Genomic DNA, 56251 nt, shown 5'->3' with positions numbered 1-56251 from the left:
TCCGGCCCGGTGTGCCCGGGAGGCGGCCCGTCGCAGGCGGTGCTGCTACTACGGGCGACCTGGTGCCGGTGGGTGGGCGTGTGCCTGCGGGTGGGCTCGTGTCGGCGGATGGGTTGGTGCCTGCGGATGGGTTCGTGCCGTCGGGTGGGCTCGTGCGCGCGGGTGCGGCGCCGCCGACGGGGACCAGGAGGCCGCTGCGGGTGCTCGACATCGGGGTGTGATGCACCCGGACACCCGGCTGGGAGTCGGCCCGGACCGTGGCCGGCAGCAGGACGTGCACGTCGTCGGTGAAGCCTGCGGCGTGCTCGACCCCGTGCAGGTAGGCCGCCGAAGGGCCGGCGATCGCCGCGCCGGGTGGCATCCGCAGCAGCGTCGCGCGGCAGGCCAGCGCATGGTCGCGGTCGAGCCGCGCGTCGGCATAGACGTCCTGCCGGAGCCGGATCCAGGACGCGCCCCGCAGATGGTGCCGGGACAGCAGCCCGCGCCGGATCGCTTCCGAGCCCCGGAAGACCTGCCAGGCCAGCTCCGGTGGGCGATGAGGATGAGGTGGCATGTGACGAGCGTGGCGGCGCACGGTTCGAGATCGGTACCCCTGTGGACAGTCGGGGCCGTGCCGCCCTTCGCGCCCTGTGGATAATCCCCGCGCGCCCTTGTCCGTGTGGTATGGCCTCGACCTGGGCTTGATCGACTCCATTTCGGGGAGGTGGTGGTATCCGGCCGCCTTGATGCAGCCACCTCGCCGAGCCGGCGTGGGGGTGTGTGGGAGGGACTGTTCAACCGCGCTGACGCGGCCACTTGGCCTGATGGCGTAAGGATGTCCGGAGGGGTCGGCTCGGGTGCGCTGACGTAGCCACTTCGGCGTAGTGGCGTCAGGGCCCTGGGGTGGGCTGGACCGTATGGCCGCACGGTGTTCTGGGCTGCCTTGATCGACTCCATTTCGGGGAGGTGGTGGGGTTCGGGGCGCGTTGATGCAGCCACCTCGCCGAGCTGGCGTAAAGGGCGCGCGCGGGTCAGGAGAGCGCGGTGGCGACCGCCTCGGCGGCGGCCGTCACCTGGGCGCCGATGTCCGCCACGTCGAGCGGGGTCAGCGACACCACCCCGACGCTGCCCTCCAGGCCGGGCACACCCAGCACCGGCGCCGCCACCCCGTACGCGCCTGATTGAAGCTCACCGCTGGTGCTCACCGGCCCCGGATCGCCGGCCCGCCCGGCCAGCACGGCCCGGCCGGCGGCGCCCCGCTCCAGGGGGTGCCGGGTGCCGGTCCGGTACGCCACGTGGAAGGACGTCCAGCTCGGCTCGACCACCGCGAGCGCCACCCCCTCGCCGCCCTCGACCACGGTCAGGTGGGCCGTCGCCCCGGTGCCCTCGGCGAGGCGGCGCAACGCCGGCAGCGCGCCCTCGGCGAGCAGCGGCTGGGCGCGGCGGGCCAGGTGCAGCACGCCCACGCCGATGCGAAGCCGACCCTCGCCGTCGCGGCGGAGCATGCCGTGGCCGGTCAGCGCGCCGACCAGCCGGTAGACCGCGGCGCGGCCGATGCCCAGCCGGTGCGCCGCCTCGGTGACGGTGAGCCCGCCCGGCGCGTCCGCGACGAGGTGCAGCAGGCGCAGACCCCGGTCCAGGGTCTGTGCGGTCTCTCCCGTGCGCGCCGCCGTGTCCACAGCACGCAGCGTACGACCCGGCTCCGGCCAACCTCGAAATGTGCGGACGGCTACCCTTGTGAGGTGACGCTACGCCTGTATGACACCGCCACCCGATCGGTGCGGGACTTCGTCCCGCGGGAAGCCGGCAAGGTGGGGGTCTACCTGTGTGGTCTCACGCTCCAGGCCCCGCCACACATCGGCCACCTTCGCTCCGGCGTCAACTACGACGTGCTGCGCCGCTGGCTGCTCGACAAGGGCTTCGAGGTCACGTTCATCCGCAACCTGACCGACATCGACGACAAGGTCCTGGCCAAGGCGATGGAGCAGGACCGGCCGTTCTGGTCGATCGCGTACACGAACGAGCAGATCCTCGCCGCCTCCTACCGGGCGCTCAACGTGCTCCCGCCGACGTACGAGCCGCGGGCCACCGGGCACGTCCCGGAAATGCACGAGCTGATCGCCCGGCTGATCGAGACCGGTCACGCCTACCCGGCCACCGACGGCTCCGGCGACGTCTACTTCGACGTGGCCTCCTGGCCGGCGTACGGCTCGCTGTCCGGCCAGTCCCCGGCGGACATGCAGCCGGCCGGTGACGCCCCCGACCGGGGCAAGCGGGACCCGCGAGACTTCGCGCTCTGGAAGGGCGTCAAGCCGGATGAGCCGGCCGACGCCTCGTGGCCGTCGCCGTGGGGTCGTGGCCGGCCCGGCTGGCACATCGAGTGCTCGGCCATGTGCTGGCGTTACCTGGGCCCCGAGTTCGACATCCACGGCGGCGGGCTCGACCTGACGTTCCCGCACCACGAGAACGAGATCGCCCAGTCGCAGGCCGCCGACCTGCCGTTCGCGCGCTACTGGGTGCACCACGGCCTGCTCGGCATCGGTGGCACCAAGATGGGCAAGTCGCTGGGCAACACGCTCGACCTCGACTACGTGGCCTCGCTCGGGGTGCGCCCGGTGGAGCTGCGCTACTACTACGTCGCCGCGCACTACCGGTCCCGCATCGACTACTCCGAGGACGCGCTGCGCGAGGCCGCCGTGGCGTACCGGCGGGTCGAGGGCTTCGTGCAGCGGGCGGCCGAGCGGGTCGGCGGCGGCCGGCCCGGCGACCTGCCGGCCGCTTTCGTCGCCGCGATGGACGACGACCTCAACACCTCGGCGGCGCTCGCGGCGCTGCACGAGGTGGTCCGCGACGGCAACACCGCGTTGACCGCCGGTGACGATGTGACCGTCCGCACGACGCTCGCCTCCACCCGGGCGATGCTGGATATCCTCGGCGTCGACCCCCTGGACCCGGCCTGGACCGGCGGCGGCCGCACGGACGACCTGCGCGGCGTGGTGGACTCCCTGATCGCGCTGGCCCTGGAGCAGCGCGCGCAGGCCCGCGGCCGCAAGGACTGGGCCGCCGCCGACGCCGTACGCGACCAGCTCAAGCAGGCCGGCGTGGTCGTCGAGGACACCCCCCAGGGCCCGCGTTGGACTATTGGAGAGCAGGACTGATGGCCGGCAACTCACAGCGCCGAGGCCGGCGACTGGCACCGAAGGCGGGCGCCCCCAAGGGCACCGGCGGCAAGAACAAGGACTCCCTCGCCGGGCGTGGGCGCACGCTGCCCGCCGACGAGCGGCCGTGGCACAAGGCGTACTCGGGCACCGAGAAGCTGCCCCAGCGCACCGCCTGGAAGCAGGAGAAGGAGCGCCGCGCCGCCGCCGAGGAGGGCCGCGCCCCCAAGATCGGCCAGCCCGGCACCAAGGACACCACCTGGGGCAAGGGCGGTGGCCGGGGCACGCCCACGACGAAGGGGCGGGGCGGAAAGCCGGCCGGCCGGGGCGGCCCCCGGGTCGCGCCGGGCCGCAAGGCCAACCCGGCGAAGGACAGCCCCGAGCTGCTGGTCGGGCGCAACCCGGTGCTGGAGTCGCTGCGCACCCAGGTGCCGGCGACCGCCCTCTACACCGCGCAGGGCATCGACGTCGACGACCGGGTCAAGGAGATCGTCCGTACCGCCGCCGACCGGGGCATCGCGATCCTGGAGGTCAGCCGCGCCGAGCTGGACCGGATGACCGGCGGGGTGCTGCACCAGGGCGTCGGCCTCCAGGTGCCGCTGTTGGTCTACGAGCCGTTCGACGACCTGGTGGCCGCCGCGCTGGAACAGGCCGCCCCGCTGCTCGTCGCGCTGGACGGCGTCACCGACCCGCGCAACCTCGGCGCGGTCATCCGGTCGGCCGCCGCGTTCGGCGCGCAGGGTGTGTTCGTACCCGAAAGGCGTGCCGCCGGGATCACCGCGACCGCCTGGCGGACCAGCGCCGGCGCGGCCGCGCGCGTGCCCGTCGCCCAGGTCACCAACCTGACCCGGTCGCTCAAGGCGTGCAAGGACGCCGGCTTCGTCGTGGTCGGCCTGGACGCCGACGGGCAGACCGACCTGTACGACCTGGAGGCCGCCGTCGGCCCGCTCGTCGTGGTGGTCGGCTCGGAGGGGCGCGGCCTGTCCCGCCTGGTCGGCGAGACCTGCGACCTGACCGTCAGCATCCCGATGGTCTCCGACGTGGAGTCGCTCAACGCGAGCGTCGCCGCCGCCGTCACGCTGGCCGAGGTCGCGCGCCGCCGGTCCGTCGAGGTCTGATCGAGAGTACGAAAAAGGGGCGGTCCGCCGTGGCGGGCCGCCCCTTTTCTCGCGTACGTCAGATCCGCTGGCCGGTGGCGGAGTGGAAGACGTGGCTGCGGCCGGTACGCGGCTTGACGAACACGGTGTCACCCATGTTCGGCATGCTGCGCCGGTCGGTACGGACCACGAACCGCTCGTTGTGGCCCTCCAGCGCGGCGTGGCCGTAGACGTTGGCGTCGGAGCCCAGGTCCTCGACCAGCTCGACCACCACCGGCATGCCGCCCTCGGACGGGCTGACCAGGTCGCAGTCCTCCGGCCGGAAGCCGACGGTGACCTTGCCGTCGCCGCCCTCGGCGCTGGCCGCCTGGACCTGCTCGCGGGTCAGCGGCACGATCATCTCGGCGAACGCGCCGCCCTGCTCGGTCAGCTTCACCGTCTTGATGTTCATGGCCGGGGAGCCCATGAAGCCGGCGACGAAGACGTTGGCCGGGGTGTCGTAGAGCGCCCGCGGGGTGTCCACCTGCTGGAGCACGCCGTCGAGCATGACCGCCACCCGGTGACCCATGGTCATGGCCTCGACCTGGTCGTGGGTGACGTACACGGTGGTGACGCCCAGCTTCGCCTGCAGCGAGGCGATCTGGGTACGGGTCTGGACACGCAGCTTGGCGTCGAGGTTCGACAGCGGCTCGTCCATGAGGAAGACCTGCGGCTCGCGGACGATCGCGCGGCCCATGGCGACACGCTGGCGCTGACCACCGGAGAGCGCCTTCGGCTTGCGGCTGAGGAACTCCTCCAGCTGGAGCAGCCCGGCCGCCTCCTTGACCCGCCGGTCGATCTCCGACTTCGAGGTCTTGCGCAGCTTGAGCGCGAACGCCATGTTCTCGTACACCGTCATGTGCGGGTAGAGGGCGTAGTTCTGGAAGACCATCGCGATGTCGCGGGCCTTCGGGGGGAGGTGCGTGACGTCGCGGTCGTCGATGTAGATCGCGCCGTCGTCGACGTCCTCCAGGCCGGCGAGCATCCGGAGGCTGGTGGACTTGCCGCAGCCGGACGGACCGACCAGGACGAGGAACTCCCCGTCACCGATCTGGAGGTCGAGCTGGTTGACGGCGGGGCGCTCGGTGCCCGGGTAGATCCGGGACGCCTTCGCGTAGGTGACCGTAGCCATGATGGAGCGCTTCCTTTCACCGGCAGGAACGTGCCGGACGATCCGAGTGAAGGAGCGACCGGCGCCCAAGGCACCGGCCAACGGGGTCGTCGCTCAGGCAGCCGAAGCCCGCCGGAGTGTCGTCCGTGTCACTGCACGGTAAACGGCTTTCGCGATCGTGCCAAGACGTGTCGCTCCGGGTGGGATGGACGGCATACGCATAACGGTCAGCAGGGCACTGCGAGGCATCAATCTCCCCGCTGGGAGCGCGCCCGGGCGATGATCCATCGGCCGCACCGGTCGGGATGCCGACGTTTTCCGTGCTCGGGAGCCCTGCGAGGCGGGATTTCCGGGGCTCAGTCGCTATGCTGAGCCCGACGCACGCGCCCCTGTAGCTCAGCTGGCCAGAGCACTCGCCTTGTAAGCGAGATGTCGCCGGTTCGATCCCGGCCGGGGGCTCCAATTCCATCAGGCATTTCGCGGCGGCAGCCGCTGCGATCTGCCCGGATGACAGCAACGAGGGTCACGACCGCCCGTCACAGGCCCTAGCCTGACGGCCATGACTCTTGATCTCATCCTGCTACCCGAGCCCGTCGGACAGCCCTCGCTGAAGGCGTCGGACGGCGAACGGAAGGGTGCGGGTGAGCCGTCCGACTCGCAGGCATGGGACGCCATCGTTTCCGGCGTACGGGACGTCGTCGGCGAGGTGGTTCTGGGCGAGGACGGCCCGAGCCGCACGCTGACGCACCAGCCCAGCGGCATTACGGTGCGCTACCGGTCCGGTGAGACGGCCATCAATCTGCCGTTCTGGCCCAGTGGCAGTGACGTGGATGCTGAAGGGCTCGTCCGGACCATGTACCGGATCGGGCACGTGGTAGCGGACGCGACGGGCCTGGTCGCCCATGTTTCGCAACTGGGTGTGCCGCTGACCGAAGCTGAGTCCAGGATCGACGCCGCGGTCGATCTGCTGTTGGACGATCCCGTTTCGTCTCACCTCTGGCCGCGCGATGGGTTCCGGGTCTACTTCACCGGGTCCGTCACCCTTGCCGACGCCGTGCAGCGCCTGAAGTCGATGGTGGTGGCCGAGGAGAGCGACCGATTCACCGTCCAATGGTCCGATGGTCCCCAGCTGGAGGTGACCTTCGACGCGGGGCCACGGATTGTCGCTGAGGCCGCTGAGGTCGCCGAGGACTATGGCATCCCCGAGATGGCCGCCTACGACCGCCGGTTCCAGGTCACGTTCGACGATCTCGACGAGGTGCTCCAGGAAGTCAACACCCTGATCGAGGTCAACCTACAGCTCCAAGATCTCACCGGCGGTTACGTGAAACGTTCCTGGAACGACGAGGTGTCGCCGCCGTACGACGACCCGGTGGACGGCAGCTAACGGACCTGTACCTCGCACTCCGGACAAGATGCCGACAACACCGCAGGTCAGCTGACCTGCCCTGGTCCGTGAGGAACATGCCGGTCGCGCCCACCACGGTCAGGGCCACGGCGACCGTCACGCCGCCGCTGCCCTGAGTGACGCCGGCGGAGTCGGCGCGTCGGCGGTGCGGGGCGGCTCGATGCTCGACAACCGGACAGCTGTACTTTACAGGGACGATGATCGATGGACATGATCGTCAGGGAAGGTTGCTGTCACTTTCCTCGACGAAAGGTCGCCGTCATGCCGATCACGCCCGTCACCCTCACCCCGCGTGCCTGGCGCCGTGCCGCCGCGATCACTGTCGCCGCCCTCGCGGGCGCTGTTCTCGCCGCCGTGAACGGCCAGCCGGCCTCGGCCACCCCGCCCGGCATCCCCTCCCAGGCGACGGCGCAGTCGCAGCTCAACGCGCTGACAGTGGCCGCACAGGGCTCAATGTCCGGCTACTCGCGGGACCTGTTCCCCCACTGGATCACCATCACCGGAACCTGCAACACCCGCGAGCAGGTCCTCAAGCGGGACGGCACGTCCGTCGTGGTCAGCAGCTCCTGCGCCGCCACCTCAGGCCGCTGGTACAGCCCCTATGACGGTGCGACCTGGTACGCCGCCTCCGACGTCGACATCGACCACGTCGTGCCCCTGGCGGAGGCGTGGCGGTCAGGAGCCAACTCCTGGACGACGAGCCGCCGGCAGAGCTTCGCCAACGACCTGACCCGCCCGCAACTGATCGCGGTCACCGACAACGTCAACCAGGCCAAGGGCGATCAGGACCCCTCGACGTGGCAGCCGCCGCTGACGTCGTACCGCTGCACCTACAGCAAGATGTGGATCACCGTGAAGTACAACTGGGGCCTGACGCTCCAGTCATCCGAGAAGTCAGCACTGCAGAGCATGCTCAACACCTGCGCCTCGTGATCGCAGGAGCCGTCGCTCGGGCCGGATGACAGCAGCGCGCACACCAGGGCCGCCCCGGACGGTGTCTTCCGCCGGGCGGGGCGGCCGACAACGGGTGGCACGGGTCAGGGTGCCTCGGCCGTGCTGACGATCGACGTCTCGGTAGGCTGGCCGGCGGGGGGACGGCGTGAGCAGAGCGGTCGAGGAGTCCAATCGGGCGATGCTGCGGGCCCGCGACGCGATGGACCGGGCGTACGCGCAGCCGCTGGACATCGCCGCGCTGGCCCGGATCGCCCACGTGTCCGAGGCGCACTTCATCCGTACCTTCCGGGCCACCTTCGGCGAGACCCCGCACCGCTACCTGCAACGCCGCCGGGTCGAGCGGGCCATGGCCCTGCTACTGGAGACCGACCGCGACGTCACCGACATCTGCCTCGCCGTCGGCTTCAACAGCCTCGGCACGTTCAGCCGGACGTTCCACGGCATCGTCGGTGCGTCGCCCTCGGCCTTCCGGCGTCGCCGGGCCGCGCCGCCGGACGTGCCGAGCTGCTTCGCCAAGTCCTGGACCAGACCGAGCAGTTTTGGATAAGCAGCAGGTCAGGCCGCTGCTCTAGCGTCGTCGGCATGACGATGACTTCGACTTCCCGCTCGCAGATCTACGTGCTCGACCAGGACGAGGCGCTCGACTTCTACGTCGGGAAGCTGGGCCTGGAGGTCAGCACCGACCAGGATCTCGGCTTCATGCGCTGGCTCACCGTGAACGTGCCGGGTGACCCGGGCCGGGAGATCCTGCTGGAGAAGCCGGGCCCGCCGGCCCTGGACCCGAAGACCGCCGAGCAGGTCCGGGAGCTGCTGACCAAGGGCGCCGCGGGCGGGTTCCTCTTCTTCACCACCGACGACGCGCACAAGACGTACGCGGATCTGGTCGCGAAGGGTGTGGAGGTGACCGACGAGCCGACCGACCGGCCGTACGGGATCGACTTCGGCATCCGCGACCCGTTCGGCAACCGGATCCGGATCGGTCAGATGCGCCAGGGGCAGTGAACGGCGCGGCGGCGGGCTAGTCTCGCGGTCCCCGACCGTGGAGGCGCCGATGCCCAGCCGCCTGCTCTACCTGGTCCGCCACGGCGAGCAGGACCGCCCGGACCAGGAGGCCGACACCGGCCTGTCCGAGCGCGGCCGGCGGCAGGCGACGCTGCTGGGTGAGCGGCTGCGCGGCACGCGCTTCGCCGCCGTACACCATGGGCCGGCCCGCCGGGCCGCGGAGACCGCCGCGTTGGTCGCGGCGTCGCTGCCGGGTGTTCCGGTACGCGAGGACGACCGCGCCGGCGACCACGTGCCGCACGACACCGACCCGGCCGGCCTGCCCGAGCGGTACGCGGAGTTCCTGGCCGGGTTCACCGAGCGGGAGCGGCGCGACGGACCGCGTGTGACCGCGGAGGCGGTGGCGCGGTTCGCCGCCGCCCCCGCGGAGGGTGACGTACGCGAGTTGGTCGTCACCCACAACTTCCTGGTCGCCTGGCTGGTGCTGCACGCGCTGGAGGCGCCGCCGCACCGCTGGATCGGGCTCAACCACCAGAACTGCGGGCTCACCGTGATCCGGTACAGCTCGGGTGGCCCGCCGACGCTCGTCGCGCTGAACGACGTCGCCCACCTGCCACCCGAGCTGCGCGCCACCGGCCTGCCCGACGACTACCGGTTCTGATCCGGCGCTCAGGCGATCAGCTTCACCACGGCGTCGGCGACGGCGCGGGCGGACTGCGGGTTCTGGCCGGTGACCAGCCGCTCGTCGACCACCACGTGCTCGGTGAAGTCAGGCGCCGGCACGTGCTGCGCGCCCGCCTCGGTGAGCTTGTCGGCGAGCAGGAACGCCACCTCGTCGGTGAGGCCGACGGCCGCCTCCTCGCTGTTGGTGAACCCGGCGACCCGCTTGCCGGCGACGAGCCGTGAGCCGTCGGTGAGCGTGAGGTTCACCAGCGCCGACGGGCCGTGGCAGACGGCGGCCACCACACCGCCGCGCTCGTAGACCGAGCGGGCGATCCGGGCCAGGTCGGGGTCGTCGGGGAAGTCCCACATGGTGCCGTGACCGCCGGCGAAGAGGATCACGTCGTACCCGGCCGGGTCGACGTCTGCGGCCTTCGGGGTGTCGGTGACGCCGGCGGTGGCGAGGAAGTCGTTCTGGGTGGTGTCGTTCTCGTCCCGCCCGTCGACCGGCGGCTCGCCGCCGGCCACGGAGACCAGGTCGACGTCGTAGCCGGCGGCCCGGAACACCTCCCACGGCTCGGCGGCCTCGCCGACGTAGTAGCCGGTCGAGCGGCCGGTGCGGCCCAGCTCGGAGTGACTGGTCAGGGCGATGAGTGCGCGAGTCATGCCTTCCATGCTGGCCCCGCCGCCGGCCGGCCGGCCGTAGGCCGATGTCACAGCCGGAACGGGTTTGAAGTCGGCGCCGGTCAGCCGGTGGCGCCGTTGAGCAGGTCCACCACCTGCGCGGTGACGGCGGGCGGCGTGGCCTGCGGCGGGCAGTCCACGTAGCTGACCTGGTTGGGCCCGACGGTGAGCCGGTAGCTGAACGCGTCGGCGCACATGGTCGCCGGTGCGGTGACGGCGGCTTCGGCGGCCAGCCGGGGGTCGGCCGCGAGTTGCCGCAGCCGGGTGAGCTTCTCCGCGGCGAGCTGCCCCTCTCGGGAGGCGCCGGCGCGGTCGGTGCGGGTCCAGTGGCCGTCCGGCCCGACCCGGACGGTGTCGGTCAGCCCGGCGATGCCGCCCGACTTCACGAGCACGACCTCGGTGGCCAGCGGCGAGGGCCCGTCCGTGACGACGGGTGGCGCGTCGGTGCGGGCGCAGCCGGCGAGCGGGACGAGAAGGGCGGCGACGGCCGCCACGGCGGGGGCAGCTCTCATACCGGTTCGGACGCGCGACGGGACCACCCGGTTCCGGTCCACCGGTCCTCCTCATCCGTTCGGTCAGTGTCTCCGGCGGGTTCCCGCCAGCCTCTTTCACGTTCGTCGATGTATCGCTATATCTACATCAGTGACTACCCCCGTCACAACATTCGCCTTCCAGGAGGGCCCGTGAAAAGATCCGTCGCCGCCGTCAGCGCAGCGCTGCTCACCAGCAGCGTGCTGGCCTGCGTCACCACCTCGGCGCAAGCGGCAGCGCCAACCGCCCCCAGCCCCGAGACCTCGGCCGCGGCCAAGGCCGCGAGCCTGCTGCGCGCCAACCCCGGCGTCGTCAAGGGCGCCGGCGGTGAGGCCTATCAGGCCGTCCGCACCAAGGTCGACCCCTCCGGGGCGGCGCACACCCGGTACAGCCGGACCTATCAGGGTCTCCGGGTGTACGGCGGTGACTTCGTCATCCACACCGCCCCCAACGGCACCATGACCAGCGCGTCGGTCAGCCTCGACGCCCCGCTGACCCTGAGCACCACCGCGAAGGTCGGCGCGGAGGCGGCCAAGGCCAGCGCCCGCAAGACGTTCTCCGGCTCGCTCACCTCGGTCGGCACGCCGGAGTTGTTCGTCGACGCCAGCAGCGGCAAGGGCCGCCTCGCCTGGGAGACCGTCGCGACGGGCTGGAAGGCGGACAAGCAGACCCCGTCGAAGCTGCACGTCGTCACCGACGCCACCACCGGCAAGGTGATCGGCTCGTACGACGAGGTCGAGACGGTGGCCGGCACCGGCCAGGGCATCTACACCGGCTCGGTCACCATCGACACCACGCTCTCCGGCAGCACGTACCAGATGATCGACCCGGTACGCGGCAACGGCCGCACCTGCGACATGAACAACGGGACCTCCACCTGCACCACGTTCACCGACGCGGACAACGCGTGGGGCAACGGCGCCACCTCGAACCGGCAGTCGGCCGCCGTGGACGCCCACTTCGGCGCCGCCAAGACGTTCGACTACTTCAAGAACGTGCACGGCCGCAACGGCATCTTCGGCAACGGCCAGGGCGTGCCGAGCCGGGTGCACTACGGCAACAACTACGTCAACGCCTTCTGGGACGGGGCCCAGATGACCTACGGCGACGGCTCGGGCAACTCCCGCCCGCTGGTCTCGCTGGACGTCGCGGGCCACGAGATGAGCCACGGCGTCACCGAGGCGCTGGCCGGGCTGGTCTACTCCGGTGAGTCCGGTGGCCTGAACGAGTCCACCAGCGACATCTTCGGCAACATGGTGGAGTTCTACGCCGCCGCGCCGAGCGACCCGGGCGACTACCAGGTCGGCGAGAAGATCAACATCAACGGCAACGGTACGCCGCTGCGCTACATGTACAACCCGTCGCTGGACGGCTCGTCCGACTCCTGCTGGTCCACCAGCACGAAGAACAAGGACGTGCACTACTCCTCCGGCGTCGGCAACCACTTCTTCTTCAACCTCGCCGAGGGCACCGGCGCCACCGCGTACGGCACCTCGCCGGTCTGCGGCTCGGCCCCGGCGGTCACCGGCATCGGCCGCACCAAGGCGGAGAAGATCTGGTACCGGGCGCTCGACGTGTACTTCACCTCGAACACCTCGTACGTCAACACCAGCAACCCGGCCAACACCGCCCGCGCGTACACCCTGCGGGCCGCCACCGACCTGTACGGCAACTGCTCCACCGAGTACAAGACCGTCCAGGCCGCCTGGACCGCGGTGAACGTCGCCGGTAACGACGCGCCGTGCAGCTCCACCGGCAACGACTTCTCCGTCTCGCTCTCGCCGACCGCCGGGTCGGTCACCGCGGGCGGTTCGGTCACCGCCACCGTCGCCACGGCCACCACCAACGGCAGCGCGCAGACCGTGACGTTCTCCGCGTCCGGCCTGCCGACCGGCGCCACCGCGTCGTTCAGCCCCTCCTCGGTGACCTCGGGCGGCTCGTCCACGCTCACCATCTCCACCAGCTCCAGCACGCCGACCGGCACCTACTCGGTGACCGTCACCGGCAGCGCGGCGTCCGGCACGAAGACCGCCACGTTCTCGCTGACGGTGAACGGCACCGGCGGCGGCTGCACCGGCGCGGGCCAGAAGCTCGGCAACCCGGGCTTCGAGTCCGGCAACACGGTCTGGACCTCCACCTCCGGCGTGATCGGCCAGTACGGCTCGCAGGGCCAGCCGACCCGCACCGGTACGTGGAACGCCTGGCTGAACGGCTACGGCAGCACCCGCACCGACTCGCTGTCGCAGTCGGTGAGCCTGCCGAGCGGCTGCTCCGCGTACACCTTCTCGTTCTGGCTGCACATCGACTCGGCCGAGACCACCAGCAGCGTCCAGTACGACAAGCTGAACGTGCAGGTGCTCAACTCCTCCGGTTCGGTGCTGGCCACGCTGGCGACCTACTCGAACCTGAACAAGGCCAGCGGCTACAGCCAGAAGTCGTTCTCCCTGGCGTCGTACGCCGGGCAGACCGTCACGCTGAAGTTCACCGGCACCGAGGACGTCTCCCTGCAGACGTCGTTCGTGCTCGACGACACCGCTGTCAACGTCTCCTGACCTGACCGCCCGACCCCGGGGCCCGGCGGCCACCCCACGCGGGTGGCCGCCGGGCCCCGCCCGTTACGGTCGCACCATGTCCGACGCGGAACTCACGGTCAGGGTGGACGGCCCGGTGGCAACCGTGGTCATCCACAACCCGGCCCGGCGCAACGCCATGACCCCGGCCATGTGGCGGCAGCTCCCGGTGCTGCTCGACGGCCTGGAGGCCGACCCGGCGGTACGGGTGCTGGTGCTCACCGGCGCGGCCGGCACGTTCTGCGCCGGGGCCGACCTCGGCGACCTGGACGAGCTGCTGGCCGCCGGAGACGGCAGCATCGCGGTGGCCGCCGAGGAACGGCTCGCCGCGTTCGGCCGTCCCACTGTGGCCGCGATCGAGGGTGCCTGCGTGGGCGGCGGCTGCCAGCTCGCCGTCGCCTGCGATCTGCGGCTGGCCTCGGCGGAGGCCCGGTTCGGCGTACCCCCGGCCCGGCTCGGCCTGGTCTACCCGGCGCCGACCACCCGCCGGCTGGCCGCGCTCGTCGGTCCGTCCGCCGCCAAGCACCTGCTGTTCAGCAGCGAGCTGGTCGACGCCGAGCGGGCGCTGCGGATCGGCCTGGTGGACGAGGTGCTGCCGGCCGGGGAGCTGGCCGGGCGGGTGACAACGCTGACCGCCACCATCGCCGAGCGTTCCCGGCTCACGGTGGCCGCCGCGAAGGAGATCGTCGACGGGCGCGCCGACGCCGACCGGCTCGCGTGGTGGCACGGCCAGGTGCGGGACAGCGGCGAGGCCCGCGAGGGGGTGGCGGCCATGAACGAGCGCCGCCCGCCGCGCTTCGGCTGGACCCCGCCGACCGCCCACTGACCGCCGTTTGCCCGGCACCCCTCGGCGGGTACGTCCCGACCGGCGATCCAGCGGTCACCGCGCCGACCGGCTCCGGCTGACCTGGGCCAGCAGTTCGTCCACCGACCACTGGTCGGAGGCGTGTTCGCCGTACTTCTCGGCGAGCACCCGCCCGTCCGGCGCGATCAGGAAGTCGGCCGGCAGCCCGAACCGGCCGCCGTGCGGCGTAAGGGACGGCGACCGCTCCCGTCCGCGCAGGATGTACCAGGTGCTGATCGCCACGCCGCGCAGGATCGGCAGCCAGGCGCGCGGGTCGAGCAGCGACCGCCGCGCCGACTCCACCCCGAACTCCCGGTAGAGCCGCCGGTCCGGATCGGCCACCACGGCGAACGGCAGGTCGGCGACGTGCTCGCGCAACTCGTCGGCGGGGGAGTGGAAGAGCACCACCTCGCGTACGCCCGCCGCCTCGATCTCGGCGTGCCGGCGGACGATCGAGCGCAGGTGGAGGTTGCAGACCGGGCAGCCGGCGAAGCGACGGAACTGGAGGTGGACCAGGCGGTCCGGGTCCGGCAGGGCGACCTGGGCGCCGGTCACGCTGGTGAGATGGCGAGGGGTGACGACGTCCATGCGCGCTCCCGTTGTAGGCGTACGACGTACTCCTACAACCGTAGGCGTATCTTGTACGCTGTCAAGGCCATGCCCCGCCCCCGTTCCCTGACCCCGGCCCAGCTCGCCGCCGCCGCCCTCGCGGTGCTCGACCGGGACGGCCTCGCCGGCCTCACCATGCGCGCGGTCGGCGCGCAGCTCGGCACCAGCACGATGGGCCTCTACCGCTACGTCGCCGACCGCGACGAGTTGGAAGCGCTCGTCGTCGAGCGGGTCCTCGAACCGGTCGACACCCACCCGCCGCCCGACGTCCCGTGGGCGGACGGCATCCGGGACCTGGCCGAGCGGGTACGCCGCGCGGTCGGTCTCCACCCGGCAGTGGTGCCGTTGCTCCCCGCGTACCGGCACCGCTCGCCGACGATCCTGCGCTGGGGCGAGGCGGTGCTCGCGGTGCTGACCGGGGCCGGCTTCACCGGCACCGGACGGGTGATCGCGTTCCGCGCCCTGCTCGGCTACGTGGTCGGCGCGATCCAGATGGAACACCTCGGCGCGCTGGCCGGGCCCGGCACGGCTGTCATCGCGGCGCTGCCCCGCGACGAGTTCCCCCTGCTCGCCGCGACCGCGCGCGACGCCGGCGTGGTCGTACCGGAGGACGAGTTCGGCGGCGGGCTGGACCTCCTGCTCGACGGGCTGGCCCGGCGTCTCGACAGGTAGGCGCACTGGTGGGACCGGCGGGCGCGGCGCCGGGGCGTACCCCCGACACCGCCCCCTGTGCCCGCCGGCCGTCCGTCACCGCGCCAGCGCGGCCCAGCTCGGCGTCACCGGAGCCCGCCGCAGCGGCATGCCCGCCTCGGCCGGGGTCCGGTCGCCCTTGCGCTGGTTGCACGCGTAGCAGGCGGCGGTGGTGTTCCCCCAGGTGTTCCGGCCACCGCGCGAGCGGGGCAGGACGTGGTCGATCGTGCTGGCCGCGCCGTCGCAGTAGGCGCAGCGCCGCCGGTCGCGCGCCAGCACCCCGGCCCGGGACCAGGCCGGGCCGGCGCTGAACCGCCAGCGGGTCACCACGTACCGGACGAGGCGGACCACCCGCGGCAGCGGGAAGACGCCGATCACCCGGTCCGGCTCGGCCTCGTGGATCTCGGCGACCCGGCGGCAGAGCATCCGGATCGCGTGCTTGACGGTGACCCGGTGCAGCGGGCCGAGGTCGGCGTTTATGACGAGGACGGCGTCCACCGGGCTCTCCCTTCACGATCGGCGGTACGGCGACGAAAAAGCCGCCCGGTCCACGGGACCGGGCGGCGACGACGGGGACGCGCGACGCGCGTCAGTCGTGCCCTCCGGGCCAGGGACCGTGTTCCCGGCAGCCGTCGCCGAGCAGCCACGACGTCATCGTGGTGGCGTATCGCAGCGACATCGACGGCTCCCGGAACGGTGGTTGACCTTGCGCGGTCACGGTAGATCGATTCGGGAAACGCCTGCAACGTATTTCGATCCGCCGTCGGTGGGTCGCCGCTGCCGTCCGGCCCGTCCGGCGCTTCGCGCGGCGGTGAGCGGCCGGTCGATCCGGGCGGTCATCTGCACCACCAGCTCGCTGTCCAGCAGCGGGCGGTTCACCTCGGCGGCCACCGACAGCGTCGGCGTGGAGATCGACCGCCAGATCGCGGTCAGTCCGGCGCCGAGGCCGACGAGCGCCACCGCCGCCCGGGTGGTGGGGGAGCCGGCCGCCGCGGCGGCGCTGACGCCGACCACTGCCAGCAGCACCACCAGCAGGGGCGCCAGCACCGGCCAGAAGATGCCCCGGGCCGCCTGCGCCACCAGCTTCCGGTCCCGGATGATGACGTTGCGGGCGATCACCGCCCAGTTCTCCTCGTCCAGCAGATCGCGCGGATGCAGCCCGCCGGTGAGCACGTCCTGCCACAGGTCGCCCTGGTTGCGCAGCTCCCGGGCCAGGTCGGCGAGACCGGCCTCGCCCGGGTCGCCGACGGTGGCCCGGCCGACAGCCGTGGCCCAGGCGGCGAGCGAGCGGCGCACCACGGCGGCCGAGTACGGCGGCAGCACGCTCGCCAGTTCGTCCAGCCACCTGCTGATCTGGAGGTGCCGGCCACCGAACCGGCCGGGGAGCCGGTCGGCGTCGCCGCGCCGGACGGTGTCGGCGAGTGAGCGCCCGAGCCGGTACGCCACACCCACCCGGTGGTTCGTCGCCATCGTCCAGCGCAGCACGTCGATGTTGAGGTCGTCGAGCGCGCGCAGCAGCGGCTCCCGGTCGGCGGCGGTGGCGCGGCGGGCGGCGGCGGTGGACGGCAGGGTACGGCCGGCCGGGGTCAGCGGCGCGATCTGGGCCAGCGCCACGTCCACGCCGTCGAGGTACATGCCGAGCCGGTGCCACCCGGCCAGCTCGGTCAGGTTCGACAGCTTCGGCGGCGCGGCCACCGGACGGTTCCCGCCGTCGGTCAGGTCGGCGGTCCGCGCGTGGTGGTAGGCGTCCGCCATCGACCAGCCGAGTCGCAGCGCGGTGACCACCGCGGTCCGTTCGTCCCGTGGCGTCCCGTGCTCCTCGTCGCGCCGCTCCCGCGTCGCGGTGCTCACCGCCCGACCTCCCGTGTCACCGGATCAGTCGAGCGTAGAGCCGTTTCTGCCCCTCTATGACCGTTTCGGGCCCACCCTGCCGGCCAGCAGGCCGCGCGGACGGATCGAGCGGACCGGCTCGGCCGCCGCCCCCTCGGCGCGCAGGATGTGGTTCGCCGCGATGATCCCGGTGGCCGCCGACCGTTCCATCAGCGCGCTCGGGAACTCCGTGCGGATGCCGTCCCCGGCCAGGTAGAGGCCCGCCGCGTCGGTCTCCACCCCCGGACGGCCAGCGTGGCTGCCCGGCGTGAACGCCGGGGCCTGCGCCTCGACCCGGGCGCGCAGCTCGCGTACCCGCAGGTCGGCCACCTCCGGCCAGAGCGCGGTCAGCTCCCGCAGCATCCGCGCGGCCAGCTCGTCGGCCGGTACGTCCGGCTCGCAGGCGTACGCGTGCAGCTCCACCACCGAGCCGCCGGTCCGCTCGGCCCAGCGGCGCGGTTCGTCCTCCAGCCGGTGGTAGAGCGTCACCGAATCCAGCGTGGGCTGCCGGGAGACGCCACTGAACACCGCCCGGTCCGGGCGGACGTCCCCGTCCATCCAGTACCGCGCCACCGCGTACGGCGGCCCGGGCGTGCCGAACGCGGGCATCCGCGCCACCAGCTCGGGTGCCGCCGCGACCAGGCCGGGCGAGGCGGCGACCAGCGCGGCGAGCGCGGTGGGGTCCACCGCGAGCACCACGTGCGGCGCCTCCCAGGTGTCGCCGTCCGCGCCGGTGACGCGCCAGCCCTCCGGGGTACGGTCCAGCCGGGCCGCCGGAGCGCCGGTCAGCACCCGGCCGCCGTGCTTCTCCACGTGCCGGGTCAGCGGCTCCCAGATCGCTGTCGCGTAGTCCCGGTCCGGGCAGTCGAAGGCCAGCCCTTCCGGGTTGCCGAGCAGGTAGAAGTGGAACTGCGCGATCATCTCGGCGGCCGACATCTCCGCCTCGTGGTTGAAGAACGAGTGCGAGAAGACCTCGAACAGCATGGCCCGCGCCCGGTCCGGCAGCCGCAGCGAGGTGAGCAACTCGTCGGCAGTGCGCTCGTCGAACTCCTCGTAGGTGCGTGCCGGGTCGTAGGTGAGCAGCGGCAGCGCGGCGTCCCGGTCCATCGACCGCAGGTCCGCCAGGCGCAGGCTGGGGCTGCGCAGCAGCAACGCCAGCAGGTTGGCCGGCGGCGCGGGCGGCAGCTTGCCGAACTCCTCGGTCGGCCACTGCTCGGACAGGATCGGATAGCCCGGGATCGGCTTGAGGAAGCCCAGCGCCGGGTCGACCCGGCGCAGGATCGACCGCCAGTTCCAGTACTGGCGGAAGAACGCGTGGAAGCCGTGCTCGTTGCGCTGGACGCCGTCGGGCAACTCCTCCGGCCACGCGCCGAGCCGTCCGCCGAGGTGCGGCGCGGCCTCCAGCACGGTCACCGCCACTCCGCGCTCGGCCAGCACCACCGCCGCCGACATGCCGGCGATGCCGCCGCCGACCACCAGTGCCGCGACCGGTCGCGACACGCGGGGAGCGCCACCGCCGCCCGGGTCCACCACGTGCTCGCGTACGCCGATCAGGCGACCTACCACTTGCGACAGACTCACGGGGGCATCCTTCAGTCGGTGGTCCCCCCAGTCTGCCCGAGGTGAAAGGAAGGGGCCCTTTTTAACGCATACGGATGTGCGGGGGCCCTTCTTAACGCCGGGCGGCCCGGTTACGTCCGCGCCGCGCGCCGGCCGCCCGCGCGCCGAGTGCGCCGCGCGGCGGCGTGGGGGAGGTGTTAACAAGGGGCCCTTCCTCTACCGGAGGCGTTAAAAAGGGGCCCTTCCTTTCACGGGAGGCAGTGGCGGGGGCGGTCGGAGGGGGGCCAGACGTACTCCAGGTCGGGGGAGACGTCGGTGAACAGCCGCGCATAGTGGACCGGGTCCTTGCGCAGCAGCGACGACCGGTGGCTGCGGTGCAGGTCGTCGCGGCCCAGCCAGGGCGGCAGCTCACCGGCGGCGGCCAGCTCGTCCTGGGTGCGGATCACCGCGATGCCGCAGGCGGTGGCGAGGTCGGTGGCGAGCGTGCCGGCGCAGGTGTCGGCCCGGCCGGGCTCGCACCACACCGCGCACATGTCCAGCCCGTACCGGGTCAGCGCCTCCTCGTACCCGGCCCACATCTTCACCGCGGGATGGTTGCGCCAGCCGTAGTCCGGCCGGGTCAGGCCGCGCAGCACCTGGATCGTCTCCACGCGCTGCTTGCCCAGCCGCTTCTGGTCCAGCGTCCGGGCGCTGGCCAGGAAGTCCGGATACGGCAGGAACGTCTGCATGCCGGTGCTCTACCCGTACCCGGCCACGCCATGCGTTCATGATCGAGGGGGCTGCGCGTACCGCGAGCGGCTGACTACCATCCGGACATGGCCGAGCCCCTGCGTGACCGCGCACGCCGCGCGACCGGCTGGCGGCTCCGGATGAACGGGGACGAACGCCCCCACTTCGTGGTCTGCGGCTCCGATCCGCTCGCCTACTGGGTGGTCCGGTCGCTGCTCGCCACCGACAGCGCCGACGGGCGGGTGCGGGTCACGCTCGTGGTGCCGGCCCGCCGCCGGTCCGAGGGCCCGGACGGGCGGGACGTGCCGGGGGTACGGGTCGTCACCGCCGAACGCCTCGATGAGGCGGCGTTCCGCCGGGCCGGACTGGCCGGCGCGGCCGGGCTGGCGCTGCTGAACCAGGACGACGTGGGCAACATGCACGCCGCGCTCTGCGCCCAGGAGGTCGAGTCCCGGCTGCGCCTGGTGGTGCGCATGTTCAACACCAACCTGGCGGACGGGCTGCGCCAGCTCTTCCCCGACTCGGCGGTGCTCTCCGACGCCTCGATGGCCGCGCCCGCCTTCGTCGCCGCAGCGCTGGGCGAGGTGGCGCCGACCCACTTCCGGCACGCCGGGCGCACGCTGTACGTGGCGCGGCGCGACGACGTACGCCCCCAGGACGTGGTCTGCGGCCTGGCCGTCACCACCGACCCGGACCTGGTCCGGGTGCTGCCCGCCGACGAGGCCGCGGCCGACGTGGTACTGGCCGAGGCGACCGGCCGGCCGGCGGGCACGGAGGAGGCCGCGCGGCGGCTGGTGCGGGCGCGGCGGCGACGGCAGCCGGCGGCGGTGCTGCTGCGCGCGGTCCGCCACTTCGCCACCCGCAAGATCGGCATCGCGGTGCTGGTGCTGCTCGGGGTGATCGCGGTGCTGGGCTGGCTCAACGCGCGGGCCGCCGACGTCAGCTGGAGCGAGGCGGTCTACCTGACGCTGGTCACCACGCTCACCGGCCAGGATCCGGACGTCAACAAGCCGGTCGCCGCCCAGGTCATGCAGGTGGTGCTCAACCTGGCCGGGCTGGCGCTGATCCCGCTGATCACCGCAGCGGTGGTCGACGGCGTCGTAAACGCCCGGCTGGCGCTGCACGCCGGGCGGGTCCAGCCGGACCGCTCCGGGCACGTGGTGCTGGTCGGGCTGGGCAACATCGGCACCCGGGTGATGGCCCAGCTGCACGACTTCGGCGTCGAGGTGGTGGCGATCGACAAGAACGCGGACGCGCGGGGCGCCGCGCTGGCGCACCGGCTGGGGGTGCCGCTGATCGTCGGCGACGCGGGCCGGGAGGAGACGCTGCGGTCCGCCTCGGTCGACACGTGCCAGGCGCTGGTGGTGGTCTCCACCGACGACGGGACGAACCTGCGTGCCGCGCTGATCGCCCGGTCGCTCGACCCGGACCTGCGGGTGGTGCTGCGGCTGTTCGACGGCGACTTCGCCGAGCGGATCCAGCAGGCGTTCGGCATCGGCATCTCGCGCAGTGTGTCCTATCTGGCCGCGCCGTCGTTCGCGGCGGCGCTGCTGGACCGCGCGGTCGTCGCCACCATCCCGGTCGACCGGCACGCGCTGCTGGTCACCGAGGTGCCGGTGGTGGCGGGCTCACCGCTGGACGGGCGTCCGCTGAGCGCGGTGGCCCGGCCCGGCGAGGTACGCCTGCTCGCGTACACCCGGCCGAACCAGAAAGCCGACTGGACGGCCGATCCGCGGATGGTGATCCAGGCCGGTGACCGGTTGACGGTGGTGGCCCGGCGGGCCGGGCTGACCGCGCTGCTGCGGGAGACCACGCCCGTGCCGCCGCCGGCGCCGCCCGCCGGCCCACCCGCCGCGCGCCGCCCGGAGGAGTGACCGGCCGCCTCAGGCAGGTCGACGACGGCGGCGGACGGCGTACCCGAGCGCGCCGAGCGCGAGCACGCCGAACCCGGCGAGCACGCTCGGCAGCGGCAGGTTGACCGCCAGCACCAGGCAGCCGACCAGCCCCAGCGCGGCGAGCACCCGGGCCGGTACGCGCCGGGCCGGGTCCGGGCCGAGCGTCAGCGCCGACGCGTTGGTGATCGCGTAGTAGACCAGCACGGTGCAGCTGGAGAAGCCGATCGCGCCCCGGACGTCGCCGACCGTGACGACGGCGATCACCACGGCGGCCACGGCCAGCTCGGCGCGGTGCGGCACCCGGTGGCGTGGGTGCACCGCCGCCAGCACGCGCGGCAGGTCCCGGCGGCGGGCCATCGCCAGCGAGGTGCGACCGACACCGGCCAGCAGCGACAGCAGCACCCCGGTCACCGCTACCGCCGCGCCGGCCCGGACCAGCCAGGCCAGCCCCGGGTGCCCGGCGGCCGTCACCACCTCGACCAGTGGCGCGTCCGTGGACGCCAGCCGGTCGGCGCCCAGCACGCCGAGCGCGACCACCGCCAGCGTCAGGTAGATCGCCAGCACCGCGCCGAGCGCCAGCGGCATCGCGCGGGGGATGGTGCGCTCCGGGTCGCGTACCTCCTCGCCCAGCGTGGCGATCCGCGCGTACCCGGCGAACGCGAAGAAGAGCAGCCCGGCGGCGGTGAGCACACCGCGTGCCCCGAGGTCGGCGGGGGCGGTGAGCCGGTCGGCCGCCACCTGCGGGGCACCGGTCACCGCCACCACGGCGAGCACTGTGAGCACCACCGCGACCAGCACCCGGGTGGCGGCGGCGGTCTTGCCGATGCCGCGCAGGTTCACCACCGTCACCGCCACCACCGCGAGGACGGCGACGAGCCGCGCCCGCCCCGGCCACAGGTACGCCCCGACGGTCAGCGCCATGGCGGCGCAGCTCGCGGTCTTGCCGACCACGAAGCCCCAGCCGGCCAGGAAGCCGGCGAACGGGTGCAGCCGTTCCCGGCCGTAGACGTAGGTGCCGCCGGACTCGGGGTAGCGGGCGGCGAGCCGGGCCGAGCTGGTGGCGTTGCAGTAGGCGATGAAGCCGGCCACCGCCAGCGCGACCAGCAGACCGACGCCGCCGGCTGCCGCCGCGGCGGGGGCGAAGACCACGAAGACGCCCGCGCCGAGCATCGAGCCGAGACCGATGACGACCGCGTCGGGTACGCCGAGTCGCCGCGCCAGTTGTTCCACACCGGCAGCCTAGGAGCGTGCGGTGAACAGCGGGTGCGGTCGCCCGGTCAGCCCGGCGCGGACCAGTCGACCGGCCGCCGCCAGTCGCCGAGCCGGCGCGGCAGCGGCAGGTCGTCCCAGGGCACCCGGCGCAGCAGCCGGTCCAGCAGCAGGCCGAGCAGCAGACCGGCGATCGAGTCGGTGAGCCAGTGCCAGCCCAGGTAGACGGTGGTGCAGAAGACCACCGCCGGGGGCACCACCCGGACCACGGTGACCAGCCGGGGCGGCACGGTCCGGCCGACCGTGCGCACGAGCGGGGCCAGTAGCAGGGCCAGCACGCCGTACCAGACGATCGCGTTGGCGACGTGCCCGGACGGGTACGACTGGGCGAAACGCACCGGCAGGTCGTGCTGGAACAGCGGCAGCGTCTGCTCGGGCGACAGGAACGGCTCCTTGACCGAGGCGCTCGGCGCCGGCCGGGCCGTCCACACCTTCAGCGGGCCGATCGTGAAGAACGTCAGCACGAACGCGACCACCGGCGGCAGGATCGGCCGCACCGAGCGCAGCCGCAGCGCCAGCAGCACGCCCAGCCCGGCCGCGAGCAGCGTCAGCGGGGTGCCCTGGCCGAGCAGGTTGAGCGTCATCGCCACCCAGCGGGCGGCGGTCGGGCGGTGCTCGTCGGACCAGTCGGCGACCGCCCGGTCGAGCCCGAACAGGTGCCCGGAGGTGAGCGCCACGGTGATCGCCACCACTGATGCGAGCAGCAGCCCGTCGAACCACCACCCGGCCGGCCGGACCGGCCGCAGCCGCAGGTGACCGCGTACCCCTGAGGTCTGACGCACGCGACCACGCTACCGGCCGCCGACCGCGCCGGGGCGGCGCGGGCATCGGCGGCTGTGTGCCGAGCCACGAAGGGAAGCGCGGTCCGGGGGTGAGCGGTCACACTGGTTGCCGTGCGGATCACCTCGGCTCTCGTCGACCCGGCGCTGCTCGACCTCCCCTGGTCGACCCCGCTGGAGCAGTGGCCTGCCGAGCACCTGGTGGCGCTGCCGCAGGGCATCTCCCGGCACATCGTGCGGTTCGTCCGGCTCGGCGGGTACGTCTACGCGGTGAAGGAGACTGGCGAGCGGGTCGCCGAGCGCGAGTACGACCTGCTGCGGGCGCTGGAGCGGATCGACTTCCCGTCGGTGGAGGCCGTCGCCATCGTGGCCGACCGGCAGAGCGACGACGGCGAGCCGCTGGACCCGGTGCTGATCACCCGCCACCTCCAGTTCTCCCTGCCCTACCGGGCGCTGTTCTCCCGCACGCTGCGGCCGGAGACCATGAACCGTCTGCTCGACGCGCTCGCGGTGCTGCTGGTCCGGATGCACCTGACCGGTTTCTTCTGGGGCGACTGCTCGCTGTCCAACACGCTGTTCCGGCGGGACGCGGGCGCGTTCGCCGCCTACCTGGTGGACGCGGAGACCGGCGCGCTGCACCCGTCGCTGTCCAACGGGCAGCGCGGCGAGGACCTGGAGATCGCCCGGGTCAACATCTTCGGCGAGGCGCTCGACCTGCAGGCCGCCGGCCTGCTGCACGAGTCGATCGACCCGGAGGTGGTCTGCGAGGAGGTCGTACGGCGCTACGAGCAGCTCTGGCACGAGATCACCTACGAGCAGCAGGTCGAGCGCGCCGCCCGGCACGACATCGAGCGCCGCATCCGCCGCCTCAACGAGCTGGGCTTCGACGTGGCCGAGGTGGCGATGTCCACTGTCGACAACGGGCGTTACCTGGTGCGGCCGAAGGTGGTCGACGTCGGCTACCACACCCGGCGGCTGCTGCGCCTCACCGGCCTGGACGCGGAGGAGAACCAGGCCCGCCGGCTCCTCAACGACCTGGACGCCTACCGGGTGGAGAGCGACCTGACCGACGAGCAGCAGGCGGCGCACCGCTGGCTGACCGAGGTCTTCGAGCCGGTGGTCCGGGCGGTGCCCGCGCACCTGCGCCGCAAGCTGGAGCCGCAGGAGCTGTTCGCCCAGATCATCGAGCACAAGTGGCTGCTCTCCGAGCAGGCCGGGCGGGACGTGGGGATGCGCCGGGCGGTGCAGTCGTACCTGGCGGACGTGCTGGTGCACCGGCCGGACGAGCAGGCGGTACTCGGCGTCGAGGTGCCCACCGCCTGACCGCCGGGCGGGTCACTCCACCCAGTTACCGCCGCGCATCACCCGCACCACGTTCAGGTCGTCGTCAAGCACCACCAGGTCGGCGCGCAGCCCGGCGACCAGCGCGCCGACCCGGTCGCCCAGGCCGATCGCGCGGGCCGGGGTGGTGGCGACCATGCGGCAGGCGTCCGGCAGGGCCACGCCCGCGCCGACCGCGTGCCGCAGCGCGGCGTCCATGGTGAGCGTGCTGCCGGCGATCGCGCCGTTGTGGGCGAGCCGGGCCTCCCCGCCGGCCACGGTGACCGCCTGGCCGCCCAGCTCGTACTCGCCGTCGGGCATGCCGGCGGCGGCCATCGCGTCGGTGATCAGCGCGGCCCGCTCCGGGCCGGCCACCGAGGTGGCGAAACCGAGCATCCCGTCGTGCAGGTGCACCCCGTCGGCGACCAGCTCGCACACCACGTTCGGGGCCTCCAGCAGCGCCACCACCGGGCCGGGCTCACGGTGGTGCACCGGGCGCATCCCGTTGAACAGGTGGGTGCCGACCGTCGCGCCCGCGGCCACCGCCGCGCGGGTCTGCTCCCAGGTCGCGTCGGTGTGCCCGACCGCCGCCACCACGCCCTGCGCGACAAGCAGCTCGATCGCCTTGGTGGCGCCGTCGCGTTCCGGCGCGAGCGTGACCATGCGTACCGCGCCGCCGCCCAGCTCGATCAGCTCGGTCAGCTCGGCCGTGGACGGGTCCCGCAGGAACTCCGGGTTCTGCGCGCCGCAGCGGTCGGCAGACAGGTACGGGCCCTCGAAGTGGACGCCGGCGAGCACGCCGGACTCGACCAGCGGGCGGTAGGCGGCGGTGGCGTCGCGCATCAGCTCGAACGGGGAACTGACCAGGCTGGCCAGCAGCGTGGTGGTGCCGTGCCCGAGATGGAACGCGGCGGCCTGCCGCGCCGCCTCCGGGTCGCCGGTGGTGAACGTGTGCCCGCCGCCGCCGTGGGTGTGCATGTCCACGAAGCCCGGCACGATCCAGTGCCCGTCGCGCACCGACGGATACTCGGCGACGGCGGTGATCCGCCCGTCCGCGATCTCCACGCAGCCCTGCCGGATGACGCCGGTCGGGGTCACCACCTTGCCGGTCACGCGCCGGGTCATCGACTCTCCTTCACCAGGGTGTCCAGGGCCAGCAGGGCGGCGCCGAGGCAGCCGGCCTCGTCGCCGAGGTCGGCCGCGACCAGGCGCGGTTCGCGGTGGAACGTCAGCCGCTCGCGCAGCGCCGCCCGCAGCGGGTCGAACAGCCGGGCACCGGCCTGGGCCAGCCCGCCGCCGAGCACCACTGTCGACACATCGTAGAGCGCCTGCCCGGTGGCCAGTCCGTCGGCGAGCGCCTCGACCGCGTCCTGCCACACCTCCACGGCGAGCGGTTCACCGGCCGCCGCGCGCTCGGCCACCTGGGCGGCGGTGGTGGGCGCGCCGGACAGCTCCGCGTACCGGCGTCCGATCGCCGAGGCCGACGACACCGCCTCCAGGCAGCCGGTCCGCCCGCAGCCGCAGCGCGGCCCGCCGGGCCGTACCAGGATGTGGCCGATCTCCCCGGCGGCGCCGTGCGCGCCGGTGGCGGCCGACCCGTCGACCACGTGGGCGGCGGCGATGCCGGTGCCGATGGCGACGAACAGGACGTGGCCGGCGTCCCGCCCGGCCCCGAGCCGCGCCTCGGCCAGGCCGCCGGCACGCACGTCGTGGCCGAGCGCCGCGGGCAGTCCCAGCCGCGTGCCCGCCAGCTCCCGCAGGGGTACGTCCCGGAAGCCCACGTTCGCCGACCAGACCGCCACGCCGCGCGCCTCGTCGACCACACCGGGTACGGCGATGCCGCAGGCCACCGGCGCACGGCCGTCGGCGCGGGCCTTGCCGGCCAGCCCTTCGGCCACGTCGAGGATCGTGCCGACCACCGCCTCCGGGCCGCGCTGCGCGCCGGTGTCGTGCCGTTCGGTGTGCACTGTCGTGCCGTCCGGCCGGACCAGGGCGCACTTCATCCCGGTGCCGCCCACGTCCAGCGCGACGACGACCTCGTCGCCTCCACTCACGCCGTGGGCTCGCTTCGCTCGCTCACGCCGTGCTGACTGGGCATGCGCTCACGGCCCTCGCTGCGCTCGGTGCGTTCGCTCATGCCAGGACCACGGACCGGGTCAGGTGGCGCGGCGCGTCCGGGTCGAGGCCACGGGTGGTCGCGAGCGCGACCGCGAAACGCTGGGCCAGGATCAGGTCGGCCATCGGGTCGACCGGGTTGCGCCCGGCCGCCCAGCTCGTCAGCACCGTGCGCCAGCCGTGCGTGCGGCTGTGCACGAACGCGGCGCCGGTGGCGGCCACGTCCTCCGGCAGGCCGTCCGGGATCTCGCCGAGCGCCCACACCAGCCGGCCGGGGGCGGCGACCGAGATCGGGCCGTGCCGGTAGTCCATCGCCGGGTACGCCTCGGCCCAGAACGTGGCCGCCTCGCGGCACTTCAGCGCGGCCTCCTGGGCCAGCCCGACGGTCCAGCCGCGGCCGAGGAAGGTGACCTGCTCGATGCCGGCCGGGTCGATCGGCAGCGGGGCCCGGACGGCCACCTCCGCGTCGGCGGCGAGCCGGCTGAGGTCCTCGCCGAGGTGGGCGCGCAGCAGCGCGAGCGCGGTGGTGGCGAAGCGGGTCTGCACCACCGACCGCTCGTCGGCGAAGGGGAGCGCGACAGTGGCGTCCGCGGACGCGACGGCGGCCGAGTCCGGGTCGCCGACGAGGACCGTGGTGGGGATCCGCCCGCGCAGCGCGGCGAGCAGGTCGAGCACCTCGGTGGTGGTGCCGGAGCGGGTGATCGCGATGAGCCGGTCGTAGTGGCGGCCGGTGGGGAACTCGCTGGCCTGGAAGGCGTCGGTCTCGCCGTGGCCGGCGGCCTCGCGCAGCCCGGCGTACGCCATGGCCATGAACCACGACGTGCCGCAACCGACCACCGCGACCCGCTCGCCGGGGCGCGGCAGGCGCTCGGCGACGGTCGGAGCGAGTCGCGCCGCCTCCCGCCAGCAGTCGGGCTGGCTCGCGATCTCCGCGTGCACGTACGCCATGACAACTCCTCGCCGGGAAAAACCCTTGCGCAATACGGCGCGATACTGCCGTCTTTCGCGCGTCATTCTGCGCGAAGCGGCGTGGTTGTGGCAACTGTCTCCAAGTTCGCGCAGTGAAGGCTTTTGCGCGGACTGAGTTTCGCGCACTAGTGTGCACGCAACCGATCACCGTTCACGCATAGTCAGGGAGGCCCCAGCGGTGGACCGCTACGCGCGCTGGAACGCGCTGCTGGAGATGCTGACCGACAGCGGCCGGGTCACCGTCGAGGAGGCGGCCGACCGGCTGGACGTCTCCCAGGCCACCATCCGGCGTGACTTCGACCAGCTCGCCCAGCAGCAGATGATCACCCGCACCCGGGGTGGCGCGGTCGCCAACGGCGTCTCCTACGACCTGCCGCTGCGCTACAAGACCGCGAAGCACTCGGCCGAGAAGCAGCGGATCGGCACGGCCGCCGCCGCGCTCGTCTCCCCGGGCACCGTGGTCGGCCTCAACGGCGGCACCACGAGCACCGAGGTCGCGCGGGCGCTGGCCGTACGCCCCGACCTCAACACCAGCGCGGAGGGCGCCCAGCTCACCGTGGTCACCAACGCGCTGAACATCGCCAACGAGCTGCTGGTGCGCTCGCGGATGAAGGTGGTGGTGGCCGGCGGCGTGGTCCGGCCCAAGTCGTTCGAGCTGGTCGGCCCGCTGGGCGGGGCGCTGCTGCGTGAGGTCACGCTTGACGTCGCGCTGCTCGGCGTGGACGCGATCGACCCGCAGCTCGGCGCCGCCGCGCACCACGAGGGGGAGGCGGCCATGAACAGTCTCATGGTCGCCCGCGCCAAGCGGGTCGTCGTGATAGCCGATTCCTCGAAGCTCGGTGGGCACGCGTTCGCCCGGATCTGCCCGGTGGACCGGGTCGAGACGCTGGTGACCGACTCCGGCGCGTCCCCGGACGTCGTGGCGGCGTTCCGCGAGGCCGGCGTCCACGTCGTCTGCGCCTGACCGCACCCGACACGCCGACACTGCATACCGGGTATTGCCATCCGGTGCATACCGCGTATGGTGTCGCTGACGCCTACTTATCGGGGGAGGTCAGCTGTGTCGGCTGTCCTGGAGATCGAAGGTCTCCGCAAGACGTACCGGAGCCGGAAGCGCGGGGTCCGCCACGCGCTCGACGGCTTCGACATGCGAGTGGAAGCCGGCCAGGTGCACGGCTTCCTCGGCCCGAACGGTTCGGGCAAGACCACCACGCTGCGTACGCTGCTCGGCCTGATCAAGCCGAACGGCGGCCGGATGGCGATCCTCGGTCAGGAGCTGCCGCACGCGCTGCCGGCCGTCGCCGGGCAGGTCGGCGCCATCGTGGAGAGTCCGCAGTTCTTCCCGCACTTCAGCGCGCGGGACACGCTGGGCCTGCTCGCCCAGGCGGGTGAGCTGCCCAAGCAGCGCGTGGACGAGGTGCTGGAGCTGGTCGGGCTGCGCGACCGGGCGGGTGAGCGGGTCAAGACCTACTCGCTCGGCATGAAGCAGCGCCTCGCGGTCGCGTCCGCGCTGCTCAAGAACCCCAAGCTGCTGATCCTCGACGAGCCGGCGAACGGCCTCGACCCGGGCGGCATCCGGGAGATGCGCGGGCTGATGCGGGAGCTGTCCGAGGCCGGGATGACTGTGGTGCTCTCCAGCCACATCCTGGGCGAGATCCAACTCATCTGCGACTCGGTCACCATCATCTCGCTCGGCCGCCGGGTCGCGTTCGGACCGGTCGACCAGGTGCTCGCGGCCCACTCCCAGGGCGCCGTGCGGGTACGCCTGGAGGCGGTCGACGACCTGCCCCAGGCCGCCGACGCGCTCAGCCGTGCCGGGGTCGGCGTGACCGCCGAGCCGGACCACCTGATGCTGTCCGGTGTGGACAAGCCGGCCACCGTCAGCCGCCTGCTCGCCGAGCAGGGCCTGTACGTCAGCGAGCTCACCCCGGTCGCCGTCGACCTGGAGAGCGTCTTCCTCGAACTGACCGCCACCGCGCCGGTCCCCGGCCAGCACCGTCAGGTCGATCAGTCCGCCAAGGTCGACCAGACCGGCACCGCAGGAGGTTGGGGCGCATGAGCCTGTTCGTCACCGAGCTGCGCCGGCTCGGCAAGCGCCGGGTGACCCGGCTGATGCTCGTGCTCCTGGTGCTCGGCCTGGCCACCGTCGCGACCGCGTTCAGTTTCTCCAGCGAGAAGCTCTCGCCCGTGGTGGTGGCCGAGGCCGAGGCCAAGGCGAACAACGACTACCAGTCCGCGATGACGGACTGGAAGCGTAACGTCGCGGAGTGCGAGGCGGCCCAGGCGCGCGGCGAGAAGACCGAGGAGCGGTACGGCCCGAACTGCGGCAAGGACTACCAGCCGCAGCCCGACATGTTCGAGGCGAAGTGGTACCTGCCGTACCAGTTCGACTTCCGGGCCGAGTTCCCCATGTTCATCGCCGTGTTCGCCGCCTCCGTGGCGCTGTTCGGCTTCATCGTCGGCGCCTCCTTCGTGGGCGCCGAGTGGAACACCGGCGGGATGATGAACCTGCTGTTGTGGCGACCGAAGCGGCTGACCGTGCTGGGCACGAAGCTGGCCGCCCTGCTGACCACGGTGTTCGGCCTGACCGTGGTGCTCGGCGCGCTCTGGACGGCGGCGTTCTGGCTGATCGCCGGCCAGCGGGGCAGTACCGCGAAGATGACCGCCGGGGTGTGGCAGTCGATCGGGCTGGACGGGCTGCGCGCGCTGGGCATGACGCTCCTCGTGGCGGCGGTCGGGTTCGCGCTGGCCTCGCTGGGCCGGCACACGGCGATGGCGCTCGGCGCGGCGGTGGGCATCTTCGCGGTGAGTGAGATCGGCATCCGGATCGCGGTCGCCGTGCTCGGGGTGCAGTTCGGCGACCGGTACGTGCTCTCCACGTACGCCCAGTCGTGGTTCCTGAAGCAGGCGGAACTGTTCGACTACGACACCTGTCAGTTCTCCCAGGGCGCCTGCGAGCCGGCCACGTACGTGGTCACCTGGCAGCAGTCGGCTGTGGTGTTCGGCGTGGCCCTGGTGGGCGCGGTCGTGGCCGCGTTCTGGACGATGCGGCGGCGGGACATCGCCTGACCTGGTCCGCGCCGCCGGCTCCCCCCGGCGGCGCGGACCCCGCGTCCGATGCGGCCGGGGGCGGCCCTGGTTACGCTGGGGCTCCCCCGGCCGCCGCGCCCCGGGTGCCGGTCACCCGCCGTCGGAGAGGAGCGCCATGTCCGCCGACGCCTCGCAGCGGGCCGCCGTCGACCCGTCCGGCCCGGCAGCGGGTACGCGCCACGCGGGCGGGACGGTTCCGCCACCGCGCACCGCTCCGCCCGTCGAGTCCACCGCACCGTCGGAGCCGTCGGAGTCCGTCCGGCCCGGGTCGCCGCCCGTCGAGTCCACCGCGCCGGTCGAGCAGCCCGGTCCGGAAGCGGCGGATACGGGCGCCGCGGGCACGACGCCGGCCGGCCTCACCGAGCGGGAGCAGCGGATCCTCGCCTTCGAGGCGCAGTGGTGGAAGCACGCCGGAGCCAAGGAACAGGCCGTCCGGGACACGTTCGGGCTCTCCGCGACCCGCTACTACCAGCTGCTCAACGCGCTGCTCGACCACCCGGCCGCGCTCGCCGCCGATCCGGTGCTGATCGGCCGGCTGCGCCGGCTGCGCTCGTCGCGGGCCCGCAACCGGCGGCGCTGACCCGCCTCACTTCTCGTACGTGCGCAGCCCGTTGCCGATGGCGAAGAACGTCGGCGCCCACTCGCCGATGAAGATGCCCCAGCGGTCCGCCCGCGCCACTCCGGCGCGCTCCATGTGCTTGGAGAGGAACCAACTGGTGACCGAGAGGCCGATGCTGACGAACCCGGCGAGGTATGCGTGCTCCGCCCGGATGCCGCCCTCGTGCAACCGCTCCAACATCTCGAATCCCCCTGTCACCGGGACCGACCCGGTCGCGTCCGACGCTACCGAAAGTGCGGGGGTAATGACGCAGGGTTACCGCGATCGGGCCGGCGGCGGATGACCTGGCGCGGGCCGGGTAGGCGGCCGGCGACGACGAACGGAGGCGACGATGGGAGCACCGGACCGCCGGTACGCGATCGGCAGCAGGCCGGCCCGCCCGGCCGGGGAGGCGCCGGTGATGCGGGTGCGTTCCGCCTCCGACCCGGCGCCGGGCCGCCCGGAGAACGAGGACGTGGTCTTCCGGATCGGCCCGCTCGTCGGCGTCCTCGACGGGGCCACCGTGCCGGAGGGCTTCGACACCGGATGCGTGCACGGTCCCGCCTGGTACGTCCGGCACCTGGCTGCCCGGATCGGCCTGGCGATCGCGGCCCGGCCCGCCGCCACGCTGATGAGCAGCCTCGCGGCGGCGATCCTCGCGGTCCGGGCCGACCACGGCGGGACGTGCGACCTGGACCATCCCGGCACCCCCTCGTCCACCGTCTGCCTGCTGCGGGAAAGCGGCGACCGGGTCGACTACCTGGTGCTCTGCGACAGCCCGCTGGTGCTCGACACCGACCGCGGGATCGAGGTGGTCACCGACGACCGGCTCGCGGACGCGGTGGCGGACCTGCGGCGCAGCGCCGCCGCGCTGCCCGACGGCGAGACCGACCCGGCGACCCGGTTCCGGCGGGCGACGACGGTGCAGCGGACCCGGATGAACCGCACCCACGGCTACTGGGCGGCGGCGAGCGACCCGGACGCGGCGTACCACGCGCTGACCGGCACGCTTCCGCTGCGCGGTCCGGGTGCGCTGCGCCGGGCCGCGCTGCTCAGCGACGGCGCCTCCTGCGCGGTCGACCAGTTCGGCCTGTTCGACTGGGCCGGGCTGCTGGAGGTGCTGACCGTGGCGGGCCCGGAAGGGCTGATCGATCGGGTCCGCGCGGCCGAGCGGGACCACCCGGAGCGGCTGCGGCGGCGCAAGCGCACCGACGACGCCTCGGTGGTGCTGTGCGAGTTCGCTCCTCCGGCGTGAGCACGCTCACGCCGGAACACCCGGTCGGATGACAACGCAGCGTGAGGCGGAACACCCCGGGGGTACGACCGGCCGAGGCGGTCGGCCATAGCGGCAATCCGGGCCCAAAGGGGTGGACGGCCCGGACAGGTAGCGGCAGACTGCGCCTCGTGACGGGTGCGGTACGGCTGGAGCCGGTGGACGAGCGGAACCTGGAACCGTTGCTCTCCGTAGCGGCGGCGGAGGCGGAACCGGAGGACGTGATGCCTCCGGTGCAGGCGCCCGCGGGCTGGTCGCTCGCCCGCCGGGACGCGTTCCGGGAGTTCCACCGGGCGAACCTCGGCGGACTCGACGGCCCGACCCGCACTGCCATGTACGCGATCGTCTCCGGCGGCGAGGTCGTCGGCATGATCCGGATGACCCGCCGGGACGAGCCCGGCACTGTGGAGACGGGCATGTGGCTGGGCCGCTCCGCCCGGGGCCGGGGTCTCGGCGCCGCCGCGCTGCGGCAGCTGCTGCACACCGCCGCGGCGGCCGGGATGCACACAGTGGTCGCGGACACCACGCCGGACAACGCGGGCGCTCTCTCCGTTCTTCGTAAATGCGGTGCGGAATTGCGCGAGGAGGGCGGAGAAGTGCACGCCCGAATGTGCCTCGACTCGGCGCTGCCGATCCGCTGAAACCCGTTCTTGCAGCTCCCTGACGCTTGACGTGAAGTTTCGGCCGCCTTTTCCGTTCCCCTGAGGAAATGTTTTCCCAACGGGGTGACGGGTAGTTCGCGCCCCGGGGAGTGCGGAGGAGAGCGGATGAAAAGCGGAGCACGGGTGGCGCTGGCGGTGGGCTTCGGCTACCTGCTGGGTCGCCGGAGGAAGATGCGTACCGCGTTGACGCTCGCCGCCGCGGTCGCCGCCGGGCGGGCCAGCCAGCGTCCCGGCGGCATCAAGCGGCTCGGCGCGGATCTGATGGGCGCCAGTCCGCAGCTGCGCAACCTCGGCGGGCTGGCGCCGCCGCTGGTGGCGGCCGGGCGGGCCGCGGCGACCGCCGCCGCCGGCAGCGGCATCGACGCGATCGGCGGCCGGCTGCGCGACGGGGCCGACGCGCTGCGCCGCCGGAGCGGCCCGGGCCGGCCGGACGCCGAGCGTTCCGCGCCGGACGAGGAACCGGAGCTGGACGAGCAGCCCGAGGCGCCGGACCGACAGCAGCGGGGGCGGTGACGATGGCGACGACCGATCTGACCGGCCGGGTACGCGACGAGATCGGCGGCGAGCTGCGCAACCTCGCCGCGGCGCTCGGTGAACGGGCCGTCCAGGCGATCAGCGACCGGGTCACCGCCGCGACCGGACGACTCAGCGAGTACGCGCAGCAGGGCGGCGACCCCGGCCTGGTCGCCGCCGCCACCGGCGCGCGGAAGCTCGCCGAGGGCAGCTCCCCGGTGAAGGCCATGTTCCATGCCGGCGTGGCCGGCGGTAGGGAGAAGCTGATGGCGGCGTTCGGCCGCAAGGGCGGCGGCGACGGCGGCCGGAAGCTCAAGGTCACCAACATCGTCGAGACCATCGAGGTCGGCGTACCGGTCCGGGTCGCCTACAACCAGTGGACGACGTTCGGCGACTTCCCGAGCTTCATGAAGAAGGTCGAACAGGCCGACTGCGACGACGAGAAGATGACCTGGAAGGCGCAGGTGCTCTGGTCGCACCGGACCTGGGAGTCGACGATCGTGCGGCAGATCCCGGACCGGCTCATCCACTGGCGGTCCACCGGCGAGAAGGGCTCGGTCGACGGCAGCGTCAGCTTCCACGAGGTCGCCCCGGAGCTGACCCGGATCCTGGTCGTGCTGCAGTACCACCCGCAGGGCTTCTTCGAGCACACCGGCAACCTGTGGCGGGCCCAGGGCCGCCGGGTCCGGCTGGAGCTGAAGCACTTCGTCCGGCACGTGATGACCCGGACCGTGCTCGACCCGGACGCGGTCGAGGGCTGGCGCGGCGAGATCGAGGACTCCCAGGTCGTCAAGGACCACGAGACCGCGCTCTGGGAGGAGCGGGGAGAGACCGGGCCGGCCGACGACGAGTACGCCGCCTACGACGAGGGCAACGACTTCGCCGACGACGAGTACGCCGACGAGCCGGTCCTCACGGCACCGGAGCGTGCCCGCGGCCGCGACGAGCGCTGACCGGTCAGGACCGGCCGGCGGCGTACGACTCCAGGTGCGCGAGCTGCACCGGGTCAAGCGACGGCCGGACACGGTCCCGGGCCGCCCCGACGTGCGCGGCAGTCACGGTGCTCGCGTTGAGCGACTCCCGCATGGCGGCGAGCGCCGCCTCCCGTACCAGCGCGGCGCAGTCGGCGGCGGAGAAGCCGTCCAGCTCGGCGCCGAGCGCGTCGAGGTCGACGTCCGGCGCGAGCGGTACGCCCCGGGCGGCGGCGCGGAGGATCTCCGCGCGGCCCGGCCCGTCCGGCGGCGGCACGTAGACCAGACGTTCCAGCCGGCCGGGACGCAGCAGCGCCGGGTCGACCAGCTCCGGCCGGTTCGTCGCGCCGACCACCACCACGTTGCGCAGCGCCTCCACCCCGTCCAGCTCGGTGAGCAGCGCCGCCACCACCCGGTCGGTGGTGCCGCCGTCGCTGGCCTGCCCGCGTACCGGGGCCAGCGCGTCCACCTCGTCCAGGAACACCAGCGTGGGCGCGGCCTGGCGGGCCCGGCGGAACAGCTCCCGGACCGCCCGCTCGCTCTCACCCACCCACTTGGAGAGCAGCTCCGCGCCCTTCACCGACAACACGTTCGCCCGCCCGGACCCGGCCAGCGCGGTGACCAGGTAGGTCTTGCCGCAGCCGGGCGGCCCGTAGAGCAGCACCCCGCGCGGCGGCGTCACGCCCAGCCGGGCGAACGTGTCCGGGTAGGTGAGCGGCCAGAGCACCGACTCGGTGAGCGTCTGCTTGACGTCGTGCAGTCCGCCCACGTCGTCGAGCGTCACCGACGCCAGCTCCAGCGTGGACGCGGACATCGTCGTCGGCCGGACCACCTCCAGCGCCTCGGCGAAGTCCGTCATCGCCACCGTCGGCGTCTCCGCCGTCTTCTGCCGCAGCGCCGCGCGTACCCCGGCCTCGCGGACGAGCGCCGCCAGGTCCGCCGCGACGAACCCGGGGGTACGGCCGGCCACCTCGTCCAGCCGTACGTCGCCGGCCAGCGGCACCTGCCGGGTGAGCACTGTCAGCTGTTCCCGGCGCAGCGCCGCGTCGGGCAGCGGCACGGTGATCCGCAGCGCCAGCAGATCCGGGCCGCGCAGTCCCGGGTCCACCGCCTCCGGTCGCCCGCTGGTGCAGACCACCGCCACGCCGGCCCGCAGCGCCTCGGCGACCACCTGGCGGAACACGGTGGCCAGCGGACCCGGCTCGTCGGCCGGGGCGATCGCCTCCACGGCGATGACCAGCAGCACGGCCGGTCCGCCGGCGCGTACCGCCGACGCCGCCTCGCGGAGCCTGCGGGCCGCCGCGTCGTTCGTGAGCGCGGCCAGCTCCGGCGCCCAGAGCGGGCGCAGACCCGCGCCGACCCGGGCCGCGACGGCGCGCACGAGCGCTGACTTGCCCGAGCCCGCCGGTCCCTCCACCAGCACGCCGAGCGAGACGGTGGTGCCGAGCCGGCCCAGCACCTCACGGTGGTGGAAGCCCAGGTCCAGCAGCTCGGTCAGCTCCTCGGCCTGGGCGCGCAGGCCGGGCAGCTCGTCGACGTCCGGGGCGTCCTCCGGGCCGAGCAGGCCCTCGGCCCGTTCCGTCCCGGCCGGCGCGGCCGAGGGGGCGGAGACGGGCGCGCCCGGGGACACCGGGCCGGAGCCCCGGGTGGCCGGACCGTGCTCCCAGCCCACCACCGTGTCCATGGTGACGAGCGCGCCGGCCGCCGGCTCGACGGACACGACGTTGAGCAGCGTGCTGGTCCAGGCGTACCCGACGGAGCTGGCGAGACTGCGCCGCGCGGCCTCGATCAGGCCGCGCACGGCGGCGTCCGGGAGCACGTCCTGCGGCAGCAGCGAGACGTCGTCGACGGCCGTGACGACCTTGCCGAGCAGCGCGAGCCGCAGCATCTCCGGCGGGACCGCGGCGACCACCGCGGCCGGGCCGGCCAGCGTGAGCCGGCGCGCCGGGGTGGCCGGCAGCGGGCTCACCGTCACCTGGCCGCCGGCCCGCAGCCCCAGGTTGCCGAGCAGCAGGTCGTCGGCGTGCAGCAGGACGCCGCTGGTGCCCGGGTCGGCGGCGGCCGCGATGCCGGCGGTCGTCCGGCGGCCGGTCAGCCGCACCGGATCGCCGGGGCGCAGCGCCAGCGCGGTGAGCACCTCGGGGTGCAGGCGTACCACGCCGCGGCGGGCGTCGAGCGCGGCCGGCCGCAGCGTCGCGGTCAGGGTCAGATCGGGTTCCGCCACCCGCCGACAGTAGCCGCCGTGACCACGAGGTGCCGCCTCAGCGCGGGTCCGGGCCGTCCAGCAGCGAGGGATCCCGCCGGATCATCTCCGCCAGCCGGGCCGCCGGGTCCGACTCGACCGAGTCCTGCCCGGGGGCGGGCACCGTCTTCACCGACATGGGCCACGCCGGCGGGGGCGTCGGCGCCGAGGCCGGGCCCACCGTGACCGCAAGGCCCGACCAGGAGACCCGCAGCGGGTACGCCTGGTCGCCCACTTCCACCCGCAGCGTGACGGCCGCCCCGGGGTGGTCGGCCACGACCCGCCGGACCGCGTCGGCGACCTCCTCGACCGGGTCACGCCGCGCCGGCGCCGCGCCGCCCCGCAGCCGGTACGCGCCGTGGCCCGCCCGCCCGTTGCCCGGCTCGGCCGGCAGTTCCTCCGGGACCACGTCCTGGTCGGTCCCGCCGGCCGGTTCGCCGGGCGCCCGGCGGCGCATCGCCTCCTCGCGCCGCGCCATCCGGGCCAGTGTCTCGTCCAGATCACCTCTCATGGCGTCCACCCCTTCGCCAGACAACGGATCGAAACGACTGTCGGTGTTCAGCCCGCCCGTGGCTGCGGGGCGGGCCCGTCGCCGCGCCGCCCCGAACGGGTCGCCCGGTCCAGCGCCCGGTCCAGGACGACCAGCAGGGCGTCCCGGACGGAGAGCCGGTCCCGGGCGTCGAACTGCACGAGCGGCACGTGCTCCGCGATCGCCAGCGCCCAGCGGATCGACGGCAGGTCGAGGGCCAGCCGCCCGTCGAAGGCGTTGACGCCGACGGCGAACGGCAGCCCGGAACGTTCGAAGAAGTCGATGGCCGGATAGCAGTCGTCGAGGCGGGCGCTGTCCACCACCACGAGCGCGCCGAGCGCCCCCCGGGCCAGGTCGTCCCACATGAAACCGAACCGCGCCTGACCGGGCGTACCGAAGAGGTAGAGCTTGAGGCTGCGGTCGATGGTGACGCAGCCGAAGTCCATGGCGACGGTCGTGGTGGTCTTCCCGGCGACGCCGCCCGGGTCGTCGATGCCGATCCCGACGGTGGTCATCTCGGCCTCGGTGGTCAGCGGCGCGATCTCCGAGATCGCCCCCACCGTGGTGGTCTTGCCGACCCCGAACCCGCCGGCGATCAGGATCTTGACCGGGATCGGCGGGCGGGGCGCCGGGAGCCGGCTCACGATCGGGGCCGGTTCCTGGGGCGGCACCCCGGGCGGCAGGTACGGCAGCGGCGGGGTGGGCGGTGGCGGTGTGGCGCGGCCGATCAGCGGGGCCGGTCCGCCGTAGCGGCTCGGGGCGCTGTTCGCGGACGGCCCGCCCAGGGCCGCCGCCGGCCATTCAGGAGATCGCACGAAGTCCATCAATCACTCGCAGGATGATGTCGGGATCGAGGGCGTCGTCGCCGTCCGCGACGTGCACGTCGAGATGGCCGGCGGCGCGGAGGTCGCCGACGAGTACCCGGGTCACACCGAAGTGCATCCGGGTCCGGGCGGAGATCTCCGCCACCGAGACGGGCTCGGCGCAGATCGCGACGATCGCCGCCAGTTCCGGGGACAGCCGGGCCGTCACCGCCCACGAGGTGCTGCCCGGACGAGCGGTGACCTGGGTCTCCAGACCGATCGCCGGGTCGCCGTCCACTCGTCCGGCGGTCAGCACGAACGGGCGCGGGCCGGTCGGCTCCCCGTCGCCCGCGTCCGGCTCCGGAACCGGAACGGACGCGTGCAGGAAGGGGCGGACCCGGATGCCGGGTTCCGGCTCCGGGTCCGCGCCGGCGGCCCCCGGGATCATTGCTGAACGGCGTTCTTCAGCTCGGCGATCAGGCGGGGACTCAGGGCGCCGCCGGCCCGGCCGGCGAAGAGCGTCATCTCGTACGCCACGGTGCCCAGGTTGGCCGTCCGGTCGGCGACGACGCCGAGGACCGAACCACTGCTGATCGCGCTGATCAGCAGGTAACCCTCGGCCATGTCGACGATCACCCGGTTGAGCGCGCCCAGCGCGTACCAGCTCGCGGCGCCTCCGGCGAGGCTGGTCATGCCGGAGACCACGGCGGCGAGCCGTTCCGCGTTGGACCGGTCCTTGATGGCGGACATGGCCATCAGCAGCCCGTCCGAGGAGACCGCGATCGCCTCCATCACCCCGGCGGTGCTGGAGGTGAACGAGTCGAGCAGCCAGTTGAAGGTGCGCGCCTCGGGGCTGAGGTCGCCGGCGGCGCTCTGTTCGATGTTGTCGTGCAAGAAGGGGCTGGTCACCGTGATGGGTCCTCTTCGTAATGACGGTCTGGGCTGACTTCGCGCAGAGCGCGGGCGACGCCCGCCTCGAATTCGTTGACGAGATTGCGGACCTCGACGGGGTCGCCGGGGTCGGAGCTGGCCGGGGGCGTGGACTGGACCGGGGTGTCGGCCAGATTCGCGCCCGGCACCCGCCGGCTCAGCCGGGGACGCTCCGTTGCGGGCGGGACGAGGGTGGTGTGGCCCTCGGCCCGGCGTACGCCGTCCTGGAACGCCTCGACCAGGGCCCGGACGGAGGCCGGATCGGCCGGTACGCCGATCAGCGGCCCGCCGGTCGCCGGGGCGGCCGGGGTGGTGGGCGCGGGGGCCGGGAGGTTCGCGCCGGGCACCCGCTGCCGGATCGGCGACCGCGTGCCGGGCCGTCCGGTGGGCGGGCCGACCGGTTCCGGCCCGGCCGGGACCGACGGGCGACCACCGGCGGGGGGCGCCGTGCGGGCCGGACCGACCGGCGGGGCCGACGCCGGTCCGGCGGTCGGTACGGGCGCGGACCCGACGGTCGGCGTGCGCGCCGGCCGGACAGCCGGTGGCGACGACGGCCCGACGGCCAGGCCGGCCCCGGCGGCCGGTGCGAGGGCCGGGCCGGCGGGCGGCGGCAGGGCCGGACCCGCCGGTGGGGTCAGGGCTGGGCCGGCCGGCGCGGTGCGGGTCGGGCCGGTCGTCGGCCCGGCGGCCGGGGGAGCGACCGGGACCGGGCCGACGACCGGTGTCGGCGGGGAGGTACGGCCGGGGTGCGCCACCGGCCCGGCCGGCCGGGTGGCGGGCGCACCTGCGGCCGGCGGCCAGGCGGGCGGCGCGCCGGCGGTGGGCAGGCCCGGATCCTCGGCCGGCTCCGGAGCGTCGTCCCGCTTGCCGAAGGCGTTCCACGGGTCGCCGCTGGACATGCTGCGGGTGGCCCGGCTCAGCAGCTCCGCGTCGAAGCCGGCGGGCGGTTCGACCGCTGCCGTCCCGTGCTCGTGCCCGCCGGGCGGCACAGCGGCCAGGGTGGCGGTGGCGAAGACCGGCTCGGGGCGGCGGACCACGAGCGAGTCGGCCGGGACCTCCAGGGTGGCGGTGACTCCGCCCCCCGGGGTCGGCGTCAGCCGGACGTGCCAGCCGTGCCGCCGGGCCAGCCGGCCGACGACGAAGAGGCCGAGCACCTCGGTCGGGGCGAGGTCGAGCCGCTCCCGGCGGTCGAACCGCGCGTTCTCCTCGGCCATCCGCTCCTCGGTCAGGCCGATGCCGTGGTCGACCACCACGAGCCGGGCGCCGCCGTCGGTCAGCTCGCCGGTCACCACCACGCGGGTGTGCGGCGCCGAGAAGGAGGTGGCGTTCTCCATCAGCTCGGCCAGCGTCAGCACCAGGTCGCCGACGATCGCCGGCGCCGCCGCGACGCCGGGCGGCACCTCCACGTCGACGCGGGTGTAGTCCTCGATCTCGCCGAGCGCGAGCCGGACCACGTCGGCCAGCGGGACCGGCGCCACGTGGCCGTCCGAGCCGGTGGCGCCGGAGAGCACCACCAGGCTGCCCGCGTTGCGGCGCAGACGGCTGGAGATGTGGTCCAGCCGGTACAGGTGCTCCAGCCGGCCCGGGTCCGTCTCCTGCCGCTCCAGCCGGTCGATGAGCGCGATCTGGCGGCCGACCAGGTTCTGGGTACGCCGTCCGACGTGGCCGAACATCTGCGCCACGTTGCGGCGTCCGGCCACCTGCCGCTCGACCAGCCGGGCGGCGGTGTGCTGCACCCGGTCGAACGCGCGGGCCAGCTCACCGATCTCGTCCCGGGCGCTCACCTCCACCGGGTCGAGGCGTACCGGGGGCACGCTCTCGGACTCGTCGTCGGCGACCCGGGTCAGCTCCGCCTCGGCGACCCGGGCGACCCGCTCGGCGGAGCGGGTGAGCCGGCTCAGCGGGCGGGCGACGGTACGGGCCACCGTCATGCTCAGCAGCACCACGACCAGCAGGATCACGCCCGCCGCCACGGTGACCAGCCAGGCCGCGGTCAGAGCCTCCCGCTCCCGGGCGCGGGTCTCCGCGATGACGTCCGCGACGACCTTCTTCTCGACGAACTGGCCCAGCGTGATCATCGACCGGGACGCGGGGAAGAGCACGTCCAGCGAGACCGGCGCGATCGCCGCGTCGGGGTCCCGGAGGCTGTCCACCAGGAACGTCGGGCTGGTCCGCGCGGCCACCGCCGCGTCGTCCAGCTCGGCCACCTTGAGCTGCTCCGGCGTGATCAGCCGGCGGAAGCGCCGGTTGTCGACGTTGAGCGCCGCCATGCACGCCACGAACGACCGCGACATCCGCGGGTCGCCGGTCGCCTTGACCAGCACGATCTGGGTGGTGCAGGAGCTGAGCGCCTCGTCGACGCGCAGCAACGCGTCCAGGGCGAGCACCTGCCGCCCGGCGGCGGTGTCGGTGTCCACCTGGTACGGCAGTCGCAGCGCGTCGATCAGGGCGGTGTCGACCTCGCTGAACGCGGTCAGGATCTGGTCCGGCCTGGCCCGGCCGGCGAGCGTGGCGGTGCGGACGTCGTCCAGCTTGCGTACCCCGTCGAGGCTCTCGCGGACCGTCGCCGGCAGCGTCTCGGCGCGCAGATCGGCGACCCGGTCGTCGACGGTGGCCGACTTCTGGATCAGCTCGGTGCGGGACACCCGTCCGAGCAGCAGCCCGACCGAGAGCAGGCGTTCCTGCTGGAGATCCTGGACCAGGCTGCCGACCCGGCTGGCGATGCGGACCGTCTCGGCGGTGTCGGCGGCCCGCTGCGCGGCGGCCACCCGGTCGATGACCACCGGAACGGCCAGCCCGACCATGCTGAGCAGCGGGATGATCACCAGCAGGGCGAGCTTGCCCCGGATCCGTAACCTAGCGAGCAGCATCGAACGGCCTCCACCGGTCGGCGTCGCCGCCCCGGCCGACGGCGACCGGCTGGCGGTCACCCTCGGACACGGTGATCGGCGGGTCCCCGTGGACCGCCGGTGGCGGTCCGGCCTCGGCCGGCGTGCGGCGCGCCGGGGGAGGGACGGCCGCCCGCGCCCGCCGTAGCGCGGCGAGGTGCAGCGCGGCGATCCCGGCGAGCAGCGCGACAGCGGTGCCGGCCGCGGCCCGGCCCAGCAGGCGGTCCCGGTCGATCGCGTCCAGCCGTTCCTTCAGCAGCGCGTCGAGCTGGTCGAGGATGACCGTCCGGAGCTGCTTGGCGGCGTTCTGCGCGGTGATGCCGGCCTGGGTGAGCTGGTCGGTGCTCGGCGCGGACCGCCCGCCGCCGGGCGCCGAGTACACCGAGAACGTCTCCAGCGAGCGCTGGTAGGTGTCCAGCGGGGTGAGCACGTTGGCGCCCAGGTCGGTGCTCTCCGAGCTGTCGACGGCGGAGCGCAGGTCGGCGACGAGGTCGGTGGCCGGGCCGAGCGCGGCGACGCGCAGCTCGGCCAGTTCCGCGCCGGTCCGCGCGCGCTCGGCGGCGGGGCGCTTGGCCGCCAGCCGGGCCAGGTCGACGAGCCGCCCGGCCAGCACGGTCGCGGTGGGCAGGTCACCGCCGATGCCGTCCTGGAGGAAGAACGAGTCCGAGCGCGGGTCGCGGATCAGCCCGGAGCTCTCCCGCACCTTGCGGTAGAGGGCCAGGAGCAGGTCGGACGCCTCGCCGTAGGCCCGGAAGGCCGCCTCGGGGTCGCCGAGCCCGCGGTCCGGCAGCGACTCGAGCTTCGCCCGCAGCCCGGCCCAGCGCTCGTGGGTGCGCAACTCGTCGCCGACGGCGCTGTCCACCTCGGCGACGCCCTCGATCGCGGCGGTGAGCGCGCCCCGGGAGACGGCTCCCTCGGCGACCGCTATCGCCTGGGCCTCCACCAGCGCGTCGGTGATCGGGCCGAGGGCGCGCAGGTAGCGCACACCGAGCCGTTCCCGGCTCGCCAGGTCGTGGTCGTCCGCGGCGCTGCTCTCGGACTGGGCGAAGATGAACCCGAGCGGTACGAGCAGCGCCAGCACCAGCAGCAGGGGAAGCGTGCGGCCCGGTACGGCGGGCCGCCGACGGACCCGCGGCGCGGGGACTGTCATGGTGTGTCTCCTCCGGCGACGGCGGGGCGTTCGGTGCCCCGGGAGGTCGCCGTACGCAGTCCCGTGCACCGGACCGGAAAAGTAGCCGAACCGGACGTCTGTGCAACCTCGGCCGATGAGTCGGCTTCACGTCAGTCCATTCTGGGCGACGCTGAGTGAGCTTCGACGTCACTCAGCGTCCGATCATGTTGCCGAGAAGTGACATCGACGATGGTTTGCGCGTGTAGATGTGAATTCACATGATCCGAACATGTGCCGCTGGGATGCTCTGGACCTTTGGCGGACGACGGTGGGCGAACGACGAACGGCGCAACCGGACGGACGTACGGCGGATCTCAGCGAATGCACAGCGATCGGCCCGTACCGTGTGCCGCATGAGATCACCAGTCGCGCGGATCCGGCGCGCCCTGGCCGGACGCCCACGCCGGATCGTCGCCGTCGTGGCGGTGGTAGTCCTCGTCGCCGCCGCGCTCGTCTGGGTGGCCCGGCCGCAGAGCCCGGACTTCCGCACCGAGTCGGCGCTGGTGACGGTCCGCTCCGGGCCCTCCGGTGACGAGCCGGTCGAGCTGGACACCACGCTCTACCTGCCGGACCGCGCGTCGGAAGCGAACCGCGTGCCGGCGGTGCTGCTGGCGCACGGGTTCGGTGGCACCAAGGACTCGGTCCGCTCCGACGCCGAGGACCTGGCCGCCCGGGGGTACGCGGTGCTCACCTGGACCGCCCGCGGCTTCGGGCGCAGCGGCGGCCAGATCCACCTGGACAGCCCCGACTACGAGGTGCGGGACGCCCAGCGCCTGCTCGACCGGCTCGCGGCCCGGCCGGACATCCGCCTCGACTCGCCGGGCGACCCCCGGGTCGGCGTGGTCGGCGGCTCGTACGGCGGCGGCCTGGCCCTGCTGCTGGCCGCGCAGGACCAGCGGGTCGACGCGATCGTCCCGATGATCACCTGGAACGACCTGTCCCGCGCGTTCCTGCCGGAGAGCACCGGCCGGCAGCCCACCGACGGCGTGTTCAAGAAGGGCTGGGCGGGGATCTTCTTCGGTGGCGGCGGGAACGCCGGCTCCGGTCCGGCCGGGCTCTCCGGGGCCACCGCCGCCGCGCCGGAGGGCGCGCCCGAGTCGGCCGGACCGCCGAGCCCGCAGCCGGGCGCCGGTCCCGGCACCGGCTCCGGTCGCGCGCCGGCCGGCGCCGCCGACCCGTCCTGCGGGCGCTTCGCCGCCGACGTCTGCGCCGCGTACCTGCGCATCGCGACCACGGGCCGGGCCGACGCGGCGGCGGTCGAGCTGCGGCGCCGGTCGTCGCCGGCCGGCGTGCTGGACCGGATCAAGTCCCCGACGCTGCTGGTCCAGGGCGAGGCGGACACGCTCTTCCCGCTGGCCGAGGCGGACGCCAACGCCCGGGGCATCGCCGCCGCCGGCACGCCGGTGCGGGTCGCCTGGTTCACCGGCGGCCACGACGGCGGCTCCGGACCCACCTCCGACTCCGACCGGGTGAAGTTCCTGACCGCGCAGTGGCTCGACCACTACGTCAAGGGGGACGGGGCGGCGCCCGGCGACACGTTCACGTTCTCCCGCATCGCCGGGTTCGACGCGCTCGACCGGGGCCTGGTCGCCACCGGCTTCCGTACCGCCGACTATCCGGGCCTGGCCGGGGAGGACCGCCGCGAGGTCACGCTCGCCGGTCCGCCCCAGCCGGTCGCCGTACCGCCCAACGGCAACCCGGCGGCGATCTCCTCGGTGCCGTTCGCCGGCGCGCTCGGTTCGCTGCTGGACGGCGTGGCCGGTGACATCCCCGGCCAGCACGCCCGCTTCGAGTCCGCGCCGCTGGACGAGCCGGTCGACGTGGTGGGCGCGCCCACCGTGCGGATCCGGGCCGCCTCCCCGACCGGCGAGGCGGTGCTGTTCGTGAAGCTCTACGACGTCGACCCGCAGGGGGCGGCCACGCTGCCGTCCGGCCTGGTCGCGCCGGTGCGCCTGACCGGCCTGCCCAGCTCCGTCGACGCGGCCACGCCGGTCACCGTCACGCTGCCGGGGATCGTCCGGCGGGTCGAGGCCGGGCACCGGCTGCGGCTCGTGGTGGCGACGTCGGACCAGGCGTACGCCCCGCCGGCCGAGCCGGCCGTGCACACGGTGGCGCTGGCCGACGGGCCGCTGACGCTGCCCACCGTCGAGGCCACGCCCATCCCCACCACGGCAGTGGTGTGGCGCTGGGCGCTGGCCGGTCTGCTCGCCGCAATCGTGCTCGGGCTCGTCGTGGTCGTGCTGCTCACCCGCCGCCGGCACCGCCGCCAGGACAACTCCGTGCACCCGGAGTACGCGGGCGTCCCGCTCGCCGTGCGCAACCTGCGCAAGGAGTACGCGGACGGCTTCGTCGCGGTCTCCGACGTCGACTTCGAGGTGCACCCCGGGCAGGTGGTCGGCCTGCTCGGCCCCAACGGCGCGGGCAAGACCACCACGCTGCGGGTGCTGATGGGGCTGACCCAGCCCACCGCCGGGGAGATCTACGTCTTCGGGCACCGGCTGGTGCCCGGCTCGCCGGTGCTGTCCCGGATCGGCGCGCTGGTCGAGGGGCCGGGCTTCCTGCCCCACCTGTCCGGCCTGGACAACCTCAAGGCGTACTGGCGGGCGACCGGGCGGCCGTGGGAGGACGCGCACTTCGACGAGGCGCTGGAGATCGCCGGCCTGGGCGACTCGGTGCACCGGCGGACGAGGAAGTACAGCCACGGCATGCGGCAGCGGCTGGCCATCGCCCAGGCCCTGCTCGGCCTGCCCGAGCTGCTGGTGCTGGACGAGCCGACGGACGGGCTGGACCCGCCGCAGATCGCCGAGATGCGCCGGGTGCTCCAGCGCTACGCCACCGACGGCCGGGCGGTGCTGGTCTCCAGCCACCTGCTGGCCGAGGTGGAGCAGACCTGCACGCACGCCGTGGTGGTGAACAAGGGCCGGATCGTCGCCTCGGGTCCGGTCGAGGAGATCGTCGGCGAGTCGCCGAGCGTGCTGTTCGAGGTGAGCGACCCGGACGCGGCGCGTACGGTGCTCGACCGGCTCGACGGCGTACGGGTGCTGCCCGACGCCGAGGGCGCGCTGGTGGTCGACACCAACGGCACCGCGCGCAGCGAGGTGGTGGCCGAGCTGGTCCGGGCCGGTATCGGAGTGGACCGGGTGGTGCCCCGGCGCCGCCTGGAGGACGCGTTCCTCGCCCTGGTCGGCGAGAACTCTCGGGGAAGCGGGGACCGGTGATGGCGGGTTCGTCTGTGGCATCGTCGCCTGGTGGCGGCACGTCCGGGCCCGGCGCGGGCGGTGCGGCGGCCGGTTACCGGCCCTCGGCCACGCTTCCGTTCGCCGCGGAGTTCCGGCGGCAGGCGTCGCGCCGGCGTACCCAGCTCGCGCTGGGGTTCATGGTGCTGCTGCCGCTGATCATCCTGGTGGCGTTCCAGTTCGACTCCGGAGACGACGACCGCGGCGGGCGGGGCGAGTTCTCCAGCCTGGCCGACCTGGCCACCTCGGGCGGGCTCAACTTCACCCTGTTCTCGATCCTGGTCTCCGCGTCGTTCCTGCTGGTCGTGGTGGTGGCGTTGTTCTGCGGCGACACGGTGGCCAGCGAGGCGAGCTGGGGCAGCCTGCGCTACCTGCTGGCGGTGCCGGTGCCCCGGGCCCGGCTGCTCGCGGTGAAGCTGGTCGTCGCGCTCGCGTACTCCGGGCTGGCGCTGCTGTTGCTCGCGGGCACCGCGCTGCTGGTCGGCACGCTGCGGTACGGCTGGAAGCCGTTGAGCAGCCAGGTCTCGGCCGAGCTGGCCCCGGCCGACGGCTTGCTGCGGCTGCTCGGGGTGCTCGGGTACCTGGCGGTGGTGCTGCTGGTGGTGGCCGGGCTGGCGTTCCTGCTGTCGGTGACCACCGATGCCGCGCTCGGCGCGGTCGGTGGCGCGGTGCTGCTCTGGATCCTGTCCAGCATCCTGGATCAGATCACCGCGCTGGGCGGGCTGCGGAACCTGCTGCCCACCCACTACAGCAGCGCCTGGCTGGGGCTGCTGTCCACGCCGATGCAGACCGACGACGTGGTCAAGGGCGCGTTCTCGGCAATCGTCTACGCCACGTTGTTCTGGAGCCTGGCCTTCTGGCGTTTCACCCGCAAGGACGTCACCAGCTGAGGTGACTGTCGGGGGTACCCGCATTGGCGCGTCCGCCCATATCATGGGAGCGTTCCCATGCAATTGTCCCGCCTGCAAAGAAATTGATTAACATCGATACGTGCAATCGCCATCCTGGAGCGGTCAAACACCCGCCCCAGGAGGTCACACATGATTCCGACCCAGCTCAGCGGCCCTGTCCTGTCCCTGTTCCGCGCTGTTGTGGGGCTGCTGTTCCTATGCCACGGCGCGGCGTCGATATTCGGCGTCCTCGGCGGTAATCGAGGCTCCGGCGAGGCCGTCCCGTTCGCCACCTGGCCCGGTTGGTGGGCGGCGCTGATCCAGCTCGTCTGCGGCGTGCTGGTCCTCGTCGGCCTGCTCACCCGTCCGGCCGCGCTGCTCGCCTCCGGCTCGATGGCGTACGCGTACTTCACTGTGCACCAGCCGCAGAACCTGCTGCCGCTGCAGAACGGCGGCGAACTGGCGGCGCTCTTCTGCTGGTCGTTCCTGCTGGTCGCCGTGCTCGGCCCGGGCAGCTGGGCGCTGGACGCGCTGCTCGCCCGCCGCCGCGCCGCCCCGGCCGAGCCCGCCACCGCGTCGCCCGCCTCGGTTCCGGTCTGATCCGCCGCCCGGCGAGATCGCGGTACGGGAGGGCGCTTCCGTACCGCGATCTGAGTCAGAGCGGGTTGACCGGCGAGGTCGAGGGGGCCGGTGGATCGGAGCGCGGGGGCGCCTGCGTCGCCGGGTCGGCGTCGCGGCGCTTCCAGGCGCTGACGCCGAGCCGGCCGGTGTTCCCGAGGTCGATCGGCCCGTCCAGCTCGACCGGGTACGCCGGCCGGCCGGTCGACGGGGCGACGTCGAGTTCGGCGCCCGCGGTGGCCACCACGGTCGGGTCGGTGACGAGGTTGCGCCAGATCAGCGCCGCGCCAGCCCGTTCGCCCGGTGCCAGCACGATCCGGGTGGGCGGGTGGTCGAAGCCGGCGGTGATCGGCGCGGCGCCCGGGATGATCCGTACCGTTATCGCGTCCCCGTCGGCGTCCCGGAGCGCGACCGCCGGATAGCCACGCAGCTCGTACGGGCGGTCGCCGCAGTTGACCAGGTCCAGGCCCATCGCCCGCAGCCCCATCGCCGCCCCCACCCCGAGCCCGGTGATCCGGATGCCCTCCGGGGAGCACGTGGCGGCGGGCTCGGCGCCGGGCCGGGGTGGCGCCGACGGCGGCCCGTCGACCGGGGCCGGTGCCGGGGTGCAGCCGGCGAGCAGTGCCGCGCCGGCGAGGAGCCCGATCCGGGCAGTCGCCCTCCGCATCAGGCGATCATGTCATCCCGCCGGGAGTGGCGGGGGAGGCTGATCATTGCGGCCGGGCGGGCGCGGTGAGGCCGGCGTCGAGCAGGCCCGGGTAGAGGCGGTCCAGCTCGTCGCGGCGCAGCCGCACGTACCGGGTGGTGCCCGCGATGCGGGTGCGGGTCAGCCCCGCCTCGCGCAGCACCTTCAGGTGGTGGCTGCGGGTGGCCTTGGAGACGCCGAACTCGAACGAGCCGCAGGCGTGCTCCCCGCCCGGCGCGAGCGCGCGCACGATCTGCAGCCGCACGTCGTCGGCCAGCGCCGCCAGCACGGCGGTGACCGGGACCTCGCGCAGCTCGGGTTCGTGCAGCTCCATGTGACTACGATAACCCATGTTCGACAATCGTCGAACAAGCTCCTAGAGTCGTGGCGTTTGGTTCGACGGTACTCGAACATAGGAGCTGGGATGCGCTTCCGTTCCGCCGCCTTCCCGATCTTCGCAGTGCTCAGCTGGGGCGTCATGTTCCCCGTGCTGGCGAGCGCGCTGACCCGGGTGGACGCCCTCAACCTGACCACCACCCGGTACGTCCTCGCCACCGCCGTGCTGGTCGCCCTGCTGCTGGCCCGCGAAGGGCTGGCCGCACTCGCCACGCGCGGGCGCGCGGCCGAGGTGTGGCTGCTCGGCGCACTCGGCTTCGCCGGCTTCAACACGCTGACGAACCTCGCCCTCGGCCACGCCACCCCGCAGCAGATCGCGCTGTTCGGCGCCACCGTGCCGCTGATCACCCAGCTGGTCCGCTGGCCGCGCGACGGCGTACGCCCCCGCCCGGCGCTGCTCGGACTGGCACTGGTGGCCCTGGTCGGCGTCGGCCTGGTGATCACCCGCGGCCGGCTGGACGGGCTCGGACAGTTCGGTGTCGGCGGGCTGCTCATGCTGGGCGCGGTGATCGGCTGGGCCTTCTACACGCACGGCGCGAGCCGGTTCCCCGAATGGTCGGCGCTGCGCTACACCACGCTGACCGCCGTCACGGGCATGCTCGCCATGCTCGCCGCCAGCGCCGTCGCCGACCTCACCGGGCTCCAGCACGCGCCGGCCGCCGCCGACCTCGTCGCGGTCGCCCCCCAACTGGCGTACGCGGTGCTGATCGCCGCCGTCCTCGCGGTGCTGGCCTGGAACACCGGTGTACGGCGACTCGGCCCGGCCGACGCCGCGCTGTTCATGAACCTGGTGCCGGTGGTCACGTTCGCGGTGCAGATCCTGCGCGGGTACCGGCCGGTCGCGATCGAGCTGGTGGGTGCCGGGCTGACCATCGCCGCCCTGGTGGCCGCGAACCTGGTCACCCGTACCCGCCCGGCAGCCGTGACCACGACGGCGCCGGAGCCGCTCGCGGTGGTGGACCGGCCCGCCGTGGTGGAGCCGGCCGCGGTGGTCGGACGCTGAGCCGGCCCACAGCGTGGGATCCCGGGGTGGCGCGGCCGTGAGCAGCGCATAGACTCGGCGGCACAACTGAATACCTCATCCAGAGGGGCTGAGGGATACGGCCCGACGACGCCCCGGCAACCACCCGCACGCTCGACGACGAGCGGCAGCGGGCAGGTGCCAATTCCGTCCCCGCCGCACCCGGCGATGCGGGGAAAGATGAGAGGAAATCCTCGACATGACGTCGACGCTTCCCGCCGCCACCGGCATCGACACCACCCTCAGCCCGGCCCGCGCCCTGGTCTGCCGCGCCTGTTCGGCGCGCTACCCGCTGGCCGCCCAGCACGCCTGTTACGAGTGCTTCGGGCCGCTGGAGGTCGACTACGACACCGCCGCGCTCGCCACCGTCACCCGGGAGCAGATCGAGGCCGGTCCGGCGAACATCTGGCGGTACGCGGCGCTGCTGCCGGCCGGTCAGGACCCGGACACCCGGGTCACGCTCGACCCGGGGCTGACCCCGCTGGTCGCCGCCCCGAACCTCGCCGCCGAGCTGGGACTCACCGCGCCGCTGTGGGTCAAGGACGACAGCGCGAACCCCACCCACTCGTTCAAGGACCGGGTCGTCTCGGTGGCGCTGACCGCGGCCCGGCAGCTCGGCTTCACCCGCTACGCCTGCGCCTCCACCGGCAACCTCGCCAACTCCGTCGCCGCGCACGCGGCCCGGGCCGGCGTGCCGTCTGTCGTCTTCATCCCCGGCGACCTGGAGCAGGGCAAGGTCGTCACCACCGCTGTCTACGGCGGTGACCTGGTCGCCATCGACGGCTCGTACGACGACGTGAACCGGCTCTGCGGCGAACTGGTGGAGACCGACGAGTTCGAGGACACCGCGTTCGTCAACGTGAACGTGCGGCCCTACTACGCCGAGGGCTCCAAGACGCTCGGCTACGAGGTGGCCGAGCAGCTCGGCTGGCGGATCCCGGCCCAGGTGGTCATCCCGATGGCCAGCGGCGAGCTGCTCACCAAGATCGACAAGGCGTTCGCCGAGCTGGTCGAGATCGGCCTGGTCGAGGCGCCGGCCGGTGGCTGGAAGGTGTTCGGCGCGCAGTCGGCCGGCTGCAACCCGATCGCCACCGCGCTGCACGGCGACACCGACACGATCACGCCGGTCAAGCCGACCGGCATCGCCAAGTCGCTGAACATCGGCGACCCCGCCGCCGGGCTGTACGCGCTGGAGGCGGTGCGCCGTACCGGCGGTTGGATGGACTACGCCGACGACGACGAGATCCGCGCCGGCATCCGGCTGCTCGCCCGTACCACCGGGGTGTTCGCTGAGACGGCGGGCGGCGTGACGGTCGCGGTGTTGCGCAAGCTGGTCGAGTCGGGCCGGCTCGACCCGTCCGCCGAGACGGTCGTGTTCAACACCGGCGAGGGCCTGAAGACGCTCGACGCGGTGGCCGCCCAGGTGGGCCCCACCCACCGCATCAAGCCCAGCCTCCGCGCCGCCCGCGACGCCGGCCTGCTGTCCTGACCCGGAGCCCGGCGCCTCGGCCGGGTGGGGGAGGTGGGGCTCGCCCGGGTGGGGGATCGGGTGAGACCGGTGGGTAACCGGTGATGTGCGGTGAGTGCCAGAAAACCACCCTCAAGGACTTGACGGCAGGAACCGGACGGCGCAAGATGCTTCGTGCGGGAGGGCATCCGCCGGAGACTTTTCAAGTTCTTGCGACCCAACGCCGGAGGCGTTGTGCGGACGTCCCTCCCGACCAACGTCCGAAGAGGCCAGCGGAAAACCGCTGGCCTCTTCGCTGTGTCCGGCGCACCCTGGGTGACATGACGCTGACCGTGACGCCGCTTGATCCCGCCGACCGGCAGACGCTCGACGCGGCGTACCGGATCGCCTGCGCCGCCCAGGCCGTCGACGAGCCGGACCTCCCGCCGATCTGCCGCCGCCGCTTCGAGGCGCTGCTGTCGCACCCGATGCCCGGCATCGAGGGACGCTGGCTCGTCGCCCGCCTGAACGGCCTGCCGGTGGGCTGGCTCCGGTTGCACCTGCACACGATCGAGAACACCGAGAACGCGACAGTCGAACTGACCGTCGACCCGGCGTACCGGAGGCGCGGCATCGGCCGCGTGCTGCACGAGCACGGCGTGCGGCTGCTCCGCGAGCACGGCGGCAAACGCCTTGTCGGCTCGACCACCGCCGCGCTGCCCGGCGAGGAGGACCGGGTCTTCCCCGGCGCCGCGTTCGCCGCCGCCCTGGGCGCCAAGCCGGCGCTGGCCGACGTCCGCCGCCGCCTCGACGTGACCGGGCTCGACCGTGACCGGCTCGCCGCGCTGCTGGCCCCGGCCCGCACCGCGGCCACCGGATACCGGCCGGTGCGGTGGCGCGATCACACCCCCGAGGAGTACGTCGCGGACGTCGCCTACCTCCAGGGCCGGCTGCTGCTCGACGCGCCGATGGGTGAGCTGGACTGGAAGCCGGAGCGGATGGACGCGGCGCGGGTACGCGACGCGGAGCGGGCGCTCGATGCCCGGGGCGTACGCCGGTACAACACCGGCGTGGTGCACGAGGCGACCGGCCGCCTGGTCGGCTGGACCCAGCTCAGCCTGGACGCGAGCAGCGCCGACCACGCCTGGCAGGAGATCACCCTCGTCGACCCCGACCACCGCGGCCGCCGGCTCGGCCTGCTCTGCAAGGCCGGGAACCTGGAGTACGCGCTGACACACGAACCGGCGTTGCGGGCCGTCGACACCTGGAACGCGGTCGCGAACCGGCACATGATCGCGATCAACGAGCAACTGGGCTTCCGCCCGGCCGCCGGTTCCGTCGACTGGCAGTTGACGATCTGAGTTGTGACACGCCCCTACTGATCTGGTGCCTTTCTGTTGCATGATGGCGGGCATGACGGAGACCCCGCACCCCCTGTACGACAGGCACCGCGAGACCCTCGACCGGGCGCTGACCGCCATCGCGGAGCGCGGGTACTGGTCGGCCTACCCCGAGTCACCCAGCCCCCGGGTGTACGGCGAGACCGCCGCCGCCGACGGCAAGGCCGCCTTCGAGGCGTACCTGGGCGGCGACTTCCCGCTCGACCAGGCCGGTGACGGCAGCACGGTCGCCACCGAGGTCAGCCCGTTCGGCGTGGCGCTGGACGTGCGCTACCCGCACGCGGGCGCCGACCAGCTCGTGTCCGCCGCGAGCGCCGCGCTGCCCGCCTGGCGCGACGCCGGCCCGCAGGCCCGGGTGGGCGTCTGCCTGGAGATCCTCGCCCGGCTGCACGGGAACATCTTCGAGCTGGCCAACGCGGTGCAGTTCACCAGCGGCCAGGCGTTCGTGATGGCGTTCCAGGCCGGAGGCGCGCACGCGCTGGACCGGGCCCTGGAGGCGGTCGCCTACGCGTACGCCGAGATGACCCGCCACCCGGGGACCGCCGGCTGGGAGAAGGCCGCGGGCAAGGGCGACCCGCTCCGGATGACCAAGACGTTCCACGTGGTGCCGCGCGGGGTCGCGCTGGTCATCGGCTGCAACACGTTCCCCACCTGGAACTCGTACCCCGGTCTGTTCGCCTCGCTGGCCACCGGCAACCCGGTCGTGGTGAAGCCGCACCCGCGCGCGGTGCTGCCGCTGGCGATCACCGTGAAGTACGCCCGCGAGGTGCTCGCCGAGGCCGGGTTCGACCCGAACCTGGTGCAGCTCGCGCCCGAGGCGCCCGGCGAGAAGCTCGCCACGACGCTGGCCCTGGACTCGGCCGTGAAGATCGTCGACTTCACCGGCTCCACCGAGTACGGCGACTGGCTGGAGGCGAACGCCCGGCAGGCGGCCGTCTACACCGAGAAGGCCGGCCTGAACACGGTGGTGATCGACTCCACCGACGACTTCGCCGGGCTCTGCCGCAACCTCGGCTTCACGCTGACGCTGTACAGCGGCCAGATGTGCACCACCTCGCAGAACCTGCTGATCCCGCGCGACGGAATCGAGACCGACCAGGGGCACAAGAGCTTCGACGAGGTGGCCGCCGGGATCGCCGGCGCGGTCGCCAAGCTGACCGCCGACCCGGCCCGGGGCGTCGAGCTGACCGGCGCGATCGTCAACGACGGCGTGCTGGAGCGGCTGGACGAGGTCACCAAGGTCGGCGAGCCGGTGCTGGAGTCGCGCGTAGTCGAGCACCCGTCCTTCCCCGGCGCGGTGGTGCGTACGCCGACTGTGGTGAAGCTGGACGCCTCCGACACCGCCACCTACTCGCGGGAGTGGTTCGGGCCGATCTCGTTCGCCATCGCGACCGACTCGACCGAGCACAGCCTGCGCATCCTGCGCGAGACGGTGGGCGAGAAGGGCGCGCTGACCGCGGGCGTCTACTCCACCGACGAGGCCGTGCTGGACGAGGCCGAGAAGGCGGCCATCGACGCCGGGGTGCACCTGTCCTGCAACCTCACCGGCGGGGTGTTCGTCAACCAGTCGGCGGCGTTCTCCGACTTCCACGGCTCCGGCGCGAACGCGGCGGCCAACTCGGCGCTGACCGACGGCGCGTACGTGGCGAACCGGTTCCGCATCGTCCAGAGCCGCCGCCACGCCTGAAAGGAGGGGCCCCTTCTTAACGCCTCCGGTATAGGAGGGGCCCCCTCTTAACAACTGCGTCCGGTCGGCCTCACGCCGGGCGGCGCATCTGCAGCTCGTACAGGCCGGCGATGCGGGGGTGCGGCACCCGTACGCCGGTGTCCACGAAGCCCAGCTTCTGGTAGGCCCGGTAGGCCCGGTCGTTGCCGACCACCACCTCCATCATCAGCTCGGGCCGTCCGCAGGCGCGCGACCAGGCGGCCACCTCGTCGACGAGCGCGGCGAGCAGACCGCTGCCCCGCCGGGCCGGCGTCACGTAGACCGCGTAGACGAGCGTCAGGCCCGGCTCGTCTGGCGCGGCGGTGCCACCGGCGTGGCCGACCAGCCGGCCGCCCGGGTCGGCCACGAACTGGGCGGTGTGGTCGCCCCGGGAGACGGCCGCGACCCGGGCCGCGAACTCCGCGTGCGGCCGGGCGGCGGCCTCGGCCACCGTCTCCAGGAAGGCCAGTGGGGAGTCGGCCAGCATCTCCAGCCGCAGCGCCCGCATCCGGGCGGCGTCGGTCGGCCGGACCCGGCGAACGGTGGTCGTGGTGGGCGCGCTGGTCATGCCGCATGCATACCGGACGGGCCGGCGCAGGCGCGTGACCGGGGCCGGGTACCGCCCGGAATATGCCCGATTTGTGGTCGTGCGCCGTCGTCACGCCTCGTGTAGCGTGCGATTTCGGTCACCGAATTCAGTGGTCGTCGCCGATCGCTGAACCGGTGTGCTACCGGTGCCGGTCCGCCGGTTTCCGGGTGTTGGAACGCCGCGCAGAGTGAGGAAGTGCACCGTGGCACAGGGCACCGTGAAGTGGTTCAACGCCGAAAAGGGCTACGGCTTCATCGCCGTCGACGGCGGGCAGGACGTCTTCGTCCACTTCTCCGCGATCGAGATGGACGGTTACAAGGCGCTGGACGACGGCCAGCGGGTCGAGTTCGAGATCGCGCAGGGGCAGAAGGGTCCGCAGGCCGAGCGGGTCCGCGTCATCGCCTGACCTCCGCCCGCCGGGCGGTTCCGCAGCCGGGTCCACCGACCGGGGGGCTGCGCTGTGAGCGTGCACCATGGAAGATCATGAGCCGTTCCAGCCGTAGCCGCTGAGGAGGGCCCATGTCCGATCTGCCTCCGCCGGGTTCCACCGAACCGGTGTCGCCGACGCCGTCCGGCTCTCCGGCCGACCCGACCGCGCCTCCGCCTCCGGCCACCGATCCGGCGTCGTCGGGGAGCGCCGGGCCGTCCGTGCCCGCTCCCGGCCCGGCGCCCGCCGATCCCTGGGCCGACCAGACCGGATACGGCCCGAGCATTCCGCATCAACCCGGGTACGACGCGCAGCCCGCCCACCCG

The 56251-nt window shown here is 73.5% G+C and carries 54 protein-coding genes, 1 tRNA gene, 1 pseudogene and 1 riboswitch (1 of these 57 cut by a window edge); of the genes and pseudogenes, 30 read left to right on the top strand and 26 right to left on the bottom strand.

The features are described from left to right. Together BAW75_RS15285 and BAW75_RS15280 are read right to left on the bottom strand one after the other, a co-directional pair. Positions 1-553, bottom strand: the 5' portion of a protein-coding gene (locus BAW75_RS15285; protein ID WP_167435572.1) for a hypothetical protein. It extends 656 nt beyond the left edge of the window; the window shows 553 of its 1209 coding nt (coding positions 1-553); its start codon is at positions 551-553; its stop codon lies off the left edge, out of view. A gap of 457 nt (positions 554-1010) precedes the next feature. Continuing rightward, complete coding sequence (locus BAW75_RS15280; RefSeq protein ID WP_043327947.1) at positions 1011-1658, bottom strand: IclR family transcriptional regulator; 648 nt, start codon at positions 1656-1658, stop codon at positions 1011-1013. A 63-nt stretch (positions 1659-1721) separates the two neighbouring features. Here BAW75_RS15280 and cysS point away from each other — a divergent pair, with 63 nt between their 5' ends. Further along, a complete protein-coding gene (gene cysS / locus BAW75_RS15275; RefSeq protein WP_043327948.1) occupies positions 1722-3137 on the top strand; it encodes a cysteine--tRNA ligase in 1416 nt (471 codons plus the stop codon). Then, on the top strand, positions 3137-4255 hold the full coding sequence (rlmB, locus tag BAW75_RS15270) for a 23S rRNA (guanosine(2251)-2'-O)-methyltransferase RlmB (protein WP_104113975.1): 1119 nt from the start codon (positions 3137-3139) through the stop codon (positions 4253-4255). The genes cysS and rlmB overlap by 1 nt, the downstream gene beginning before the upstream one ends. 58 nt (positions 4256-4313) lie before the next feature. Here rlmB and BAW75_RS15265 read toward each other — a convergent pair whose 3' ends face one another. Further along, positions 4314-5405, bottom strand: coding sequence for an ABC transporter ATP-binding protein (locus BAW75_RS15265; protein WP_043327950.1), 1092 nt, complete (start codon positions 5403-5405; stop codon positions 4314-4316). A gap of 364 nt (positions 5406-5769) precedes the next feature. Between BAW75_RS15265 and BAW75_RS15260 the strand changes: the two genes are divergently transcribed. From BAW75_RS15260 to BAW75_RS15235, 6 genes are all read left to right on the top strand, one after another. Next, a tRNA-Thr gene (locus BAW75_RS15260) sits at positions 5770-5846 on the top strand. A 97-nt stretch (positions 5847-5943) separates the two neighbouring features. Next, positions 5944-6771 carry a hypothetical protein gene (locus BAW75_RS15255; RefSeq protein ID WP_051611341.1) on the top strand — a complete coding sequence of 276 codons (828 nt, stop codon included), beginning with the start codon at positions 5944-5946 and terminating at the stop codon, positions 6769-6771. Positions 6772-7053: 282 nt separating this feature from the next. Next, positions 7054-7725, top strand: a complete 672-nt coding sequence (locus tag BAW75_RS15250) for an HNH endonuclease family protein (protein ID WP_104113974.1) — start codon at positions 7054-7056, stop codon at positions 7723-7725. A gap of 166 nt (positions 7726-7891) precedes the next feature. After that, entirely contained in the window at positions 7892-8293 is a 402-nt protein-coding gene (locus BAW75_RS15245) for a helix-turn-helix domain-containing protein (protein ID WP_187693841.1), read from the top strand. 35 nt (positions 8294-8328) lie between these two features. Further along, positions 8329-8748: a VOC family protein gene (locus tag BAW75_RS15240; RefSeq protein WP_043327953.1), complete on the top strand. Its 420-nt coding sequence runs from the start codon at positions 8329-8331 to the stop codon at positions 8746-8748. Between the two features lie 49 nt (positions 8749-8797). Then, positions 8798-9409 (top strand): histidine phosphatase family protein, encoded by a 612-nt coding sequence (locus BAW75_RS15235; protein WP_043330878.1) that lies wholly within the window; start codon positions 8798-8800, stop codon positions 9407-9409. Positions 9410-9417: 8 nt separating this feature from the next. On the opposite strand, the gene BAW75_RS15230 is transcribed toward BAW75_RS15235, so the two are convergent. Both BAW75_RS15230 and BAW75_RS15225 read right to left on the bottom strand, forming a co-directional pair. Beyond that, positions 9418-10074 (bottom strand): type 1 glutamine amidotransferase domain-containing protein, encoded by a 657-nt coding sequence (locus BAW75_RS15230; RefSeq protein WP_244206125.1) that lies wholly within the window; start codon positions 10072-10074, stop codon positions 9418-9420. Between the two features lie 80 nt (positions 10075-10154). After that, positions 10155-10586 carry a hypothetical protein gene (locus BAW75_RS15225; RefSeq protein ID WP_043327954.1) on the bottom strand — a complete coding sequence of 144 codons (432 nt, stop codon included), beginning with the start codon at positions 10584-10586 and terminating at the stop codon, positions 10155-10157. Between the two features lie 189 nt (positions 10587-10775). Here BAW75_RS15225 and BAW75_RS15220 point away from each other — a divergent pair, with 189 nt between their 5' ends. Both BAW75_RS15220 and BAW75_RS15215 read left to right on the top strand, forming a co-directional pair. Next, a complete protein-coding gene (locus BAW75_RS15220; RefSeq protein WP_104113973.1) occupies positions 10776-13175 on the top strand; it encodes a M4 family metallopeptidase in 2400 nt (799 codons plus the stop codon). 76 nt (positions 13176-13251) lie between these two features. After that, positions 13252-14019, top strand: coding sequence for an enoyl-CoA hydratase/isomerase family protein (locus tag BAW75_RS15215; protein WP_069088738.1), 768 nt, complete (start codon positions 13252-13254; stop codon positions 14017-14019). A gap of 54 nt (positions 14020-14073) precedes the next feature. Here the strand turns inward: BAW75_RS15215 and BAW75_RS15210 are convergent, their stop codons facing one another. After that, positions 14074-14625: a peroxiredoxin-like family protein gene (locus BAW75_RS15210; RefSeq protein WP_069088737.1), complete on the bottom strand. Its 552-nt coding sequence runs from the start codon at positions 14623-14625 to the stop codon at positions 14074-14076. A 69-nt stretch (positions 14626-14694) separates the two neighbouring features. Between BAW75_RS15210 and BAW75_RS15205 the strand changes: the two genes are divergently transcribed. Continuing rightward, positions 14695-15318, top strand: a complete 624-nt coding sequence (locus BAW75_RS15205; protein ID WP_244206124.1) for a TetR/AcrR family transcriptional regulator — start codon at positions 14695-14697, stop codon at positions 15316-15318. A 75-nt stretch (positions 15319-15393) separates the two neighbouring features. Here the strand turns inward: BAW75_RS15205 and BAW75_RS15200 are convergent, their stop codons facing one another. The 4 genes from BAW75_RS15200 to BAW75_RS15185 form a co-directional block, all read right to left on the bottom strand. Further along, on the bottom strand, positions 15394-15834 hold the full coding sequence (locus BAW75_RS15200; RefSeq protein WP_043327959.1) for an HNH endonuclease: 441 nt from the start codon (positions 15832-15834) through the stop codon (positions 15394-15396). Between the two features lie 216 nt (positions 15835-16050). Continuing rightward, entirely contained in the window at positions 16051-17187 is a 1137-nt protein-coding gene (locus BAW75_RS15195) for a hypothetical protein (RefSeq protein WP_104113971.1), read from the bottom strand. Positions 17188-17241: 54 nt separating this feature from the next. After that, positions 17242-18786, bottom strand: coding sequence for an FAD-dependent oxidoreductase (locus BAW75_RS15190; protein ID WP_104113970.1), 1545 nt, complete (start codon positions 18784-18786; stop codon positions 17242-17244). Positions 18787-19013: 227 nt separating this feature from the next. After that, a complete protein-coding gene (locus BAW75_RS15185) occupies positions 19014-19493 on the bottom strand; it encodes an MSMEG_6728 family protein (RefSeq protein ID WP_104113969.1) in 480 nt (159 codons plus the stop codon). Between the two features lie 87 nt (positions 19494-19580). Here BAW75_RS15185 and BAW75_RS15180 point away from each other — a divergent pair, with 87 nt between their 5' ends. Next, positions 19581-21368: a potassium channel family protein gene (locus tag BAW75_RS15180; RefSeq protein ID WP_420915006.1), complete on the top strand. Its 1788-nt coding sequence runs from the start codon at positions 19581-19583 to the stop codon at positions 21366-21368. A gap of 9 nt (positions 21369-21377) precedes the next feature. On the opposite strand, the gene BAW75_RS15175 is transcribed toward BAW75_RS15180, so the two are convergent. Both BAW75_RS15175 and BAW75_RS15170 read right to left on the bottom strand, forming a co-directional pair. Continuing rightward, entirely contained in the window at positions 21378-22619 is a 1242-nt protein-coding gene (locus BAW75_RS15175) for an APC family permease (protein WP_104113968.1), read from the bottom strand. A gap of 47 nt (positions 22620-22666) precedes the next feature. Next, entirely contained in the window at positions 22667-23440 is a 774-nt protein-coding gene (locus BAW75_RS15170) for a phosphatase PAP2 family protein (protein WP_104113967.1), read from the bottom strand. A gap of 111 nt (positions 23441-23551) precedes the next feature. Between BAW75_RS15170 and BAW75_RS15165 the strand changes: the two genes are divergently transcribed. Beyond that, entirely contained in the window at positions 23552-24760 is a 1209-nt protein-coding gene (locus BAW75_RS15165) for a DUF4032 domain-containing protein (RefSeq protein WP_030502801.1), read from the top strand. A 12-nt stretch (positions 24761-24772) separates the two neighbouring features. Here BAW75_RS15165 and nagA read toward each other — a convergent pair whose 3' ends face one another. The 3 genes from nagA to BAW75_RS15150 all read right to left on the bottom strand — a co-directional run bounded on the left by nagA (position 24773) and on the right by BAW75_RS15150 (position 27820). After that, entirely contained in the window at positions 24773-25882 is a 1110-nt protein-coding gene (gene nagA, locus BAW75_RS15160) for an N-acetylglucosamine-6-phosphate deacetylase (RefSeq protein ID WP_064446740.1), read from the bottom strand. Then, the gene (locus BAW75_RS15155; protein ID WP_104113966.1) at positions 25879-26811 is read right to left on the bottom strand and encodes an ROK family protein; all 933 of its coding nucleotides are present in this window, start codon (positions 26809-26811) and stop codon (positions 25879-25881) included. Before BAW75_RS15155 ends, nagA begins: the two co-directional genes overlap by 4 nt. Positions 26812-26890: 79 nt before the next feature. Next, positions 26891-27820, bottom strand: a complete 930-nt coding sequence (locus BAW75_RS15150; RefSeq protein ID WP_043327967.1) for an SIS domain-containing protein — start codon at positions 27818-27820, stop codon at positions 26891-26893. Between the two features lie 199 nt (positions 27821-28019). On the opposite strand from BAW75_RS15150, the gene BAW75_RS15145 reads away from it, so the two are divergent. The 4 genes from BAW75_RS15145 (at position 28020) to BAW75_RS15130 (ending at position 31511) form a co-directional block, all read left to right on the top strand. Continuing rightward, entirely contained in the window at positions 28020-28805 is a 786-nt protein-coding gene (locus BAW75_RS15145; RefSeq protein WP_043327968.1) for a DeoR/GlpR family DNA-binding transcription regulator, read from the top strand. Between the two features lie 96 nt (positions 28806-28901). Then, positions 28902-29900, top strand: coding sequence for an ATP-binding cassette domain-containing protein (locus BAW75_RS15140; RefSeq protein WP_043327969.1), 999 nt, complete (start codon positions 28902-28904; stop codon positions 29898-29900). Continuing rightward, the gene (locus BAW75_RS15135) at positions 29897-30910 is read left to right on the top strand and encodes an ABC transporter permease subunit (RefSeq protein WP_043327970.1); all 1014 of its coding nucleotides are present in this window, start codon (positions 29897-29899) and stop codon (positions 30908-30910) included. Before BAW75_RS15140 ends, BAW75_RS15135 begins: the two co-directional genes overlap by 4 nt. Before the next feature lie 136 nt (positions 30911-31046). Further along, complete coding sequence (locus tag BAW75_RS15130) at positions 31047-31511, top strand: DUF3263 domain-containing protein (protein WP_104113965.1); 465 nt, start codon at positions 31047-31049, stop codon at positions 31509-31511. Between the two features lie 6 nt (positions 31512-31517). Here the strand turns inward: BAW75_RS15130 and BAW75_RS15125 are convergent, their stop codons facing one another. Continuing rightward, positions 31518-31730, bottom strand: a complete 213-nt coding sequence (locus BAW75_RS15125) for a hypothetical protein (RefSeq protein WP_013288875.1) — start codon at positions 31728-31730, stop codon at positions 31518-31520. Positions 31731-31881: 151 nt separating this feature from the next. Here BAW75_RS15125 and BAW75_RS15120 point away from each other — a divergent pair, with 151 nt between their 5' ends. The 4 genes from BAW75_RS15120 to BAW75_RS15105 all read left to right on the top strand — a co-directional run bounded on the left by BAW75_RS15120 (position 31882) and on the right by BAW75_RS15105 (position 34930). Then, entirely contained in the window at positions 31882-32784 is a 903-nt protein-coding gene (locus tag BAW75_RS15120) for a hypothetical protein (RefSeq protein WP_104113964.1), read from the top strand. A gap of 149 nt (positions 32785-32933) precedes the next feature. Further along, positions 32934-33443 (top strand): GNAT family N-acetyltransferase, encoded by a 510-nt coding sequence (locus BAW75_RS15115; protein ID WP_043327973.1) that lies wholly within the window; start codon positions 32934-32936, stop codon positions 33441-33443. 126 nt (positions 33444-33569) lie between these two features. Next, positions 33570-33977 (top strand): hypothetical protein, encoded by a 408-nt coding sequence (locus BAW75_RS15110; protein ID WP_043327974.1) that lies wholly within the window; start codon positions 33570-33572, stop codon positions 33975-33977. A gap of 2 nt (positions 33978-33979) precedes the next feature. Further along, entirely contained in the window at positions 33980-34930 is a 951-nt protein-coding gene (locus BAW75_RS15105; RefSeq protein WP_104113963.1) for an SRPBCC family protein, read from the top strand. Positions 34931-34934: 4 nt separating this feature from the next. Here the strand turns inward: BAW75_RS15105 and BAW75_RS15100 are convergent, their stop codons facing one another. The 7 genes from BAW75_RS15100 to BAW75_RS15070 are packed head-to-tail and all read right to left on the bottom strand — an operon-like array spanning position 34935 to position 43490. Beyond that, a complete protein-coding gene (locus BAW75_RS15100) occupies positions 34935-37172 on the bottom strand; it encodes an AAA family ATPase (RefSeq protein ID WP_104113962.1) in 2238 nt (745 codons plus the stop codon). Positions 37173-37209: 37 nt separating this feature from the next. Beyond that, complete coding sequence (locus BAW75_RS15095) at positions 37210-37701, bottom strand: hypothetical protein (protein ID WP_104113990.1); 492 nt, start codon at positions 37699-37701, stop codon at positions 37210-37212. Positions 37702-37748: 47 nt separating this feature from the next. Further along, complete coding sequence (locus tag BAW75_RS15090) at positions 37749-38543, bottom strand: GTP-binding protein (RefSeq protein WP_208635253.1); 795 nt, start codon at positions 38541-38543, stop codon at positions 37749-37751. Further along, on the bottom strand, positions 38521-38970 hold the full coding sequence (locus BAW75_RS15085) for a DUF742 domain-containing protein (RefSeq protein WP_043327976.1): 450 nt from the start codon (positions 38968-38970) through the stop codon (positions 38521-38523). The genes BAW75_RS15090 and BAW75_RS15085 overlap by 23 nt, the downstream gene beginning before the upstream one ends. Then, on the bottom strand, positions 38967-39431 hold the full coding sequence (locus BAW75_RS15080; protein ID WP_043327977.1) for a roadblock/LC7 domain-containing protein: 465 nt from the start codon (positions 39429-39431) through the stop codon (positions 38967-38969). The genes BAW75_RS15085 and BAW75_RS15080 overlap by 4 nt, the downstream gene beginning before the upstream one ends. Continuing rightward, entirely contained in the window at positions 39428-42322 is a 2895-nt protein-coding gene (locus BAW75_RS15075) for a sensor histidine kinase (RefSeq protein WP_104113988.1), read from the bottom strand. Before BAW75_RS15075 ends, BAW75_RS15080 begins: the two co-directional genes overlap by 4 nt. Next, positions 42309-43490 (bottom strand): hypothetical protein, encoded by a 1182-nt coding sequence (locus BAW75_RS15070; protein ID WP_104113961.1) that lies wholly within the window; start codon positions 43488-43490, stop codon positions 42309-42311. Before BAW75_RS15070 ends, BAW75_RS15075 begins: the two co-directional genes overlap by 14 nt. A 374-nt stretch (positions 43491-43864) precedes the next feature. On the opposite strand from BAW75_RS15070, the gene BAW75_RS15065 reads away from it, so the two are divergent. The 3 genes from BAW75_RS15065 to BAW75_RS15055 all read left to right on the top strand — a co-directional run bounded on the left by BAW75_RS15065 (position 43865) and on the right by BAW75_RS15055 (position 48237). Then, a complete protein-coding gene (locus BAW75_RS15065; protein ID WP_104113960.1) occupies positions 43865-46729 on the top strand; it encodes an alpha/beta fold hydrolase in 2865 nt (954 codons plus the stop codon). Continuing rightward, positions 46729-47637, top strand: a complete 909-nt coding sequence (locus BAW75_RS15060; protein WP_043327978.1) for an ABC transporter permease — start codon at positions 46729-46731, stop codon at positions 47635-47637. Before BAW75_RS15065 ends, BAW75_RS15060 begins: the two co-directional genes overlap by 1 nt. A gap of 150 nt (positions 47638-47787) precedes the next feature. Further along, positions 47788-48237, top strand: coding sequence for a DoxX family protein (locus tag BAW75_RS15055; RefSeq protein WP_064446733.1), 450 nt, complete (start codon positions 47788-47790; stop codon positions 48235-48237). Positions 48238-48292: 55 nt separating this feature from the next. Here BAW75_RS15055 and BAW75_RS15050 read toward each other — a convergent pair whose 3' ends face one another. Further along, the gene (locus BAW75_RS15050) at positions 48293-48922 is read right to left on the bottom strand and encodes a DUF4232 domain-containing protein (RefSeq protein ID WP_104113959.1); all 630 of its coding nucleotides are present in this window, start codon (positions 48920-48922) and stop codon (positions 48293-48295) included. Positions 48923-48965: 43 nt separating this feature from the next. Beyond that, positions 48966-49274 (bottom strand): ArsR/SmtB family transcription factor, encoded by a 309-nt coding sequence (locus tag BAW75_RS15045; protein ID WP_104113958.1) that lies wholly within the window; start codon positions 49272-49274, stop codon positions 48966-48968. Positions 49275-49364: 90 nt separating this feature from the next. On the opposite strand from BAW75_RS15045, the gene BAW75_RS15040 reads away from it, so the two are divergent. The 4 genes from BAW75_RS15040 to paaN all read left to right on the top strand — a co-directional run bounded on the left by BAW75_RS15040 (position 49365) and on the right by paaN (position 54891). Continuing rightward, complete coding sequence (locus tag BAW75_RS15040; RefSeq protein WP_104113957.1) at positions 49365-50339, top strand: DMT family transporter; 975 nt, start codon at positions 49365-49367, stop codon at positions 50337-50339. Between the two features lie 72 nt (positions 50340-50411). Next, a riboswitch (SAM riboswitch) is annotated at positions 50412-50544 on the top strand. Between the two features lie 12 nt (positions 50545-50556). After that, on the top strand, positions 50557-51846 hold the full coding sequence (gene thrC / locus BAW75_RS15035) for a threonine synthase (protein ID WP_064446731.1): 1290 nt from the start codon (positions 50557-50559) through the stop codon (positions 51844-51846). Positions 51847-52145: 299 nt separating this feature from the next. Then, positions 52146-53165 (top strand): GNAT family N-acetyltransferase, encoded by a 1020-nt coding sequence (locus BAW75_RS15030; protein WP_104113956.1) that lies wholly within the window; start codon positions 52146-52148, stop codon positions 53163-53165. 52 nt (positions 53166-53217) lie between these two features. Next, complete coding sequence (gene paaN / locus BAW75_RS15025; RefSeq protein ID WP_208635252.1) at positions 53218-54891, top strand: phenylacetic acid degradation protein PaaN; 1674 nt, start codon at positions 53218-53220, stop codon at positions 54889-54891. A gap of 70 nt (positions 54892-54961) precedes the next feature. Here paaN and BAW75_RS15020 read toward each other — a convergent pair whose 3' ends face one another. Then, positions 54962-55477 (bottom strand): GNAT family N-acetyltransferase, encoded by a 516-nt coding sequence (locus BAW75_RS15020; protein WP_104113954.1) that lies wholly within the window; start codon positions 55475-55477, stop codon positions 54962-54964. A gap of 223 nt (positions 55478-55700) precedes the next feature. Here BAW75_RS15020 and BAW75_RS15015 point away from each other — a divergent pair, with 223 nt between their 5' ends. Together BAW75_RS15015 and BAW75_RS32605 are read left to right on the top strand one after the other, a co-directional pair. After that, on the top strand, positions 55701-55904 hold the full coding sequence (locus tag BAW75_RS15015) for a cold-shock protein (RefSeq protein ID WP_013288855.1): 204 nt from the start codon (positions 55701-55703) through the stop codon (positions 55902-55904). 113 nt (positions 55905-56017) lie between these two features. Further along, positions 56018-56251 (top strand): annotated as a pseudogene (locus BAW75_RS32605) (hypothetical protein); the annotation flags it as partial.

Origin of the sequence: Micromonospora chalcea, from assembly GCF_002926165.1 — a bacterium.
Lineage (GTDB): Bacteria > Actinomycetota > Actinomycetes > Mycobacteriales > Micromonosporaceae > Micromonospora > Micromonospora chalcea.
This window is presented reverse-complemented; position numbering and strand designations above follow the sequence as displayed.

Bases quoted from the DNA above. Each gene is read 5' to 3' on its own strand.
- rlmB (WP_104113975.1), top strand. From the start codon at position 3,137: ATGGCCGGCAACTCACAGCGCCGAGGCCGGCGACTGGCACCGAAGGCG.
- BAW75_RS15265 (WP_043327950.1), bottom strand. From the start codon at position 5,405: ATGGCTACGGTCACCTACGCGAAGGCGTCCCGGATCTACCCGGGCACC.
- BAW75_RS15255 (WP_051611341.1), top strand. From the start codon at position 5,944: ATGACTCTTGATCTCATCCTGCTACCCGAGCCCGTCGGACAGCCCTCG.
- BAW75_RS15250 (WP_104113974.1), top strand. From the start codon at position 7,054: ATGCCGATCACGCCCGTCACCCTCACCCCGCGTGCCTGGCGCCGTGCC.
- BAW75_RS15240 (WP_043327953.1), top strand. From the start codon at position 8,329: ATGACGATGACTTCGACTTCCCGCTCGCAGATCTACGTGCTCGACCAG.
- BAW75_RS15235 (WP_043330878.1), top strand. From the start codon at position 8,798: ATGCCCAGCCGCCTGCTCTACCTGGTCCGCCACGGCGAGCAGGACCGC.
- BAW75_RS15230 (WP_244206125.1), bottom strand. From the start codon at position 10,074: ATGACTCGCGCACTCATCGCCCTGACCAGTCACTCCGAGCTGGGCCGC.
- BAW75_RS15215 (WP_069088738.1), top strand. From the start codon at position 13,252: ATGTCCGACGCGGAACTCACGGTCAGGGTGGACGGCCCGGTGGCAACC.
- BAW75_RS15210 (WP_069088737.1), bottom strand. From the start codon at position 14,625: ATGGACGTCGTCACCCCTCGCCATCTCACCAGCGTGACCGGCGCCCAG.
- BAW75_RS15205 (WP_244206124.1), top strand. From the start codon at position 14,695: ATGCCCCGCCCCCGTTCCCTGACCCCGGCCCAGCTCGCCGCCGCCGCC.
- BAW75_RS15185 (WP_104113969.1), bottom strand. From the start codon at position 19,493: ATGCAGACGTTCCTGCCGTATCCGGACTTCCTGGCCAGCGCCCGGACG.
- BAW75_RS15180 (WP_420915006.1), top strand. From the start codon at position 19,581: ATGGCCGAGCCCCTGCGTGACCGCGCACGCCGCGCGACCGGCTGGCGG.
- nagA (WP_064446740.1), bottom strand. From the start codon at position 25,882: ATGACCCGGCGCGTGACCGGCAAGGTGGTGACCCCGACCGGCGTCATC.
- BAW75_RS15150 (WP_043327967.1), bottom strand. From the start codon at position 27,820: ATGGCGTACGTGCACGCGGAGATCGCGAGCCAGCCCGACTGCTGGCGG.
- BAW75_RS15135 (WP_043327970.1), top strand. From the start codon at position 29,897: ATGAGCCTGTTCGTCACCGAGCTGCGCCGGCTCGGCAAGCGCCGGGTG.
- BAW75_RS15130 (WP_104113965.1), top strand. From the start codon at position 31,047: ATGTCCGCCGACGCCTCGCAGCGGGCCGCCGTCGACCCGTCCGGCCCG.
- BAW75_RS15125 (WP_013288875.1), bottom strand. From the start codon at position 31,730: ATGTTGGAGCGGTTGCACGAGGGCGGCATCCGGGCGGAGCACGCATAC.
- BAW75_RS15120 (WP_104113964.1), top strand. From the start codon at position 31,882: ATGGGAGCACCGGACCGCCGGTACGCGATCGGCAGCAGGCCGGCCCGC.
- BAW75_RS15110 (WP_043327974.1), top strand. From the start codon at position 33,570: ATGAAAAGCGGAGCACGGGTGGCGCTGGCGGTGGGCTTCGGCTACCTG.
- BAW75_RS15105 (WP_104113963.1), top strand. From the start codon at position 33,980: ATGGCGACGACCGATCTGACCGGCCGGGTACGCGACGAGATCGGCGGC.
- BAW75_RS15095 (WP_104113990.1), bottom strand. From the start codon at position 37,701: ATGAGAGGTGATCTGGACGAGACACTGGCCCGGATGGCGCGGCGCGAG.
- BAW75_RS15090 (WP_208635253.1), bottom strand. From the start codon at position 38,543: ATGGACTTCGTGCGATCTCCTGAATGGCCGGCGGCGGCCCTGGGCGGG.
- BAW75_RS15085 (WP_043327976.1), bottom strand. From the start codon at position 38,970: ATGATCCCGGGGGCCGCCGGCGCGGACCCGGAGCCGGAACCCGGCATC.
- BAW75_RS15075 (WP_104113988.1), bottom strand. From the start codon at position 42,322: ATGCTGCTCGCTAGGTTACGGATCCGGGGCAAGCTCGCCCTGCTGGTG.
- BAW75_RS15070 (WP_104113961.1), bottom strand. From the start codon at position 43,490: ATGACAGTCCCCGCGCCGCGGGTCCGTCGGCGGCCCGCCGTACCGGGC.
- BAW75_RS15065 (WP_104113960.1), top strand. From the start codon at position 43,865: ATGAGATCACCAGTCGCGCGGATCCGGCGCGCCCTGGCCGGACGCCCA.
- BAW75_RS15060 (WP_043327978.1), top strand. From the start codon at position 46,729: ATGGCGGGTTCGTCTGTGGCATCGTCGCCTGGTGGCGGCACGTCCGGG.
- BAW75_RS15055 (WP_064446733.1), top strand. From the start codon at position 47,788: ATGATTCCGACCCAGCTCAGCGGCCCTGTCCTGTCCCTGTTCCGCGCT.
- BAW75_RS15050 (WP_104113959.1), bottom strand. From the start codon at position 48,922: ATGCGGAGGGCGACTGCCCGGATCGGGCTCCTCGCCGGCGCGGCACTG.
- BAW75_RS15045 (WP_104113958.1), bottom strand. From the start codon at position 49,274: ATGGAGCTGCACGAACCCGAGCTGCGCGAGGTCCCGGTCACCGCCGTG.
- BAW75_RS15040 (WP_104113957.1), top strand. From the start codon at position 49,365: ATGCGCTTCCGTTCCGCCGCCTTCCCGATCTTCGCAGTGCTCAGCTGG.
- thrC (WP_064446731.1), top strand. From the start codon at position 50,557: ATGACGTCGACGCTTCCCGCCGCCACCGGCATCGACACCACCCTCAGC.
- BAW75_RS15030 (WP_104113956.1), top strand. From the start codon at position 52,146: ATGACGCTGACCGTGACGCCGCTTGATCCCGCCGACCGGCAGACGCTC.
- paaN (WP_208635252.1), top strand. From the start codon at position 53,218: ATGACGGAGACCCCGCACCCCCTGTACGACAGGCACCGCGAGACCCTC.
- BAW75_RS15020 (WP_104113954.1), bottom strand. From the start codon at position 55,477: ATGACCAGCGCGCCCACCACGACCACCGTTCGCCGGGTCCGGCCGACC.